63 protein-coding genes and 1 tRNA gene (2 of these 64 running past the window's edge) are annotated in these 55,288 nt (G+C 68.6%); 58 read left to right on the top strand and 6 right to left on the bottom strand.

The annotated features are described in order from the left end of the window. A protein-coding gene (locus ACK1X7_RS23195) for a UDP-N-acetylmuramate dehydrogenase (RefSeq protein WP_385138362.1) crosses the window boundary here: on the top strand, positions 1 to 538 show its 3' portion. It extends 518 nt beyond the left edge of the window; the window shows 538 of its 1,056 coding nt (coding positions 519-1,056); its start codon lies off the left edge, out of view; it ends in the stop codon at positions 536 to 538. 6 nt (positions 539 to 544) lie between these two features. On the opposite strand, the gene ACK1X7_RS23190 is transcribed toward ACK1X7_RS23195, so the two are convergent. Further along, positions 545 to 1,576: an adenosine deaminase gene (locus ACK1X7_RS23190; protein ID WP_385138360.1), complete on the bottom strand. Its 1,032-nt coding sequence runs from the start codon at positions 1,574 to 1,576 to the stop codon at positions 545 to 547. Positions 1,577 to 1,708: 132 nt separating this feature from the next. Next, complete coding sequence (locus ACK1X7_RS23185) at positions 1,709 to 2,947, bottom strand: pyridoxal phosphate-dependent aminotransferase (RefSeq protein ID WP_385138358.1); 1,239 nt, start codon at positions 2,945 to 2,947, stop codon at positions 1,709 to 1,711. 181 nt (positions 2,948 to 3,128) lie between these two features. Between ACK1X7_RS23185 and ACK1X7_RS23180 the strand changes: the two genes are divergently transcribed. The 16 genes from ACK1X7_RS23180 (at position 3,129) to ACK1X7_RS23105 (ending at position 22,914) form a co-directional block, all read left to right on the top strand. Then, positions 3,129 to 3,201: transfer RNA gene (locus ACK1X7_RS23180), tRNA-Trp, on the top strand. Between the two features lie 107 nt (positions 3,202 to 3,308). After that, positions 3,309 to 3,602 (top strand): preprotein translocase subunit SecE, encoded by a 294-nt coding sequence (gene secE, locus ACK1X7_RS23175; protein WP_216344731.1) that lies wholly within the window; start codon positions 3,309 to 3,311, stop codon positions 3,600 to 3,602. Positions 3,603 to 3,685: 83 nt separating this feature from the next. Continuing rightward, positions 3,686 to 4,558, top strand: coding sequence for a transcription termination/antitermination protein NusG (gene nusG, locus ACK1X7_RS23170; RefSeq protein WP_385114414.1), 873 nt, complete (start codon positions 3,686 to 3,688; stop codon positions 4,556 to 4,558). A gap of 165 nt (positions 4,559 to 4,723) precedes the next feature. Then, positions 4,724 to 5,158 (top strand): 50S ribosomal protein L11, encoded by a 435-nt coding sequence (gene rplK / locus ACK1X7_RS23165; protein WP_044571693.1) that lies wholly within the window; start codon positions 4,724 to 4,726, stop codon positions 5,156 to 5,158. A gap of 94 nt (positions 5,159 to 5,252) precedes the next feature. Then, a complete protein-coding gene (rplA, locus tag ACK1X7_RS23160; protein WP_059148984.1) occupies positions 5,253 to 5,972 on the top strand; it encodes a 50S ribosomal protein L1 in 720 nt (239 codons plus the stop codon). Positions 5,973 to 6,176: 204 nt separating this feature from the next. Then, entirely contained in the window at positions 6,177 to 7,007 is an 831-nt protein-coding gene (locus tag ACK1X7_RS23155; RefSeq protein WP_385138353.1) for a hypothetical protein, read from the top strand. Between the two features lie 275 nt (positions 7,008 to 7,282). Continuing rightward, a complete protein-coding gene (gene rplJ / locus ACK1X7_RS23150) occupies positions 7,283 to 7,843 on the top strand; it encodes a 50S ribosomal protein L10 (protein WP_216344734.1) in 561 nt (186 codons plus the stop codon). An 84-nt stretch (positions 7,844 to 7,927) separates the two neighbouring features. Continuing rightward, the gene (gene rplL / locus ACK1X7_RS23145; RefSeq protein WP_211124233.1) at positions 7,928 to 8,317 is read left to right on the top strand and encodes a 50S ribosomal protein L7/L12; all 390 of its coding nucleotides are present in this window, start codon (positions 7,928 to 7,930) and stop codon (positions 8,315 to 8,317) included. 589 nt (positions 8,318 to 8,906) lie between these two features. Then, positions 8,907 to 12,389: a DNA-directed RNA polymerase subunit beta gene (rpoB, locus tag ACK1X7_RS23140; protein ID WP_059148981.1), complete on the top strand. Its 3,483-nt coding sequence runs from the start codon at positions 8,907 to 8,909 to the stop codon at positions 12,387 to 12,389. Between the two features lie 98 nt (positions 12,390 to 12,487). Further along, on the top strand, positions 12,488 to 16,402 hold the full coding sequence (locus ACK1X7_RS23135; RefSeq protein WP_093463845.1) for a DNA-directed RNA polymerase subunit beta': 3,915 nt from the start codon (positions 12,488 to 12,490) through the stop codon (positions 16,400 to 16,402). Between the two features lie 377 nt (positions 16,403 to 16,779). Then, a complete protein-coding gene (rpsL, locus tag ACK1X7_RS23130; protein WP_014054153.1) occupies positions 16,780 to 17,151 on the top strand; it encodes a 30S ribosomal protein S12 in 372 nt (123 codons plus the stop codon). 2 nt (positions 17,152 to 17,153) lie between these two features. Continuing rightward, positions 17,154 to 17,624 carry a 30S ribosomal protein S7 gene (rpsG, locus tag ACK1X7_RS23125; protein ID WP_014178748.1) on the top strand — a complete coding sequence of 157 codons (471 nt, stop codon included), beginning with the start codon at positions 17,154 to 17,156 and terminating at the stop codon, positions 17,622 to 17,624. A gap of 38 nt (positions 17,625 to 17,662) precedes the next feature. Beyond that, a complete protein-coding gene (gene fusA, locus ACK1X7_RS23120) occupies positions 17,663 to 19,783 on the top strand; it encodes an elongation factor G (protein WP_216344736.1) in 2,121 nt (706 codons plus the stop codon). Between the two features lie 227 nt (positions 19,784 to 20,010). Next, complete coding sequence (gene tuf / locus ACK1X7_RS23115) at positions 20,011 to 21,204, top strand: elongation factor Tu (RefSeq protein WP_037952879.1); 1,194 nt, start codon at positions 20,011 to 20,013, stop codon at positions 21,202 to 21,204. 113 nt (positions 21,205 to 21,317) lie between these two features. Then, entirely contained in the window at positions 21,318 to 21,815 is a 498-nt protein-coding gene (locus tag ACK1X7_RS23110) for a hypothetical protein (protein WP_413115590.1), read from the top strand. Then, the gene (locus tag ACK1X7_RS23105) at positions 21,808 to 22,914 is read left to right on the top strand and encodes an SRPBCC family protein (RefSeq protein WP_413115589.1); all 1,107 of its coding nucleotides are present in this window, start codon (positions 21,808 to 21,810) and stop codon (positions 22,912 to 22,914) included. The genes ACK1X7_RS23110 and ACK1X7_RS23105 overlap by 8 nt, the downstream gene beginning before the upstream one ends. Before the next feature lie 522 nt (positions 22,915 to 23,436). On the opposite strand, the gene ACK1X7_RS23100 is transcribed toward ACK1X7_RS23105, so the two are convergent. Further along, positions 23,437 to 25,584, bottom strand: coding sequence for a PIG-L family deacetylase (locus ACK1X7_RS23100; protein WP_385138347.1), 2,148 nt, complete (start codon positions 25,582 to 25,584; stop codon positions 23,437 to 23,439). A 594-nt stretch (positions 25,585 to 26,178) separates the two neighbouring features. Here ACK1X7_RS23100 and rpsJ point away from each other — a divergent pair. The 37 genes from rpsJ (at position 26,179) to ACK1X7_RS22915 (ending at position 48,114) form a co-directional block, all read left to right on the top strand. After that, positions 26,179 to 26,487, top strand: a complete 309-nt coding sequence (gene rpsJ / locus ACK1X7_RS23095) for a 30S ribosomal protein S10 (protein ID WP_003948644.1) — start codon at positions 26,179 to 26,181, stop codon at positions 26,485 to 26,487. 13 nt (positions 26,488 to 26,500) lie between these two features. Next, complete coding sequence (gene rplC / locus ACK1X7_RS23090; RefSeq protein ID WP_093470442.1) at positions 26,501 to 27,145, top strand: 50S ribosomal protein L3; 645 nt, start codon at positions 26,501 to 26,503, stop codon at positions 27,143 to 27,145. Positions 27,146 to 27,153: 8 nt separating this feature from the next. Continuing rightward, on the top strand, positions 27,154 to 27,807 hold the full coding sequence (gene rplD, locus ACK1X7_RS23085; RefSeq protein WP_216342577.1) for a 50S ribosomal protein L4: 654 nt from the start codon (positions 27,154 to 27,156) through the stop codon (positions 27,805 to 27,807). Beyond that, a complete protein-coding gene (rplW, locus tag ACK1X7_RS23080; RefSeq protein ID WP_216342578.1) occupies positions 27,807 to 28,133 on the top strand; it encodes a 50S ribosomal protein L23 in 327 nt (108 codons plus the stop codon). Before rplD ends, rplW begins: the two co-directional genes overlap by 1 nt. A 47-nt stretch (positions 28,134 to 28,180) precedes the next feature. After that, a complete protein-coding gene (gene rplB, locus ACK1X7_RS23075) occupies positions 28,181 to 29,017 on the top strand; it encodes a 50S ribosomal protein L2 (RefSeq protein WP_059148971.1) in 837 nt (278 codons plus the stop codon). Between the two features lie 12 nt (positions 29,018 to 29,029). Further along, entirely contained in the window at positions 29,030 to 29,311 is a 282-nt protein-coding gene (gene rpsS, locus ACK1X7_RS23070; RefSeq protein WP_014178772.1) for a 30S ribosomal protein S19, read from the top strand. 40 nt (positions 29,312 to 29,351) lie between these two features. After that, positions 29,352 to 29,699 carry a 50S ribosomal protein L22 gene (rplV, locus tag ACK1X7_RS23065; RefSeq protein WP_059148970.1) on the top strand — a complete coding sequence of 116 codons (348 nt, stop codon included), beginning with the start codon at positions 29,352 to 29,354 and terminating at the stop codon, positions 29,697 to 29,699. Then, on the top strand, positions 29,699 to 30,526 hold the full coding sequence (gene rpsC / locus ACK1X7_RS23060) for a 30S ribosomal protein S3 (RefSeq protein WP_014054169.1): 828 nt from the start codon (positions 29,699 to 29,701) through the stop codon (positions 30,524 to 30,526). The genes rplV and rpsC overlap by 1 nt, the downstream gene beginning before the upstream one ends. 5 nt (positions 30,527 to 30,531) lie before the next feature. Further along, complete coding sequence (rplP, locus tag ACK1X7_RS23055) at positions 30,532 to 30,951, top strand: 50S ribosomal protein L16 (protein WP_014054170.1); 420 nt, start codon at positions 30,532 to 30,534, stop codon at positions 30,949 to 30,951. Further along, positions 30,951 to 31,175, top strand: a complete 225-nt coding sequence (gene rpmC, locus ACK1X7_RS23050; RefSeq protein WP_009715874.1) for a 50S ribosomal protein L29 — start codon at positions 30,951 to 30,953, stop codon at positions 31,173 to 31,175. The genes rplP and rpmC overlap by 1 nt, the downstream gene beginning before the upstream one ends. After that, positions 31,175 to 31,462 (top strand): 30S ribosomal protein S17, encoded by a 288-nt coding sequence (rpsQ, locus tag ACK1X7_RS23045; protein ID WP_014054172.1) that lies wholly within the window; start codon positions 31,175 to 31,177, stop codon positions 31,460 to 31,462. Before rpmC ends, rpsQ begins: the two co-directional genes overlap by 1 nt. 100 nt (positions 31,463 to 31,562) lie before the next feature. After that, positions 31,563 to 31,931 (top strand): 50S ribosomal protein L14, encoded by a 369-nt coding sequence (gene rplN, locus ACK1X7_RS23040; RefSeq protein WP_003998823.1) that lies wholly within the window; start codon positions 31,563 to 31,565, stop codon positions 31,929 to 31,931. Between the two features lie 3 nt (positions 31,932 to 31,934). After that, the gene (gene rplX / locus ACK1X7_RS23035; protein ID WP_014054173.1) at positions 31,935 to 32,258 is read left to right on the top strand and encodes a 50S ribosomal protein L24; all 324 of its coding nucleotides are present in this window, start codon (positions 31,935 to 31,937) and stop codon (positions 32,256 to 32,258) included. Then, positions 32,258 to 32,818, top strand: coding sequence for a 50S ribosomal protein L5 (gene rplE, locus ACK1X7_RS23030; RefSeq protein WP_014054174.1), 561 nt, complete (start codon positions 32,258 to 32,260; stop codon positions 32,816 to 32,818). The genes rplX and rplE overlap by 1 nt, the downstream gene beginning before the upstream one ends. 3 nt (positions 32,819 to 32,821) lie before the next feature. Then, positions 32,822 to 33,007, top strand: coding sequence for a type Z 30S ribosomal protein S14 (locus ACK1X7_RS23025; RefSeq protein WP_003948630.1), 186 nt, complete (start codon positions 32,822 to 32,824; stop codon positions 33,005 to 33,007). Positions 33,008 to 33,216: 209 nt separating this feature from the next. Further along, on the top strand, positions 33,217 to 33,615 hold the full coding sequence (gene rpsH, locus ACK1X7_RS23020) for a 30S ribosomal protein S8 (RefSeq protein WP_055556099.1): 399 nt from the start codon (positions 33,217 to 33,219) through the stop codon (positions 33,613 to 33,615). 20 nt (positions 33,616 to 33,635) lie between these two features. Continuing rightward, positions 33,636 to 34,175 carry a 50S ribosomal protein L6 gene (gene rplF, locus ACK1X7_RS23015; protein ID WP_351896460.1) on the top strand — a complete coding sequence of 180 codons (540 nt, stop codon included), beginning with the start codon at positions 33,636 to 33,638 and terminating at the stop codon, positions 34,173 to 34,175. Between the two features lie 3 nt (positions 34,176 to 34,178). Beyond that, entirely contained in the window at positions 34,179 to 34,562 is a 384-nt protein-coding gene (rplR, locus tag ACK1X7_RS23010; RefSeq protein ID WP_059148968.1) for a 50S ribosomal protein L18, read from the top strand. Positions 34,563 to 34,605: 43 nt separating this feature from the next. Further along, positions 34,606 to 35,211: a 30S ribosomal protein S5 gene (gene rpsE / locus ACK1X7_RS23005; protein ID WP_030835127.1), complete on the top strand. Its 606-nt coding sequence runs from the start codon at positions 34,606 to 34,608 to the stop codon at positions 35,209 to 35,211. Between the two features lie 2 nt (positions 35,212 to 35,213). Then, complete coding sequence (rpmD, locus tag ACK1X7_RS23000; protein ID WP_009715866.1) at positions 35,214 to 35,396, top strand: 50S ribosomal protein L30; 183 nt, start codon at positions 35,214 to 35,216, stop codon at positions 35,394 to 35,396. Position 35,397: 1 nt separating this feature from the next. Continuing rightward, the gene (rplO, locus tag ACK1X7_RS22995) at positions 35,398 to 35,853 is read left to right on the top strand and encodes a 50S ribosomal protein L15 (protein ID WP_059148967.1); all 456 of its coding nucleotides are present in this window, start codon (positions 35,398 to 35,400) and stop codon (positions 35,851 to 35,853) included. A 204-nt stretch (positions 35,854 to 36,057) separates the two neighbouring features. Then, the gene (gene secY, locus ACK1X7_RS22990; RefSeq protein ID WP_059148966.1) at positions 36,058 to 37,371 is read left to right on the top strand and encodes a preprotein translocase subunit SecY; all 1,314 of its coding nucleotides are present in this window, start codon (positions 36,058 to 36,060) and stop codon (positions 37,369 to 37,371) included. Next, positions 37,371 to 38,027 carry an adenylate kinase gene (locus ACK1X7_RS22985; RefSeq protein WP_385138343.1) on the top strand — a complete coding sequence of 219 codons (657 nt, stop codon included), beginning with the start codon at positions 37,371 to 37,373 and terminating at the stop codon, positions 38,025 to 38,027. Before secY ends, ACK1X7_RS22985 begins: the two co-directional genes overlap by 1 nt. Before the next feature lie 89 nt (positions 38,028 to 38,116). Then, entirely contained in the window at positions 38,117 to 38,953 is an 837-nt protein-coding gene (map, locus tag ACK1X7_RS22980) for a type I methionyl aminopeptidase (protein WP_216342581.1), read from the top strand. A 150-nt stretch (positions 38,954 to 39,103) separates the two neighbouring features. Then, positions 39,104 to 39,325 carry a translation initiation factor IF-1 gene (gene infA, locus ACK1X7_RS22975; protein WP_003956442.1) on the top strand — a complete coding sequence of 74 codons (222 nt, stop codon included), beginning with the start codon at positions 39,104 to 39,106 and terminating at the stop codon, positions 39,323 to 39,325. Positions 39,326 to 39,352: 27 nt separating this feature from the next. Next, positions 39,353 to 39,466 carry a 50S ribosomal protein L36 gene (gene rpmJ, locus ACK1X7_RS22970; protein ID WP_003956441.1) on the top strand — a complete coding sequence of 38 codons (114 nt, stop codon included), beginning with the start codon at positions 39,353 to 39,355 and terminating at the stop codon, positions 39,464 to 39,466. Between the two features lie 195 nt (positions 39,467 to 39,661). Then, positions 39,662 to 40,042 carry a 30S ribosomal protein S13 gene (gene rpsM / locus ACK1X7_RS22965; RefSeq protein ID WP_014054183.1) on the top strand — a complete coding sequence of 127 codons (381 nt, stop codon included), beginning with the start codon at positions 39,662 to 39,664 and terminating at the stop codon, positions 40,040 to 40,042. A gap of 66 nt (positions 40,043 to 40,108) precedes the next feature. Further along, positions 40,109 to 40,513 (top strand): 30S ribosomal protein S11, encoded by a 405-nt coding sequence (gene rpsK / locus ACK1X7_RS22960; RefSeq protein WP_009715860.1) that lies wholly within the window; start codon positions 40,109 to 40,111, stop codon positions 40,511 to 40,513. Positions 40,514 to 40,540: 27 nt separating this feature from the next. After that, complete coding sequence (gene rpsD, locus ACK1X7_RS22955; protein ID WP_059148963.1) at positions 40,541 to 41,167, top strand: 30S ribosomal protein S4; 627 nt, start codon at positions 40,541 to 40,543, stop codon at positions 41,165 to 41,167. A gap of 107 nt (positions 41,168 to 41,274) precedes the next feature. Then, entirely contained in the window at positions 41,275 to 42,297 is a 1,023-nt protein-coding gene (locus ACK1X7_RS22950) for a DNA-directed RNA polymerase subunit alpha (RefSeq protein ID WP_009715858.1), read from the top strand. 175 nt (positions 42,298 to 42,472) lie between these two features. Beyond that, positions 42,473 to 43,003: a 50S ribosomal protein L17 gene (gene rplQ, locus ACK1X7_RS22945; protein ID WP_237513293.1), complete on the top strand. Its 531-nt coding sequence runs from the start codon at positions 42,473 to 42,475 to the stop codon at positions 43,001 to 43,003. A gap of 86 nt (positions 43,004 to 43,089) precedes the next feature. Next, positions 43,090 to 43,956: a tRNA pseudouridine(38-40) synthase TruA gene (truA, locus tag ACK1X7_RS22940; RefSeq protein ID WP_390794431.1), complete on the top strand. Its 867-nt coding sequence runs from the start codon at positions 43,090 to 43,092 to the stop codon at positions 43,954 to 43,956. Positions 43,957 to 44,129: 173 nt separating this feature from the next. Beyond that, a complete protein-coding gene (locus tag ACK1X7_RS22935) occupies positions 44,130 to 45,008 on the top strand; it encodes an STAS domain-containing protein (protein ID WP_413115588.1) in 879 nt (292 codons plus the stop codon). Beyond that, positions 45,005 to 45,415 (top strand): STAS domain-containing protein, encoded by a 411-nt coding sequence (locus tag ACK1X7_RS22930; RefSeq protein WP_385138336.1) that lies wholly within the window; start codon positions 45,005 to 45,007, stop codon positions 45,413 to 45,415. Before ACK1X7_RS22935 ends, ACK1X7_RS22930 begins: the two co-directional genes overlap by 4 nt. Then, positions 45,399 to 45,878: an ATP-binding protein gene (locus tag ACK1X7_RS22925; protein WP_385138334.1), complete on the top strand. Its 480-nt coding sequence runs from the start codon at positions 45,399 to 45,401 to the stop codon at positions 45,876 to 45,878. Before ACK1X7_RS22930 ends, ACK1X7_RS22925 begins: the two co-directional genes overlap by 17 nt. Continuing rightward, positions 45,875 to 46,894: a SpoIIE family protein phosphatase gene (locus ACK1X7_RS22920; protein ID WP_390794432.1), complete on the top strand. Its 1,020-nt coding sequence runs from the start codon at positions 45,875 to 45,877 to the stop codon at positions 46,892 to 46,894. The genes ACK1X7_RS22925 and ACK1X7_RS22920 overlap by 4 nt, the downstream gene beginning before the upstream one ends. Beyond that, complete coding sequence (locus ACK1X7_RS22915) at positions 46,891 to 48,114, top strand: PP2C family protein-serine/threonine phosphatase (RefSeq protein WP_385138331.1); 1,224 nt, start codon at positions 46,891 to 46,893, stop codon at positions 48,112 to 48,114. The genes ACK1X7_RS22920 and ACK1X7_RS22915 overlap by 4 nt, the downstream gene beginning before the upstream one ends. On the opposite strand, the gene ACK1X7_RS22910 is transcribed toward ACK1X7_RS22915, so the two are convergent. Then, a complete protein-coding gene (locus ACK1X7_RS22910) occupies positions 48,108 to 48,653 on the bottom strand; it encodes a hypothetical protein (RefSeq protein WP_382954010.1) in 546 nt (181 codons plus the stop codon). The genes ACK1X7_RS22915 and ACK1X7_RS22910 overlap by 7 nt on opposite strands. Positions 48,654 to 48,751: 98 nt before the next feature. Next, entirely contained in the window at positions 48,752 to 50,839 is a 2,088-nt protein-coding gene (locus ACK1X7_RS22905; protein ID WP_413115587.1) for a glycosyltransferase family 4 protein, read from the bottom strand. Positions 50,840 to 51,133: 294 nt separating this feature from the next. Here ACK1X7_RS22905 and ACK1X7_RS22900 point away from each other — a divergent pair, with 294 nt between their 5' ends. Then, positions 51,134 to 51,901 (top strand): hypothetical protein, encoded by a 768-nt coding sequence (locus ACK1X7_RS22900; protein WP_398159761.1) that lies wholly within the window; start codon positions 51,134 to 51,136, stop codon positions 51,899 to 51,901. A 54-nt stretch (positions 51,902 to 51,955) separates the two neighbouring features. Here ACK1X7_RS22900 and ACK1X7_RS22895 read toward each other — a convergent pair whose 3' ends face one another. Beyond that, complete coding sequence (locus ACK1X7_RS22895) at positions 51,956 to 52,816, bottom strand: hypothetical protein (RefSeq protein ID WP_398159760.1); 861 nt, start codon at positions 52,814 to 52,816, stop codon at positions 51,956 to 51,958. Between the two features lie 566 nt (positions 52,817 to 53,382). On the opposite strand from ACK1X7_RS22895, the gene rplM reads away from it, so the two are divergent. The 3 genes from rplM to glmM all read left to right on the top strand — a co-directional run. Beyond that, positions 53,383 to 53,826: a 50S ribosomal protein L13 gene (gene rplM / locus ACK1X7_RS22890; RefSeq protein WP_361496788.1), complete on the top strand. Its 444-nt coding sequence runs from the start codon at positions 53,383 to 53,385 to the stop codon at positions 53,824 to 53,826. A gap of 41 nt (positions 53,827 to 53,867) precedes the next feature. Then, positions 53,868 to 54,371: a 30S ribosomal protein S9 gene (rpsI, locus tag ACK1X7_RS22885; RefSeq protein ID WP_059148950.1), complete on the top strand. Its 504-nt coding sequence runs from the start codon at positions 53,868 to 53,870 to the stop codon at positions 54,369 to 54,371. A 140-nt stretch (positions 54,372 to 54,511) separates the two neighbouring features. Beyond that, positions 54,512 to 55,288: the 5' portion of a phosphoglucosamine mutase gene (glmM, locus tag ACK1X7_RS22880; RefSeq protein WP_385138323.1), read on the top strand. It continues 582 nt past the right edge of the window; 777 of the gene's 1,359 nt are visible here — the first part of the coding sequence; its start codon is at positions 54,512 to 54,514; its stop codon lies beyond the right edge, outside the window.

Raw genomic sequence — 55,288 nt, 5'->3', positions numbered from 1 at the left:
GCTCCGGGTCCGCTTCGAACTGGAGGACGCGGGCGGCCTCTCCGCGCCCGTCCGGTACGCCGAGACCGCGCGGGTGCTCGGCGTCGAGGTGGGGGACCGGGTACCGGCCGCCGTCGCCCGCGAGACCGTCCTGGGACTGCGCGCGGGCAAGGGCATGGTGCTCGACCCCGAGGACCACGACACCTGGTCCGCGGGGTCGTTCTTCACCAACCCGGTGCTCGACCAGGACGCCTACGCCGCCTTCCTGGCCCGCGTCGCCGACCGCCTGGGCCCGGACACCGCGCCGCCCGCCTTCCCGGCGGGCGACGGCCTGATCAAGACCTCCGCGGCCTGGCTGATCGACAGGGCGGGCTTCACCAAGGGCTACGGCACCGGCCCGGCCCGGATCTCCACCAAGCACACGCTCGCCCTCACCAACCGGGGCGAGGCCACGACCGAGGATCTGCTGGCGCTGGCCCGCGAGGTGGTGGCCGGGGTCGAGGCGGCGTTCGGGATCCGGCTGGTCAACGAGCCGGTGACGGTGGGCGTGAGTCTCTGAGCCCGACTACTCACGTGAGTGGTCGGGGCCCGCGAGCCAGTCGTCGATCCCCGTCAGCATCCGCTGCCGCACCTCCTCCGGCGCGGCCGACCCGCGCACCGACTGCCGTGCCAGCTCGGCCAGTTCGGCGTCCGTGAAGCCGTGGTGCTCGCGCACCAGCTCGTACTGCGCCGCCAGCCGTGAGCCGAAGAGCAGCGGGTCGTCGGCCCCGAGCGCCATCGGCACCCCGGCGTCGTAGAGCGTCCGCAGCGGGACGTCCTCCGGCTTCTCGTAGACCCCGAGCGCCACGTTCGACGACGGGCACACCTCGCAGGTCACCTGGCGCTCGGCGAGCTTGGCCAGCAGCCGTGGGTCCTCCGCCGCGCGCACCCCGTGGCCGACCCGGGCCGCGCCGAGGTCGTCCAGGCAGTCCCGCACACTACTGGCGCCCGACAGCTCGCCGCCGTGCGGCGCGGCCAGCAGCCCGCCCTCCCGGGCGATGGCGAAGGCCCGGTCGAAGTCACGGGCGAAGCCGCGCCGCTCGTCGTTGGAGAGGCCGAAGCCGACCACGCCGCGGTCCGCGTAGCGCACCGCGAGCCGGGCCAGGGTGCGCGCCTCCAGCGGATGCTTCATGCGGTTGGCGGCGATCAGCACCCTGATCCCAAGACCGGTGTCCGCGGAGGCGCTCTCGACCGCGTCCAGGATGACCTCCATCGCCGGGATCAGCCCGCCCAGACGCGGGGCGTACGAGGTGGGGTCGACCTGGATCTCCAGCCACTGGGCCCCGTCCCGCACGTCCTCCTGGGCCGCCTCGCGCACCAGCCGCCGGATGTCGTCGGCGTCCCGCAGACAGGATCGTGCGATGTCGTACAGCCGCTGGAAGCGGAACCAGCCGCGCTCATCGGTGGCCCGCAATTTCGGCGGCTCACCGCCGCTCAGTGCCTCGGGCAGGTGGACGCCGTACTTGTCGGCGAGTTCCAGGAGGGTCGCGGGGCGCATGGAGCCGGTGAAGTGAAGATGCAGATGCGCTTTGGGGAGCAGGTGTACATCGCGTGCCATCTGCAGATACTGCCGCACGAGCGGACCCGCCGGTACCGCTTTCCCCGAACGGGGAGGTGCACACATGAGGAAGGGCCGGATCCGCTCCCGCGGATTCCGGCCCGTTCCCTACGTGCGTGCGACCCGCGCGCCTTACGCGCTCGCCTCGCCCAACAGCTTCTGGAGCCGGGAGACGCCCTCGACGAGGTCCTCGTCGCCCAGCGCGTACGACAGCCGCAGATAGCCCGGGGTGCCGAAGGCCTCACCCGGCACCACCGCGACCTCGGCCTCCTCCAGGATCAGCTCCGCCAGCTCGACGCTGGTCCGCGGCCGCTTGCCGCGGATCTCCTTGCCGAGCAGCCCCTTGACCGAGGGGTAGGCGTAGAAGGCGCCCTCCGGCTCCGGGCACTCGACGCCGTCGATCTCGTTCAGCATCCGCACGATGGTGCGCCGGCGGCGGTCGAACGCCTCGCGCATCGTGGCCACGGCGTCGAGGTCGCCCGAGACGGCGGTCAGCGCGGCGACCTGAGCGACATTGCTCACATTCGAGGTGGCGTGCGACTGGAGGTTGGTCGCGGCCTTGATGACGTCCTTGGGGCCGATGACCCAGCCCACCCGCCAGCCGGTCATCGCGTACGTCTTCGCGACACCGTTGACCACGATGCACTTGTCGCGCAGCTCGGGCACCACGACCGGCAGCGAGTGGAACTCCGCGTCGCCGTAGACCAGGTGCTCGTAGATCTCGTCGGTGAGCACCCACAGCCCGTGCTCGGCGGCCCAGCGGCCGACCTCCTCGATCTGCTCACGGCTGTAGACCGCGCCGGTGGGGTTCGAGGGGGAGACGAAGAGCAGCACCTTGGTGCGCTCGGTGCGGGCCGCCTCGAGTTGCTCGACGGAGACGCGGTAGCCGGTCGTCTCGTCGGCGACGACATCCACCGGGACACCGCCGGCCAGCCGGATCGACTCCGGGTAGGTGGTCCAGTAGGGCGCGGGGACGATGACCTCGTCGCCCGGGTCCAGGATCGCGGCGAACGCCTCGTAGATCGCCTGCTTGCCGCCGTTGGTCACCAGGACCTGGGCCGCCTCGACCTCGTATCCGCTGTCGCGCAGCGTCTTCGCGGCGATCGCGGCCTTGAGCTCGGGGAGCCCGCCGGCCGGCGTGTAGCGGTGGTACTTCGGGTCGCGGCAGGCCGCCGCCGCGGCGTCGACGACATAGTCGGGCGTGGGGAAGTCGGGCTCACCGGCGCCGAAGCCGATCACCGGACGGCCGGCGGCCTTGAGGGCCTTGGCCTTGGCGTCGACGGCGAGAGTCGCGGACTCGGAGATCGAGCCGATCCGGGCCGATACCCGCCGGTCGGTCGGGGACTGTACGGGGGGAGTAGCAGCGGTCATAGATGCATCGTCGCAGACGGGCGAAATGGGTGGCACATGGGTTTGCGGAGACTTCGCGCGCTTCTCGTTCGACGCCCGGCCGTCAAGCACGTACACTCAACCGTCGTTGGCCGATCAACAGCCGCATCCGACCGCACACTCCGTGCAGCCGGATGTATGCGGTAGGTTGGTGGTGCCGCGAAGGGTCGTAGCTCAATTGGTAGAGCACTGGTCTCCAAAACCAGCGGTTGGGGGTTCAAGTCCCTCCGGCCCTGCTACACGCACTTTGATCAGGGTGCGTGCATGCGTACGCAAGGACAAGCACCGCTGTGCGGCCGGGCCGGACGCGGCACGGCCACGACCCGGATTCAGGTGAGGACGAGTGACGGAAGCCCTTGGCTCCACCGCGACGCCTGAGAGCGGTCGTCCCGATGAGGACGAGGTGGCGACCAAGCGGGGTCGCCGTGGTGGCAAGCGCGCGAAGAAGGGGCCCTTCGGCCGCCTCGCGCTCTTCTACCGCCAGATCATCGCTGAGCTGCGGAAGGTCGTCTGGCCGACGCGTAGCCAGTTGTCGACGTACACCAGTGTGGTGATCGTTTTCGTCCTCATCATGATCGGCATCGTGACCGTGATTGACTATGGGTTCAATAACGCCATCAAGTACGTCTTTGGCTGAGACCCACGCGAAAGGCGGCCGCCGTCCCGGCGTCGCCTCTTTCGCACGTTCCACCCCTTTGAAGCCAGGAAGAAGCAGCCACAGTGTCTGACCCGAACCTGAACGACGCCGCCGAGCCCGTCGAGTCCCGTGAGGACGAGCTCGACATCGTCGAGGCGGCGGACTCCGACCAGGCTGAGGCAGCCGACGCCGCGGCGGGCGTGCCCGCCGAGGAGGAGGCGCTGCGTGTCGAGGGCGAGGACGCCCTCGAGGCCGATGCGGCGCCCGAGGCCGAGCCGGACGGGCTGGACGAGGCAGCGGACGCGGCCGAGGAAGCGGACGCCGCCGAGGCAGAGGTCGTCGACCCGGTCGAGGCGCTCCGCGAGGAGCTGCGCGGACTGCCCGGTGAGTGGTATGTGATCCACACCTACGCGGGCTACGAGAAGCGCGTGAAGGCCAACCTGGAGCAGCGTGCCGTCTCGCTGAACGTCGAGGACTTCATCTACCAGGCCGAGGTCCCCGAGGAAGAGATCGTCCAGATCAAGAACGGCGAGCGCAAGAACGTCCGGCAGAACAAGCTGCCCGGCTATGTGCTCGTCCGCATGGACCTGACGAACGAGTCGTGGGGTGTCGTCCGCAACACGCCGGGCGTCACCGGCTTCGTGGGCAACGCCTACGACCCGTACCCGCTGACCCTGGACGAGATCGTCAAGATGCTCGCCCCCGAGGCCGAGGAGAAGGCCGCCAAGGCCGCCGCCGAGGAGAGCGGCATGCCGGCGCCGAGCCGCAAGGTCGAGGTCCAGGTGCTGGACTTCGAGGTCGGCGACTCGGTCACGGTCACCGACGGCCCGTTCGCGACCCTCCAGGCGACGATCAACGAGATCAACGCCGACTCGAAGAAGGTCAAGGGCCTGGTGGAGATCTTCGGCCGGGAGACCCCGGTCGAGCTGAGCTTCGACCAGATCCAGAAGAACTGAGTCTCCTCACCAGAACTTCCGAACAGGTCAGACGGGCTTTCGCGGCCGGTCTGACCTGCTCGGTTTTAAGGCGCACACCTATACCCGTTATCGTTGTGCGGTATGCCTCCATCCGGATGATCCGGTTCGGAGGCGAACCACCTCTCACTAGGACCCGGAGAGAGCATGCCTCCCAAGAAGAAGAAGGTCACGGGGCTGATCAAGCTCCAGATCCAGGCCGGCGCCGCGAACCCGGCCCCGCCGGTCGGCCCCGCGCTGGGCCAGCACGGCGTCAACATCATGGAGTTCTGCAAGGCCTACAACGCCGCGACCGAGTCGCAGCGTGGCATGGTCGTGCCGGTGGAGATCACGGTCTACGAGGACCGCTCCTTCACCTTCGTGACCAAGACCCCGCCGGCCGCCAAGCTGATCCTCAAGGCCGCGGGCGTGGAGAAGGGCTCCGGCGAGCCGCACAAGACCAAGGTCGCCAAGATCAGCCGCGACCAGGTGCGTGAGATCGCCACCACCAAGATGCCCGACCTGAACGCCAACGACCTGGACGCCGCCGAGAAGATCATCGCCGGCACCGCCCGTTCCATGGGCATCACGGTCGAGGGCTGACACCTCCACGGCGAGGGCCCACAGCCCCCGCAGCCACGTGTGGCAGGGCCAAGCGCTGGCCCGGACCACGAACTCCACAACATCAGGAGCAACAGTGAGCAAGCGCAGCAAGACTCTCCGCGCTGCGGACGCCAAGATCGACCGGGAGCGCAACTACGCCCCGCTCGAGGCCGTCCGTCTGGCGAAGGACACCTCCGCGACCAAGTTCGACGCGACCGTCGAGGTCGCCATGCGCCTGGGCGTCGACCCGCGCAAGGCCGACCAGATGGTCCGCGGCACCGTGAACCTGCCGCACGGCACCGGTAAGACCGCCCGGGTCCTGGTCTTCGCGACCGGTGACCGTGCTGCGGCCGCGGAGGCCGCCGGCGCCGACATCGTCGGCTCCGACGAGCTCATCGACGAGGTGTCCAAGGGGCGTCTGGACTTCGACGCCGTCGTCGCCACCCCGGACCTCATGGGCAAGGTCGGCCGCCTCGGCCGGGTGCTCGGTCCGCGTGGTCTGATGCCGAACCCGAAGACCGGAACCGTCACCCCGGACGTGGCCAAGGCCGTCACGGACATCAAGGGCGGCAAGATCGAGTTCCGCGTCGACAAGCACTCCAACCTGCACTTCATCATCGGCAAGCTCTCGTTCGACGAGACCAAGCTGGTGGAGAACTACGCCGCGGCGCTGGAGGAGATCAACCGTCTCAAGCCGTCCGCCGCGAAGGGCCGCTACATCAAGAAGGCGACCCTGACCACCACGATGGGCCCCGGCATTCCGCTGGACGCCAACCGCACCCGCAACCTGCTGGTCGAGGAAGAGGCCGTCTGAGGCCGCCCCTGAACCAGCGCACCACGGTGTGCAACCGCCGGGCCCCCGCACCGCGTCGAAGGTGCGGGGGCCCGGCGTCTTCCGTTGTCGGTCCGCTCAGCTAAAGTCACCTCGGACGTAAAAGAGAAATAAAAATAAGGGGGAGCCGTGCGCGGTACTCATGTCGGTGCGCGTTGGGCCATAGCCGCTGGAAGCGTCGTTCTCATGGTCGGCCTCACCGCGTGCGGGAGCGAGAAGTCCGGCGACGACAAGGCCGGTGAGAAGACCGGCGACAAGTCCGGCCAGTCCGCGATGAGCCCGCTGGCGGCGCTCAAGCTGGCCTCGCAGCGGACGGACCAGAAGAACTCGGCCAAGGTCGAGGGCACCACCAAGATGGGCGAGCAGAACTCGCAGATGTCCGGCTCCATGGACTGGGCCAACGGCATCCGGGCCAACATGTCCATCACCCAGAGCGGTGGCGCCATCGCCTCCTCCCCGATCGAGGGCAAGGCGATGGACGCGCGCTACACCCCGGACGCGATGTTCCTGAACATGGGCGACGAGTTCGCCGCGCAGGCCGGCAGCGGTAAGCACTGGGTGAAGTACGACTACGACGTGCTGGCCCAGAAGGCCGGTCCCTCGGGCGCGTTCCTGAAGGACCAGATGCAGAACAACAACCCGTCGCGCTCGGTGGAGCTGCTGCTCGCCACCGGCAAGGTCAAGAGCGTCGGCTCGGAGAGCGTCAAGGGCGTCAAGGCCACGCACTACACGGGCACGGTCAAGGTCTCCGAGATCGCCAAGATGCAGTCCAAGGAGCTGAGCCAGTCGGATCTGGACGCCCTCCAGAAGCAGCTCGAGACCTCCGGCATGGACACCGAGACCATCGACCTGTGGGTCGACGACCAGAACCTGCTGGTCAAGAAGCGTGAACAGGCCCAGAGCAACAACGGCTCCTATGACTCCACCGTCTACTACTCGGACTACGGCACCGCCGTGACCGTCGAGGAGCCGACGTCCTCGGACACCGTGGACTTCCAGGACATGCTCCAGCAGTAGAGCCGATTTGCCTGGCCGCGGCCCGTTCGCGTAATCTCCTACAGAAGCCAAAGACCGCTGGTTGTCGCTGTGCCCCCGTAAGGGGTTCGGTGGCTGAAGGATCCGCTAGCTGCGGGCGACCTGCGTAGGTGTATGTGGTTGAACTCCCGAGCGGGCCGTGGGCCTGTGCCGGTCGAGTTACGCCCCGAGCGCCTGCGCCGGGGCGTTTTCGCATTGTCCAGTCTCCTTCCTTCAGGCCGTAGCGGTCCTCATCACCCGGAAGGAGGCCGAGGCTCATGGCGAGTCCTGACAAGGTCGCAGCCGTCGACGAGATGCGGGAGAAGTTCCGCACCTCTCACGCGGCTGTCGTCACCGCGTACACCGGTCTCACCGTTGCGCAGCTCAAGGAGCTGCGCCGTTCGCTCGGTGAGAACGTTCAGTACCGTGTGGTGAAGAACACGCTGACCAAGATCGCGGCCAACGAGGCCGGGATCAACCAGCTCGACGACCTGTTCGCGGGTTCGTCGGCCGTCGCCTTCGTGACCGGTGACCCGGTCGAGGCGGCGAAGGGTCTCCGTGACTTCGCCAAGGAGAACCCCGCTCTCGTCATCAAGGGCGGTGTCCTTGATGGCAAGGCGCTGTCCGCCGACGAGATCAAGAAGCTCGCGGACCTCGAGTCCCGTGAGGTGCTGCTCGCCAAGCTGGCGGGTGCGATGAAGGCCAAGCAGTCCCAGGCTGCCGCGCTCTTCCAGGCCCCGCTGTCCAAGTTCATCCGGACCGCCGAGGCGCTCCGGCAGAAGCAGGCCGAGCAGGGCGGTGCCGAATCCCCGGCTCCCGCCGAGGCCGAGTCCGAGTAATCAGGCTCCGGTCGCAGCGGGCCGGGAAGCCCGCCGACATGTTCATCCGGCACCACCTGCCGAATTAGTGGAAGGACCGCCATCATGGCGAAGCTCAGCCAGGACGACCTGCTCGCGCAGTTCGAGGAGATGACCCTCATCGAGCTCTCCGAGTTCGTGAAGGCCTTCGAGGAGAAGTTCGACGTCACCGCCGCCGCCCCGGCCGCCGTCATGGCCGCCGCCCCGGGCGCCCCGGGTGCCGCTGCCCCGGCCGAGGAGGAGAAGGACGAGTTCGACGTCATCCTCACCGGTGCGGGCGACAAGAAGATCCAGGTCATCAAGGTCGTGCGTGAGCTGACCTCCCTGGGTCTGAAGGAGGCCAAGGACCTCGTGGACGGCGCCCCGAAGCCCGTTCTCGAGAAGGTCGCCAAGGACGCCGCCGAGAAGGCCGCCGAGTCCCTCAAGGGCGCCGGCGCCTCCGTCGAGGTCAAGTGACCTCTCGGCCCGCCGCCACACGCCCGTAGGACGTCCGGCGGCGCGGCCCGGTTCCAGCCAGGGGCGATCACCCGTTCGGGTGGTCGCCCTTCGGCGTTCCCGTCACGGCTACATTGTCTTACGGGGTTGTGGAGGTAGGGTGATCTTCGTTGCCTGTCGCCACGCCCTGTGACGATCTCGCCGGAGTGGGGGGCCTTGACGAACGGCACGCAGCGCGCAATTCTCAGGACGCGACGCCACATCGATCCAAAAGTCCGAGGCATGGATCGTCGGCGAAGCGGGCAGTATCGATATGCGCATCGAGCGCGCGGGCTGCCGACAGGGCGGATGAAGACAACGAGGGGCGCGCCCCCTCACCGGAGGGAGAGATTGGCACTGCCGGTCTCAGAAACTCGGCGCTGGACATCAGTGTGCCAAGTGGCTACACTGACCCTTTGCGCTGCCTGTTAGCTGCTCCCTGCCCGTCACCAGGGGCATACCTACCTTCGAGCACTACTGATGGAAACACCCTGACCAGGGATTTCATCCATGGGCTCTCGGTGGGACCGGTACGCGCGTAGTGAGTCCGAGCCCTCGGAAGGACCCCCTCTTGGCCGCCTCGCGCAACGCCTCGACTGCCAATACGAACAATGGCGCCAGCACCGCCCCGCTGCGCATCTCCTTTGCGAAGATCAGGGAGCCTCTTGAGGTTCCGAACCTCCTCGCGCTGCAGACCGAGAGCTTCGATTGGCTGCTCGGCAATGCCGCCTGGAAGGCTCGCGTCGAGGCTGCGCTGGACAGCGGTCAGGACGTCCCCACCAAGTCCGGTCTGGAAGAGATCTTCGAGGAGATCTCCCCGATCGAGGACTTCTCCGGGTCGATGTCCCTGACTTTCCGTGATCACCGTTTCGAGCCGCCGAAGAACTCGATCGACGAGTGCAAGGAGCGTGACTTCACCTACGCAGCTCCGCTCTTCGTCACGGCCGAGTTCACCAACAACGAGACCGGCGAGATCAAGTCCCAGACGGTCTTCATGGGCGACTTCCCGCTCATGACCGACAAGGGCACCTTCTGCATCAACGGCACCGAGCGTGTCGTTGTCTCGCAGCTTGTCCGCTCGCCGGGTGTCTACTTCGACTCCTCCATCGACAAGACGTCCGACAAGGACATCTTCTCCGTCAAGGTCATCCCCTCCCGGGGTGCCTGGCTGGAGATGGAGATCGACAAGCGCGACATGGTCGGTGTGCGCATCGACCGTAAGCGCAAGCAGTCCGTCACCGTTCTTCTGAAGGCTCTCGGCTGGACGACCGAGCAGATCCTGGAGGAGTTCGGCGAGTACGAGTCGATGCGCGCCACCCTGGAGAAGGACCACACCCAGGGCCAGGACGACGCGCTGCTCGACATCTACCGCAAGCTGCGTCCGGGCGAGCCCCCCACGCGTGAGGCCGCGCAGACGCTGCTGGAGAACCTCTACTTCAACCCCAAGCGCTACGACCTCGCGAAGGTCGGCCGCTACAAGGTCAACAAGAAGCTGGGTTCGGCCGCTCCGCTGGACGCGGGCGTGCTCACGGTCGAGGACGTCATCGCCTCGATCAAGTACCTGGTGAAGCTGCACGCCGGTGAGACCGAGACCGTCGGGGACAACGGCCAGTCCGTGGTCGTCGAGACCGACGACATCGACCACTTCGGCAACCGCCGTATCCGTAACGTCGGCGAGCTGATCCAGAACCAGGTCCGCACGGGTCTGGCCCGTATGGAGCGCGTCGTGCGCGAGCGCATGACGACTCAGGACGTCGAGGCGATCACGCCGCAGACCCTGATCAACATCCGGCCGGTCGTCGCCTCCATCAAGGAGTTCTTCGGCACCAGCCAGTTGTCGCAGTTCATGGACCAGACGAACCCGCTGTCGGGTCTGACCCACAAGCGCCGGCTGAACGCGCTCGGCCCCGGTGGTCTCTCCCGTGAGCGGGCGGGCTTCGAGGTCCGTGACGTGCACCCGTCGCACTACGGCCGCATGTGCCCGATCGAGACCCCCGAAGGCCCGAACATCGGTCTGATCGGCTCGCTCGCCTCCTACGGCCGGGTCAACGCGTTCGGTTTCATCGAGACCCCGTACCGCAAGGTCGTCGACGGTGTCGTCACCGACGACGTCGACTACCTGACCGCCGATGAAGAGGACCGCTTCGTCATCGCGCAGGCCAACGCCCCGCTGGCGGACGACCTGCGCTTCGCCGAGAACCGCGTCCTGGTCCGCCGCCGTGGCGGCGAGGTCGACTACATCCCCGGCGACGACGTCGACTACATGGACGTCTCGCCGCGCCAGATGGTGTCGGTCGCGACCGCGATGATCCCCTTCCTCGAGCACGACGACGCCAACCGCGCGCTCATGGGCTCGAACATGATGCGCCAGGCCGTGCCGCTGATCAAGGCGGAGTCCCCGCTGGTCGGCACCGGCATGGAGTACCGCTGCGCGGTCGACGCCGGCGACGTCATCAAGGCCGAGAAGGACGGTGTCGTCCAGGAGGTCTCCGCCGACTACGTGACGGTGGCCAACGACGACGGCACCTACACCACCTACCGGGTGGCCAAGTTCTCCCGCTCCAACCAGGGCACCTCCTTCAACCAGAAGGTCGTCGTGGACGAGGGTGCGCGGGTGATCGCCGGCCAGGTGCTGGCCGACGGCCCGTCCACCGAGGACGGCGAGATGGCGCTCGGCAAGAACCTCCTGGTGGCGTTCATGCCGTGGGAGGGCCACAACTACGAGGACGCGATCATCCTCAGCCAGCGTCTGGTGCAGGACGACGTCCTCTCCTCGATCCACATCGAGGAGCACGAGGTCGACGCCCGGGACACCAAGCTCGGCCCCGAGGAGATCACCCGGGACATCCCGAATGTCTCCGAGGAGGTCCTCGCCGACCTCGACGAGCGCGGCATCATCCGGATCGGTGCCGAGGTCGTCGCCGGCGACATCCTGGTCGGCAAGGTCACCCCGAAGGGCGAGACCGAGCTGACCCCGGAGGAGCGGCTGCTGCGCGCGATCTTCGGTGAGAAGGCCCGTGAGGTCCGTGACACCTCGCTGAAGGTGCCGCACGGTGAGATCGGCAAGGTCATCGGCGTCCGCGTCTTCGACCGCGAAGAGGGCGACGAGCTGCCGCCGGGCGTGAACCAGTTGGTCCGCGTCTACGTGGCGCAGAAGCGCAAGATCACCGACGGTGACAAGCTCGCCGGCCGGCACGGCAACAAGGGCGTCATCTCCAAGATCCTGCCGGTCGAGGACATGCCGTTCCTGGAGGACGGCACCCCGGTCGACATCATCCTCAACCCGCTGGGTGTCCCGTCCCGAATGAACCCGGGACAGGTCCTGGAGATCCACCTCGGCTGGCTGGCCTCCCGGGGCTGGAAGGTCGAGGGCTCCGAGGACTGGATGCAGCGGCTCCAGGCCATCGGCGCCGACGAGGTCGAGCCCGGCACCAACGTCGCGACCCCGGTCTTCGACGGCGCCCGCGAGGACGAGATCGCCGGTCTCTTCGACTCGACGATCCCGAACCGCGACGGCGACCGCCTGGTCCAGTCGTCCGGCAAGGCCCGGCTCTTCGACGGCCGCTCCGGCGAGCCGTTCCCGGAGCCGATCTCGGTCGGCTACATGTACATCCTCAAGCTGCACCACCTGGTGGACGACAAGCTGCACGCCCGGTCCACCGGTCCGTACTCGATGATCACCCAGCAGCCGCTGGGCGGTAAGGCTCAGTTCGGTGGCCAGCGCTTCGGCGAGATGGAGGTGTGGGCGCTGGAGGCTTACGGCGCCGCGTACGCCCTCCAGGAACTGCTGACCATCAAGTCCGACGACGTCACCGGCCGCGTGAAGGTCTACGAGGCCATCGTCAAGGGCGAGAACATTCCCGAGCCCGGCATCCCCGAGTCCTTCAAGGTGCTCATCAAGGAGATGCAGTCCCTGTGCCTCAACGTGGAGGTGCTGTCGTCCGACGGCATGTCCATCGAGATGCGCGACACCGACGAGGACGTCTTCCGCGCTGCGGAGGAGCTCGGTATCGACCTGTCCCGGCGCGAGCCGAGCAGCGTCGAAGAGGTCTGACGGGTCTGGCCGGGGCGGTACGTACGCTCAGCCCCGGCCTCTCCCCGGACCCCCAGTCAGACCCGAAGACACGACCCTGAAAGAGGGATTGACGACAAGTGCTCGACGTCAACTTCTTCGACGAGCTGCGGATCGGCCTCGCCACTGCTGACGACATCCGTCAGTGGTCCCACGGTGAGGTCAAGAAGCCGGAGACCATCAACTACCGCACCCTCAAGCCCGAAAAGGACGGACTCTTCTGCGAGAAGATCTTCGGTCCGACCCGGGACTGGGAGTGCTACTGCGGCAAGTACAAGCGCGTCCGATTCAAGGGCATCATCTGTGAGCGGTGTGGCGTCGAGGTCACCCGCGCCAAGGTGCGCCGTGAGCGGATGGGCCACATTGAGCTGGCCGCTCCCGTCACCCACATCTGGTACTTCAAGGGCGTGCCCAGCCGTCTGGGCTACCTGCTCGACCTCGCCCCGAAGGACCTCGAGAAGGTCATCTACTTCGCCGCCTACATGATCACGTGGGTGGACGAGGAGCGCCGCACGCGCGATCTGCCCTCGCTGGAGGCCCATGTCTCCGTCGAGCGCCAGCAGATCGAGCAGCGCCGCGACGCCGACCTGGAGGCCCGCGCCAAGAAGCTCGAGGCGGACCTCGCCGAGCTCGAGGCCGAGGGTGCCAAGGCCGATGTGCGCCGTAAGGTGCGCGAGGGCGCCGAGCGCGAGATGAAGCAGCTTCGTGACCGCGCCCAGCGCGAGATCGACCGTCTCGACGAGGTGTGGAACCGCTTCAAGAACCTCAAGGTCCAGGACCTGGAGGGCGACGAGCTGCTCTACCGCGAGCTGCGTGACCGCTTCGGCACGTACTTCATGGGCGGCATGGGCGCCGCGGCGCTCCAGAAGCGCCTGGAGTCCTTCGACCTCGACGAGGAGGCCGAGAAGCTCCGCGAGATCATCCGGACCGGCAAGGGCCAGAAGAAGACCCGTGCGCTCAAGCGCCTCAAGGTCGTCTCCGCCTTCCTCCAGACCCGCAACAGCCCCAACGGCATGGTGCTGGACTGCATCCCGGTGATCCCGCCGGACCTGCGTCCGATGGTGCAGCTCGACGGTGGCCGCTTCGCGACCTCCGACCTGAACGACCTGTACCGCCGTGTGATCAACCGGAACAACCGCCTCAAGCGTCTCCTCGACCTCGGTGCCCCCGAGATCATCGTGAACAACGAGAAGCGGATGCTCCAGGAGGCCGTCGACGCGCTGTTCGACAACGGCCGCCGCGGTCGCCCGGTGACCGGTCCCGGTAACCGTCCGCTGAAGTCCCTCAGCGACATGCTGAAGGGCAAGCAGGGCCGGTTCCGTCAGAACCTGCTCGGTAAGCGTGTCGACTACTCGGCCCGTTCGGTCATCGTCGTCGGCCCGCAGCTCAAGCTGCACCAGTGCGGTCTGCCCAAGGCCATGGCGCTGGAGCTCTTCAAGCCGTTCGTGATGAAGCGCCTGGTGGACCTGAACCACGCGCAGAACATCAAGTCGGCCAAGCGCATGGTCGAGCGCGGCCGCACGGTCGTGTACGACGTGCTCGAAGAGGTCATCGCCGAGCACCCGGTGCTGCTGAACCGTGCGCCGACCCTGCACCGCCTCGGCATCCAGGCTTTCGAGCCGCAGCTCGTCGAGGGCAAGGCCATTCAGATCCACCCGCTCGTCTGCACCGCGTTCAACGCGGACTTCGACGGTGACCAGATGGCCGTGCACCTGCCGCTGTCCGCGGAGGCGCAGGCCGAGGCCCGCATCCTGATGCTGTCCTCGAACAACATCCTCAAGCCGGCCGACGGCCGGCCGGTGACCATGCCGACCCAGGACATGGTGCTGGGCCTGTTCTTCCTCACCACCGACGAGGAGGAGCGCGAGGTCAAGGGCGAGGGCCGGGCCTTCGGCTCGGCCGCCGAGGCGACCATGGCGTTCGACGCCCGGGAGCTCTCGCTCCAGGCGAAGATCGACATCCGCTTCCCGATCGGCACCGTCCCGCCGCGCGGCTGGACCCCGCCGGTTCCGGAGGCAGGGGACGACGGCGTCGGGGGAGGGGCCTGGCAGCCCGGTGACAGCTTCCGGCTGCGCACCACGCTGGGCCGCGCGCTCTTCAACGAGCTGCTGCCCGAGGACTACCCGTTCGTCGACTACTCGGTGGGCAAGAAGCAGCTCTCCGAGATCGTCAACGACCTCGCCGAGCGTTACCCCAAGGTCATCGTCGCGGCGACGCTGGACAACCTGAAGGCGGCCGGTTTCCACTGGGCCACCCGCTCCGGTGTCACCGTCGCCATCTCCGACGTGGTCGTGCCCGAGGCCAAGAAGGGCATCATCGAGGGGTACGAGGCGCAGGACGAGAAGGTCCAGAAGCAGTACGAGCGTGGTCTGATCACCAAGGACGAGCGCACCCAGGAACTGATCGCGATCTGGACCAAGGCGACCAACGAGGTCGCCGAGGCGATGAACGCGAACTTCCCGAAGACCAACCCGATCTTCATGATGGTCGACTCGGGCGCGCGCGGAAACATGATGCAGATGCGTCAGATCGCCGGTATGCGTGGTCTGGTGTCCAACGCGAAGAACGAGACCATCCCGCGGCCGATCAAGGCGTCGTTCCGTGAGGGTCTCTCCGTGCTGGAGTACTTCATCTCCACCCACGGTGCCCGTAAGGGTCTCGCCGACACCGCCCTGCGTACCGCCGACTCGGGTTACCTGACCCGACGTCTGGTGGACGTCTCCCAGGACGTGATCATCCGCGAGGAGGACTGCGGCACCGACCGCGGCCTCAAGCTCGAGATCGCCTCCAAGGGTGCGGACGGCGTGCTGCGCAAGGCGGAGGACGTCGAGACCAGCGTGTACGCGCGCTGCCTCGCCGAGGACATCGTCGTCGAGGGGAAGGTCCTGGCCCCGGCCGGTACCGACCTGGGCGATGTGCTCATCGACGAGCTGGTCCGCCACGGCGTGGAGACGGTCAAGACCCGTTCGGTGCTCACCTGCGAGTCCGCCGTCGGCACCTGCGCCATGTGCTACGGCCGCTCGCTGGCGACCGGCAAGCTGGTGGACATCGGTGAGGCGGTCGGCATCATCGCCGCCCAGTCCATCGGTGAGCCCGGCACCCAGCTCACGATGCGTACCTTCCACACCGGTGGTGTGGCCGGTGACGACATCACCCAGGGTCTGCCGCGTGTCGTCGAGCTCTTCGAGGCCCGTACGCCCAAGGGTGTCGCCCCGATCTCGGAGGCGGCCGGCCGCGTCCGGATCGAGGAGACCGAGAAGACCAAGAAGCTCGTCGTCACCCCGGACGACGGCTCCGACGAGACCGCCTTCGGCGTCTCCAAGCGAGCCCGTCTCCTGGTGGGCGAGGGCGACCGCGTCGACGTCGGCCAGCCGCTGACCGTGGGTGCCGTCAACCCGCACGACGTGCTGCGGATCCTCGGCCAGCGCGCCGTCCAGGTGCACCTGGTGGGCGAGGTCCAGAAGGTCTACAACTCGCAGGGTGTGTCGATCCACGACAAGCACATCGAGATCATCATCCGGCAGATGCTGCGCCGGGTGACGATCATCGAGTCCGGCGACGCGGAGCTGCTGCCGGGCGAGCTCGTGGAGCGCTCGCGCTTCGAGTCGGAGAACCGTCGTGTGGTCCAGGAGGGCGGTCACCCGGCCTCCGGCCGTCCGCAGCTCATGGGTATCACCAAGGCATCGCTGGCGACCGAGTCCTGGCTGTCGGCGGCGTCCTTCCAGGAGACGACCCGGGTGCTCACCGACGCGGCGATCAACGCCAAGTCGGACTCCCTGATCGGCCTCAAGGAGAACGTGATCATCGGTAAGCTCATCCCGGCCGGTACGGGCCTGTCCCGTTACCGCAACATCCGGGTCGAGCCGACCGAGGAGGCGAAGGCCGCGATGTACTCGGCCGTCGGTTACGACGACATCGACTACTCGCCCTTCGGCACGGGCTCCGGCCAGGCGGTTCCGCTGGAGGACTACGACTACGGTCCGTACAACCAGTAGGTCCCGATCCGTTCACAGGGCGGTCACCCCCATGGTGGGGTGGCCGCCCTGCGGCGTTTCCGGACGGTTCTGCCCAGGGCGAAAATCGAGTACCCCATTTCCGGCGTGTCGGGGCGCTCTGCATTTGTTTTGACCGAAGTCGATGAGGTAGGTACGCTCAGACCTTGTGCCTGGGGTGTGCCCGGGTCCTTGCGTGTGCGCCCCCAGCCTTCGGCGGGGAGGTGCCTCAGCATGCGAGGGGCCGAGGTGTCGACACCAACAATCCGCACTCTCCGAACTTTCGCAGAGGGCTGCGGTGCGCGACACACCCGACCGCGTGGGTCGGAGGAACTCCAGGTTAGCTTTACCGAGACTGGCACACAGAAACCGGAGAAACGGTGCCTACGATCCAGCAGCTGGTCCGCAAGGGCCGCCAGGACAAGGTCGAGAAGAACAAGACCCCCGCCCTCGCGGGGTCGCCGCAGCGCCGTGGGACATGCACTCGCGTGTTCACCACGACGCCGAAGAAGCCGAACTCGGCGCTCCGCAAGGTCGCGCGTGTCCGGCTGAGCAGTGGGATCGAGGTCACCGCCTACGTCCCCGGTGAGGGGCACAACTTGCAGGAGCACTCCATCGTGCTCGTGCGTGGCGGTCGTGTGAAGGACCTGCCGGGTGTTCGTTACAAGATCATCCGCGGCTCCCTCGACACGCAGGGCGTCAAGAACCGCAAGCAGGCTCGCAGCCGCTACGGCGCCAAGAAGGAGAAGTAAGAATGCCTCGTAAGGGTCCCGCCCCGAAGCGCCCGGTCATCATCGACCCGGTTTACAACTCTCCTCTGGTGACGTCCCTCATCAACAAGGTGCTGCTGAACGGCAAGCGCTCCACCGCCGAGCGCATCGTGTACGGCGCCATGGAGGGCCTGCGCGAGAAGTCCGGCAACGACCCGGTCATCACGCTCAAGCGCGCGCTGGAGAACGTGAAGCCGACCCTCGAGGTCCGCTCCCGCCGTGTCGGTGGCGCCACCTACCAGGTGCCGGTCGAGGTCCGTCCCGGCCGCTCCTCCACCCTCGCCCTGCGCTGGCTCGTGGGCTACTCGCGCGCCCGTCGTGAGAAGACCATGACCGAGCGGCTCATGAACGAGCTGCTGGACGCCAGCAATGGTCTGGGCGCCTCCGTCAAGCGGCGTGAGGACACCCACAAGATGGCCGAGTCCAACAAGGCCTTCGCGCACTACCGCTGGTAGTCGCTACCCCATCGAGAACCGAGAGAAGACTGAGCCATATGGCCACCACTTCACTTGACCTGGCCAAGGTCCGCAACATCGGGATCATGGCACACATCGACGCGGGCAAGACGACCACCACCGAGCGGATCCTGTTCTACACCGGCGTGAGCTACAAGATCGGTGAAGTCCACGACGGCGCTGCCACGATGGACTGGATGGAGCAGGAGCAGGAGCGCGGCATCACGATCACGTCGGCCGCGACGACCTGTCACTGGCCGCTTGAGAACGTCGATCACACCATCAACATCATCGACACCCCGGGCCACGTCGACTTCACCGTCGAGGTGGAGCGTTCGCTGCGCGTGCTCGACGGTGCCGTGACGGTGTTCGATGGCGTCGCCGGTGTGGAGCCGCAGTCCGAGACGGTGTGGCGTCAGGCGGACCGCTACGGCGTTCCGCGTATCTGCTTCGTCAACAAGCTCGACCGCACCGGTGCGGAGTTCCACCGCTGCGTCGACATGATCACGGACCGCCTGGGCGCGGTGCCGATCGTCATGCAGCTTCCGATCGGCACCGAGGCCGACTTCAAGGGTGTCGTCGACCTCGTCACCATGAAGGCGCTGGTCTGGTCCGCCGAGGCGACCAAGGGCGAGATGTACGACACCGTCGACATCCCGGACACCCACACCGAGGCCGCCGACGAGTGGCGCGGCAAGCTGCTCGAGACCGTCGCCGAGAACGACGAAGAGATGATGGAGCTGTACCTGGAGGGCGAGGAGCCCACCGTGGAGCAGCTTTACGCGGCGATCCGCCGTATCACCATCGCCTCCGGCAAGGGCGGCGGCACCACCGTCACCCCCGTGTTCTGTGGCACCGCGTTCAAGAACAAGGGCGTGCAGCCCCTGCTCGACGCCGTGGTCCGGTACCTCCCGTCGCCGATCGACATCGAGGCGATCGAGGGGCACTCGGTCAAGGACCCGGACGAGGTCATCAAGCGTCGTCCGTCCGAGGAGGAGCCTCTCTCGGCTCTGGCGTTCAAGATCGCGAGCGACCCGCACCTCGGCAAGCTCACCTTCATCCGTGTGTACTCCGGCCGCATGGAAGCCGGCACCCAGGTGCTGAACTCCGTGAAGGGCAAGAAGGAGCGCATCGGCAAGATCTACCGGATGCACGCGAACAAGCGTGAGGAGATCGACTCGGTGGGTGCCGGCGACATCGTCGCCGTCATGGGTCTGAAGCAGACCACCACCGGTGAGACCCTCTCCGACTCGTCGAGCCCGGTGATCCTTGAGTCCATGGACTTCCCGGCCCCGGTCATCGAGGTGGCCATCGAGCCGAAGTCCAAGGGCGACCAGGAGAAGCTCGCCGTCGCGATCCAGCGGCTTGCCGAGGAGGACCCGTCCTTCCGCGTCAAGACCGACGAGGAGACCGGCCAGACGATCATCTCCGGCATGGGCGAGCTGCACCTGGACGTGCTGGTCGACCGGATGCGCCGCGAGTTCAAGGTCGAGGCCAACGTCGGTAAGCCGCAGGTGGCCTACCGCGAGACGCTGCGCAAGGCGGTCGAGCGGTACGACTACACGCACAAGAAGCAGACTGGTGGTTCCGGCCAGTTCGCGAAGGTGCAGATCGCGCTGGCGCCGCTCGAGGGCGATGGCTACGAGTTCGAGAACAAGGTCACCGGTGGCCGTATCCCGCGGGAGTACATCCCGTCCGTGGACGCGGGCTGCCAGGAGGCCATGGAGTTCGGCGTGCTCGCGGGCTACCCGCTGACCGGTGTGAAGGTCACCCTGCTCGACGGTGGCTACCACGAGGTCGACTCGTCCGAGATGGCGTTCAAGATCGCCGGTTCGATGGCCTTCAAGGAGGCTGCCCGCAAGGCCAGCCCGGCCCTGCTCGAGCCGATGATGAAGGTCGAGGTCACCACGCCCGAGGACTACATGGGTGACGTGATCGGCGACATCAACTCCCGTCGCGGGCAGATCCAGTCCATGGAGGACCGGAGCGGCGCCAAGCTGGTCACCGGCCTGGTTCCGCTGTCGGAGATGTTCGGCTACGTGGGCGACCTGCGCAGCAAGACGTCCGGCCGCGCCAGCTACTCCATGCAGTTCGACTCCTACGCCGAGGTTCCGCGGAACGTCGCCGAGGAGATCATCGCGAAGGCCAAGGGCGAGTAAGGCGGGTTCATCCGCTTTCCTCACCCTTTAGGCTGGAAGCACAAGGCATCGGGGCATTCGTCGTGGAGCGCGTCCACCGCGTTCCACGACGGAGCCCCTGGCGCCGGCCCCCCAGACGAATACGGCGAAGGGCATCCCCCTCGGGGTCCTGGCCGGTTCGGTAAGAAAACCTGAACCCATCCGCAAAGCGTGGATGCGTTACAGAACCACTCCACAGGAGGACCCCAGTGGCGAAGGCGAAGTTCGAGCGGACTAAGCCGCACGTCAACATCGGCACCATCGGTCACATCGACCACGGTAAGACCACGCTTACCGCTGCGATCACCAAGGTGCTGCACGACGCGTACCCGGACCTGAACGAGGCCTCGGCCTTCGACCAGATCGACAAGGCTCCTGAGGAGCGCCAGCGCGGTATTACGATCTCCATCGCGCACGTCGAGTACCAGACCGAGTCGCGTCACTACGCGCACGTTGACTGCCCCGGTCACGCGGACTACATCAAGAACATGATCACCGGTGCCGCGCAGATGGATGGCGCCATCCTCGTGGTCGCCGCCACCGACGGCCCGATGCCGCAGACCAAGGAGCACGTGCTCCTGGCCCGCCAGGTCGGCGTGCCGTACATCGTTGTCGCCCTGAACAAGGCCGACATGGTGGACGACGAGGAGATCCTGGAGCTCGTCGAGCTCGAGGTCCGCGAGCTGCTCTCCGAGTACGAGTTCCCGGGCGACGACGTTCCGGTCGTCAAGGTCTCGGCGCTCAAGGCGCTCGAGGGTGACGCCGAGTGGGGCAAGTCCGTCCTCGACCTGATGAAGGCCGTCGACGAGTCGATCCCGCAGCCCGAGCGCGACGTCGACAAGCCGTTCCTGATGCCGATCGAGGACGTCTTCACCATCACCGGTCGCGGTACGGTCGTCACCGGCCGTATCGAGCGCGGTGTGCTGAAGGTCAACGAGAACGTCGACATCATCGGCATCAAGCAGGAGAAGACCTCGACCACCGTCACCGGTATCGAGATGTTCCGCAAGCTGCTCGACGAGGGCCAGGCCGGTGAGAACGTCGGTCTGCTGCTCCGCGGCATCAAGCGCGAGGACGTCGAGCGCGGCCAGGTCATCATCAAGCCGGGTTCGGTCACTCCGCACACCGAGTTCGAGGCCCAGGCGTACATCCTGTCCAAGGACGAGGGTGGCCGCCACACGCCGTTCTTCAACAACTACCGTCCGCAGTTCTACTTCCGTACCACGGACGTGACGGGCGTTGTGACCCTCCCCGAGGGCACCGAGATGGTCATGCCGGGCGACAACACCGAGATGTCGGTCCAGCTCATCCAGCCGGTCGCCATGGAGGAGGGCCTGAAGTTCGCCATCCGTGAGGGTGGCCGGACCGTCGGCGCCGGCCAGGTCACCAAGATCAACAAGTGACCTGACGCTCCCCGGAGCAAAGAGCCCCATTCGCCACTGGCGGGTGGGGCTCTTTCGTATGTGGGTACCCGGCCGTCCACATCGAAGCCGCGTTCGACTTCGGGAGCGAACAGATGATGACAAATGGCAAGATCACGGTCGCGATCGTGGGAGGCTACCTCCTCGGGCGCACCAAGAAGGCGAAACTCGCCTTCGGGCTGGGCATGTTGCTGGCCGGTAAGAAGATCACGCTCGATCCGCAGCAGTTGAAGAAGTCCCTCGCCGGGATGCCGCTGCTGAGCGGCCTCAACGGACAGGTGCGCCAGGAACTCGTCGACGCCACCCGGCAGGCCGCGACCAAGGCCGTGTCCGACCGGGTGGGCGGCCTCGCCGATTCGCTGCATGAGCGCACGGCGTTGCTGCGCGGTGAGAGCGAGGAGGGGCGGGACGAGGAGGAGGATCCCGCCCAGACGGCTGACGCGGAATCCGAGCCCACGCGGAAGCCGAAGCCGCCGAAGTCTCCCCGCAAGGCGGCGGCCAAGGCTCCGGCCCGCCCGGCGAGGAAGACCGCCGCCTCCGGTGCCGCCCGGGCCGAGAAGACCGCCAGGACCGCGGGGGGCCGCAATGGCTGACACGCTGGGCAAGCTCAAGGACGACATCGTCAGGAACCCGGCCACCGACCGGCTCAAGGACGAGCTGCGCAACTACGTCCAGGCGCGGGCGACGCATGCGATCTCCGGCCTCGGCACCGGCCTCGCCAAGGGCGCGCAGTCCCTCGCCGAGGGCAAGTCGCCGGGGCAGGCGCTGATGAAGGCGGGCTCGTCCCAGCTCAAGGATTCACTCAAGGAGTCGCTGAAGGAGAAGGTCAAGGGCGTCTTCGGCAAGGGCCGGGGCAAGAGCGGAGGCGGCAAGTCGAAGAGCGTGACGGTCGTCGAGGACATCGACGTCGGGGTGCCGGTCCGCGAGGCGTACGACCAGTGGACCCAGTTCCAGGAGTTCAGCACCTTCGCCAAGGGGGTCGTCAGCGTCGAGAAGGCCGACGACACCAGCAGCAACTGGAAGGTGAAGGTCGCCAAGTCCACCCGTAGCTGGCGGGCGAACGTCACCGAGCAGGTGCCGGACGAGCGGATCACCTGGACCACCGAGGGTGCGAAGGGCACCGTCAAGGGCGTCGTCACCTTTCATCCGCTCGGCGACAACCTCACCCGGGTGCTGCTGGTCCTGGAGTACTTCCCCAAGGGACTCTTCGAGAAGACCGGCAACATCTGGCGGGCCCAGGGCCGACGGGCGCGCCTCGATCTGAAGCTCTACCGCAAGTTCATCATGATGCGCGGCGAGGCCACGGATGGCTGGCGCGGCGAGATCCGGGACGGCGAGGTCGTGCGGGACCACGAGACGGCCGTGGAGGAGGAAGAGCGCGACAAGACCGAGGACGAGGCCGGGGGAGAAGCCGATGAGCCGCGGTCCGGATCTGCCGACGAGGCGGAGGACGCGTACGAGGACGACGAGGTGCCGGAGGAGGAGTACGAGGCCGACGCCGAGGAGCCCGAAGCCGACGCCGAGGAGGACGCCGAGTACGAGGAGGAACCGGAGGCCGTCCGGGAGCCGGGCGAGTCCGAAGAGCCCGAGGCGTACGAGGAGGAGCCCGAAGAGGCCGAGGACCCCGACGAGGAGCCCGAGGCCGACGAGCGCCCCCGCGGCCGTCGGCGCGCCACCGCGGCCCGCCGCTGAGCGCCCACCGGAACGCCCCCGCCCGGGGCGGGAGATGACCGGGCCCCACCCAGCCCACAGACGGCGGGTGGGGCCCGCCCATGTCATACGCCCATCGGCGAAACCGCACGGCGAACGCGAATCCGGCGCGGGGCAGGGGACGCGGCCGGGCCACGTCGCCAGGCCCGTGGCGACGCCCCTGGCCGGAGGCTGGGGCCGATCCCGCGCCGCCCGGATGCCGCCCGGGGGCACGGGCCGGACACGGATCGGGGATGCCGCCCAGGGGAGCGCCGCAGCAGGGCATGGCCATGGGTGTGCGATGCCAGGCGGGCGGCCTGGGAGGTGCCGTACGGGGAGTTGGCCAGGAGCGCGCGGCACCAGGCACGCCGCCCGGAGGCGCCGTACCAGGTCCGCCGTACCAGGTCCGCCGTACCAGGTCCGCCGCACCAGGCGCGCCGCCACGAGGGCGCCACGGGGGCGTGGGCCGGGCGGGGCCGGGGACGGTGTCCCCGGCCCCGCCACACCCGGTGGTGAGCCGGGCCGTCAGGCCCGTTTCGTGGGGTGTGGGCGCCAGATCCACGGGGTGGCGTCCGGGGCCATGCCCACCACGCAGACGCCCTGGCGGCCGTCCCCCGCCAGCAGTGCCGGGGCGCCGACCGGGATCAGGTGGCCGGGGGAGCGCAGGGGTCTGGCGTCCGGGCCGGTGCCGTACTGGACCTGGACCTCCCCGCCCAGGTCGCGACCGACCAGCAGCAGCGTCTTCGCGCCGCGGCGGCCGGAGGGTTCGGCCACGGTGTGCGCGGAGATCGCCCCGTAGCCCTCGAAGTGCCGCACGGTGAGGGAGGTGGCGCCGTGGACGGCGGGCACGGTGGCCGCGGGGGTGCGGTAGACCAGCGCGAGCGAGCCGTCGGGTGCCACCGCGGCGGCCGGCGGATCCCCGCCGGGGCGCGGCAGACCGGCCGGCGGGCGCAGGGCGACCGGGCCACCGGCCCACTCCTGGGCCCAGTGGTGGACGGTGTCGCGGCCGGAGGCGAGGACATGGACCCGCCCCTCCGCGTCCAGCAGCGCGGTCAGCCCGTCCTGGACCTCGTCGCCGCCGAGCCGCTGCCAGGGACTCCAGTGGCCGCTCGCGTCCCGTACGCGGGTGGCCAGGCCCTTGTCCGCGGTCCGTACGAAGAGATGGACCCGGCCGTCGGGGGTGGCGACCGCCGCCGGGCAGCCGACCCGGCGGCCGTGTTCGCTGCTGGTCTCGGGGGTGCCGAGTCCGGTCCAGGCGCGGAACGGGCCGTCCGGGCGGCGCTGTTCCAGCACCACGATCTCGCGCAGGCCGGCCGCGCCCTGGCCGCCCAGCGCCGCGAACCGCAGGGCGAACAGCACCTGCCGCCCCTCGCTGTCCCGCACCGCGGCGAGCGCCGGGGCGAGCGGTCCGCCGCCGAGCGCCAGCGGCACTCCGAACCGCCCGCTGCCGGGCGCCGTCTCGCGCCACCGCACGGCCTGGGCGCCGAGCACGCCGTACGCCACGAGCCGGCCCCGGGCGTCGGTGGTGGGGGCGGGCAGGGCGGTGGGGTAGCGGTAGTGGGTGGAGCGGATCCAGCCCTTGCGGTTCAGCAGCGGGCGCACACCGCCCTGGCTGTAGTCGCCGCAGCCGGCCGCGTTGCCGCAGTCCCAGTCCGGGGCGCCGCCGTAGGACTTGATCACCCGAGCCTTCCGGGCGAGCACCGCGGGCGGCAGGTTGTGCGGCCAGCGCTGGTTGTAGTAGCCGCGGAACGCGGTGGTGGCGAAGCGGGGGGCGTGCTTGTCCCGCTGGGCGGACGTGGCCACCCACTGGGTGATCGCCTTCCAGGTGAACAGCGCGACCGGGGTGTGGTCGCGGTGGTCCGAGCACCCCGGCTGATCGTTGTCCTTGGGGTGCAGCGCGTCGTGCACCTGGAAGTCGGGGTCCGGGTCCAGCGTGTGGATCAGCGTCGGCCGATAGCGGTCCATGATCTCGGCGAGCACGTCGACCAGCGTCTGATGGCCGTACGAACTCCGGTGCGGCACGGGGGAGCCGGTGGCCAGGAGGGTGCTCATCACGGCGCCCGGGGTGTTCCAGAGCGCGGGGATCCGTACGCCGCCCTCCGACAGCATCGCGATGTTGAGGAAGATCAGCCGGACCCTGCGGGTGCCGTTGGCGAGGGTGTTGGTCTCCGCGGTGACCCCGCCGGGCAGCCGCAGCACCGACCGCTGCCAGGGCGCGAACTGGTTCAGCCCGGCCATCCGCGCGTACGCCTGCCGCAGCCCCTGATGGCGGGAGGCGGAGTAGGCGGCCTTGTCGACGGGCGGGATCGGCGTCCCCGCCTGGTGGTTGATCCCCCGCGCCTCACCGGCCGTGACGTACACGCACACCACCGGGACGCCGGAGCGCAGCACCTGCTCGGCGTCCGGGTTCATGAAGTACAGATCGTCGTCGGGGTGCGCCATGACCTGAAGCAGCAGCGCCTGCTTGTCGCCCACCGTCGAGGTGAAGGGCTCCGCCGCCCCGGGCGCACCGCCCCGCGCGGGCTCGGCGGGCACGGATGCCGTACCCCGCGAGCCTCCACCACCACCGCAACCGGCGACCCCGGCCGCCCCGGCCGCGGTGAGTGCCGCCAGCGCGGCCAGCGTCTGCCTGCGGGTGGTGCCCGTTCCCCGCACTGTCCATCGACTGTTCAATTTGGTGACCCTGTCACTTCGGCAGCGCGTAGTCTCCGGCTGCTCCGAGTGAAAGGACGGGCAATGATCTTGACAGGTTGTCCGATGGCCGGGAGGTATCGGTCACAGTCCGGACACATCGTCCTGCCGGTGGTGCGGTGTGGGTTTGGTCTCGCGCCTTCGGCGCCGTCGACGGGCGAGGGGGCCGCGGGGCTGATCGCCGCGGGTTTGCGGGCTCACTCGTAGGGGGTATGCTTCCCCGCTTCCTGATTGGCGTCGGTGGTGCCCGCTATGGCACACTAGCCAGGTTGCTCGGTTGAGTGCCGATGCTGCGCGCCTCTCGCCGGGAGGACTGGAAGCGAGTCCCACGGTACTCGTCGCCCCTGATCAGGGGCGGAAGTACGGGAATCTTCCGGGAAGCGTCAGCGGGGCCCCAGCCAGGCGCCCGGTGGGTGACTTTCTCCCCCAGCAACCCCCTTCACCAGGGATCTCCGCATGGAGATTTATGAGAAGGACTGCGACACGCCCGACCGCGTGGGTCGGAAGTGAGGTGGAGAGGGACGCGAACGCCACCGGGTCCCAGAGCGTTACGAGAGACAGGACTACGAAGTAGCCATGGCGGGACAGAAGATCCGCATCCGGCTCAAGGCCTACGACCACGAGGTCATCGACTCCTCGGCGAAGAAGATCGTCGAGACGGTGACCCGCACTGGTGCGTCGGTCGCGGGCCCGGTGCCGCTGCCCACAGAGAAGAACGTGTACTGCGTCATCAAGTCGCCGCACAAGTACAAGGACTCGCGCGAGCACTTCGAGATGCGTACGCACAAGCGCCTCATCGACATCCTCGACCCCACGCCGAAGACCGTCGACTCGCTGATGCGTCTCGACCTGCCGGCGGGCGTCGACATCGAGATCAAGCTCTGAGGTGACGCGCGAGATGGCTAAGCAGATCAAGGGCGTCCTGGGCGAGAAGCTCGGCATGACGCAGGTGTGGGACGAGAACAACCGTGTCGTCCCGGTCACCGTCGTCAAGGCCGGTCCGTGCGTCGTGACCCAGGTCCGTACCGATGACGCGGACGGCTACAGCGCCGTCCAGATCGCCTTCGGCGAGATCGACCCGCGCAAGGTGAACAAGCCCCTCAAGGGCCACTTCGCCAAGGCCGATGTGACCCCGCGCCGCCACCTGGTGGAGCTGCGTACCACCGACGCCGGTGAGTACACGCTCGGCCAGGAAGTCACGGCCGAGGTGTTCGAGTCCGGTGTCAAGGTCGACGTGACCGGCACCAGCAAGGGCAAGGGCACCGCCGGTGTCATGAAGCGCCACGGCTTCGGCGGCCTCGGCGCCGGCCACGGCACCCAGCGCAAGCACCGCTCGCCGGGCTCCATCGGTGGCTGCGCCACCCCGGGCCGCGTGTTCAAGGGCCTGCGCATGGCCGGCCGCATGGGCAATGAGCGGGTCACCACCCAGAACCTGACCGTCCACGCCGTTGACGCGGAGAAGGGCCTGCTCCTGATCAAGGGAGCGGTTCCTGGTCCGAACGGCGGCCTCGTCCTGGTCCGTACCGCGGCCAAGGGGGCCTGAGGTAACCGATGAGCACCATTGACATCCTTTCGCCGGCAGGCGACAAGGCCGGGACCGTCGAGCTCCCCGCGGAGATCTTCGACGCGCAGGTCAGCGTTCCGCTGATCCACCAGGTCGTCGTCGCCCAGTTGGCCGCTGCCCGTCAGGGCACGCACAAGACCAAGACCCGCGGTGAGGTCCGGGGCGGTGGCAAGAAGCCCTACCGACAGAAGGGCACCGGCCGCGCGCGCCAGGGCTCGACCCGCGCGCCGCAGTTCGCCGGCGGTGGCGTCGTGCACGGTCCCGTGCCGCGCGACTACAGCCAGCGCACCCCGAAGAAGATGAAGGCCGCCGCGCTGCGCGGTGCCCTCTCCGACCGGGCGCGCCACGAGCGGATCCACGTCGTGACCGGCGTGGTCGACGGCGACATCTCCACCAAGGCCGCGAAGACCCTGCTGGGCAAGATCAGCGAGCGCAAGAACCTGCTCCTGATCGCCGAGCGGAGCGACGAGGCCGCGTGGCTGTCCGCCCGCAACCTGCCCCAGGTGCACATCCTGGAGCCGGGCCAGCTCAACACGTACGACGTGCTCGTCTCCGACGACGTGGTCTTCACCAAGGCCGCCTTCGAGTCCTTCGTGGCTGGTCCCAAGGCCGCTGAGAAGACCGAAGGGAGCGCCGCCTGATGAGTGAGGCGACCGCTGTCACCAGCAAGACCTTCACCGACCCCCGCGACATTCTCGTCAAGCCGGTGGTCTCGGAGAAGAGCTACGCGCTGCTGGACGAGAACAAGTACACGTTCCTCGTCGACCCGCGCGCGAACAAGACCCAGATCAAGCAGGCCGTCGAGGCGGTCTTCTCGGTCAAGGTCACCGGGGTCAACACGATCAACCGGCAGGGCAAGCGCAAGCGCACCCGCACCGGCTACGGCAAGCGCAAGGACACCAAGCGCGCCATCGTGACCCTCGCCGAGGGCGACCGTATCGACATCTTCGGCGGCCCGGTCTCCTAACGGAGATCGGAACGTCCAGAAGTCCGGAATCTTCCGAGGACTGAGAAATGGGTATCCGCAAGTACAAGCCGACGACCCCGGGCCGTCGTGGCTCCAGCGTCGCCGACTTCGTCGAGATCACGCGGTCCACGCCGGAGAAGTCGCTGGTCCGCCCGCTGCACAGCAAGGGTGGTCGTAACAACGCCGGCCGCATCACGGTCCGTCACCAGGGTGGCGGTCACAAGCGTGCGTACCGCGTGATCGACTTCCGCCGTCACGACAAGGACGGCGTCCCGGCGAAGGTCGCACACATCGAATACGACCCCAACCGCACCGCGCGCATCGCGCTGCTGCACTACGCCGACGGCGAGAAGCGCTACATCCTCGCGCCGCGCGGCCTGACGCAGGGCGACCGGATCGAGAACGGCCCCGGCGCAGACATCAAGCCCGGTAACAACCTCTCGCTGCGCAACATCCCGGTTGGTACCACGCTCCACGCCATCGAGCTGCGGCCCGGCGGCGGCGCGAAGTTCGCCCGCTCCGCGGGTGCCTCCGTGCAGTTGCTGGCGAAGGAGGGCTCCATGGCCCACCTCCGCATGCCGTCCGGTGAGATCCGCCTGGTCGACGTCCGCTGCCGCGCCACTGTGGGCGAGGTCGGCAACGCCGAGCAGTCGAACATCAACTGGGGCAAGGCCGGCCGCATGCGCTGGAAGGGCGTCCGCCCGACCGTTCGTGGTGTGGTCATGAACCCCGTCGACCACCCGCACGGTGGTGGTGAGGGCAAGACCTCCGGTGGTCGCCACCCGGTCTCGCCGTGGGGTCAGAAGGAGGGCCGTACGCGCTCGCCGAAGAAGGCCAGCAACAAGTACATCGTCCGCCGCCGCAAGACGAACAAGAAGCGCTAGGAGCGGGTTTAGATGCCGCGCAGTCTCAAGAAGGGGCCCTTCGTCGACGACCACCTGATCAAGAAGGTGGATGTCCAGAACGAAGCCGGCACCAAGAACGTCATCAAGACCTGGTCCCGCCGCTCGATGATCGTCCCGGCCATGCTCGGCCACACGATCGCGGTGCACGACGGCCGCAAGCACGTCCCGGTGTTCGTCACCGAGTCGATGGTCGGCCACAAGCTCGGCGAGTTCGCGCCGACCCGCACCTTCCGCGGCCACGAGAAGGACGACCGTAAGTCGCGTCGTCGCTGATCGGCGGAAGAGACTCATGACAGACACCGAAGGGACAACCATGGAAGCCAGGGCCCAGGCGCGGTACATCCGCGTCACGCCCATGAAGGCCCGCCGCGTGGTGGACCTCATCCGTGGCATGAGTGCCACGGAGGCTCAGGCGGTCCTGCGTTTCGCCCCGCAGGCCGCGAGCGTGCCGGTCGGCAAGGTGCTGGACAGCGCCATCGCCAACGCCGCGCACAACTACGACCACACCGACGCCGACAGCCTCTTCATCTCCGAGGCATACGTCGACGAGGGCCCGACCCTGAAGCGGTTCCGTCCGCGTGCCCAGGGCCGCGCCTACCGGATCCGCAAGCGGACCAGCCACATCACCGTGGTCGTCAGCAGCAAGGAAGGAACCCGGTAATGGGCCAGAAGGTTAACCCGCACGGGTTCCGGCTCGGCATCACCACCGACTTCAAGTCGCGCTGGTACGCCGACAAGCTGTACAAGGACTACGTCAAGGAAGACGTCGCCATCCGCCGGATGATGACGAAGGGCATGGAGCGCGCGGGCATCTCCAAGGTGGAGATCGAGCGCACCCGTGACCGCGTCCGCGTCGACATCCACACCGCCCGGCCGGGCATCGTCATCGGCCGCCGCGGCGCGGAGGCCGACCGTATCCGCGGCGAGCTGGAGAAGCTGACCGGCAAGCAGGTGCAGCTCAACATCCTCGAGGTGAAGAACCCCGAGGTCGACGCTCAGCTCGTGGCCCAGGCCGTGGCCGAGCAGCTCTCCTCCCGCGTCTCCTTCCGTCGTGCGATGCGCAAGTCGATGCAGAGCTCGATGAAGGCCGGTGCCAAGGGCATCAAGATCCAGTGTGGTGGCCGTCTCGGCGGCGCCGAGATGTCGCGCTCGGAGTTCTACCGCGAGGGCCGTGTGCCCCTGCACACCCTCCGGGCCAACGTCGACTACGGCTTCTTCGAGGCCAAGACCACCTTCGGCCGCATCGGCGTCAAGGTGTGGATCTACAAGGGCGACGTGAAGAACATCGCCGAGGTCCGCGCCGAGAACGCCGCCGCCCGCGCCGGCAACCGCCCGTCGCGCGGTGGCAGCGACCGCCCGCAGCGCCGTGGTGGCGAGCGCGGTGGCCGTGGCCGTAAGCCGCAGCAGCAGCAGAGCGCCCCCGCCGAGGCCCCCAAGGCCGAGGCCACCGCCGCTCCGGCTGCTGAGAGCACCGGAACGGAGGCCTGACCGACATGCTGATCCCTCGCAGGGTCAAGCACCGCAAGCAGCACCACCCCAAGCGGTCCGGCATGGCCAAGGGCGGCACGGAGCTGGCGTTCGGCGAGTACGGCATCCAGGCCGTCACCCCGGCGTACGTCACCAACCGGCAGATCGAGGCCGCTCGTATCGCGATGACCCGCCACATCAAGCGTGGCGGCAAGGTCTGGATCAACATCTACCCGGACCGTCCGCTGACGAAGAAGCCTGCCGAGACCCGCATGGGTTCCGGTAAGGGTTCGCCGGAGTGGTGGGTCGCGAACGTCAAGCCCGGCCGGGTGATGTTCGAGCTGTCCTTCCCGAACGAGAAGACTGCGCGTGAGGCGCTCACCCGCGCTGCTCACAAGCTCCCGATGAAGTGCCGGATCGTGCGGCGCGAGGCAGGTGAGTCGTGATGGCGGCCGGTACCAAGGCGTCCGAGCTGCGTGAGCTGAACAACGAGGACCTCGTTGGCAAGCTCCGTGAGGCCAAGGAAGAGCTGTTCAACCTCCGCTTCCAGGCGGCGACCGGACAGCTTGAGAACCACGGCCGGCTGAAGGCCGTCCGCAAGGACATCGCCCGGATCTACACCCTGATGCGGGAGCGCGAGCTCGGCATCGAGACGGTGGAGAGCGCCTGATGAGCGAGACGAATGTGACTGAGAACGCAACGCAGAACCGCGGCTTCCGCAAGACCCGTGAGGGTCTGGTCGTCAGCGACAAGATGGACAAGACCGTCGTCGTCGCCGTCGAGGACCGCGTCAAGCACGCGCTGTACGGCAAGGTCATCCGCCGTACGAACAAGCTCAAGGCGCACGACGAGCAGAACGCCGCGGGTGTCGGCGACCGTGTCCTCCTGATGGAGACCCGGCCGCTGTCCGCGACCAAGCGCTGGCGCGTCGTCGAGATCCTCGAGAAGGCTAAGTAATTCCTGCGGGCAATAGTCCGCAGGACAGTTCCGCCAGGCTCGGCAGGGGCTGGAGATATCCAGCCCCCGCCGGGAACCGGCAGACGATCAGGAGATAGACGTGATCCAGCAGGAGTCGCGACTGCGCGTCGCCGACAACACGGGCGCGAAGGAAATCCTTTGCATCCGTGTTCTCGGTGGCTCCGGTCGCCGCTACGCGGGCATCGGTGACGTCATCGTCGCCACCGTCAAGGACGCGATCCCCGGTGGCAACGTGAAGAAGGGTGACGTCGTCAAGGCGGTCATCGTGCGCACCGTCAAGGAGCGCCGCCGCCCGGACGGTTCGTACATCCGCTTCGACGAGAACGCGGCCGTCATCCTCAAGAACGATGGCGACCCCCGCGGCACCCGTATCTTCGGCCCGGTGGGCCGTGAGCTGCGCGAGAAGAAGTTCATGAAGATCATCTCGCTCGCGCCGGAGGTGCTGTAACCGATGAAGATCAAGAAGGGCGACCTGGTCCAGGTCATCACCGGTAAGGACAAGGGCAAGCAGGGCAAGGTCATCGCGGCCTTCCCGCGCGAGGACCGGGTCCTGGTCGAGGGTGTCAACCGGGTCAAGAAGCACACCAAGGCCGGACAGACCGCTCGTGGTTCGAAGACCGGCGGCATCGTGACGACCGAAGCCCCGATCCACGTGAGCAACGTTCAGCTCGTGGTGGAGAAGGACGGCAACAAGGTCGTCACCCGCGTCGGATACCGCTTCGACGACGAGGGCAACAAGATCCGCGTTGCCAAGCGGACCGGTGAGGACATCTGATGACTGCCACCACCACTGCACCGCGCCTCAAGGCGCGCTACCGCGAAGAGATCCAGGGCAAGCTGCAGGAGCAGTTCTCCTACGAGAACGTCATGCAGATCCCGGGGCTGACCAAGGTCGTGGTCAACATGGGTGTGGGCGACGCCGCCCGCGACTCCAAGCTGATCGAGGGCGCCATCCGCGACCTCTCCACGATCACCGGTCAGAAGCCCGCCGTCACCAAGGCCCGTAAGTCCATCGCGCAGTTCAAGCTGCGTGAGGGCCAGCCGATCGGCGCCCACGTCACCCTCCGCGGTGACCGCATGTGGGAGTTCCTGGACCGTCTGGTGTCGCTCGCGCTGCCGCGCATCCGCGACTTCCGCGGTCTGTCGCCGAAGCAGTTCGACGGCCGGGGCAACTACACCTTCGGTCTCACGGAGCAGGTCATGTTCCACGAGATCGACCAGGACAAGATCGACCGCGTCCGGGGTATGGACATCACCGTGGTGACCACGGCGACCAACGACGACGAGGGCCGCGCCCTGCTGCGTCACCTCGGCTTCCCGTTCAAGGAGGCGTGAGCCGTGGCGAAGAAGGCTCTCATTGCCAAGGCCGCCCGCAAGCCCAAGTTCGGCGTGCGTGGTTACACGCGCTGCCAGCGTTGCGGACGTCCGCACTCCGTCTACCGCAAGTTCGGCCTGTGCCGCGTGTGCCTTCGTGAGATGGCTCACCGTGGCGAGCTGCCGGGCGTGACCAAGAGTTCCTGGTAATCGACCCTTACGGGTTGATACCGGACTCTCGGTAAGCAAATGGATGGCGAGCCCCGCCCGTCCACTCCCGTAGAGTGGAACGGTTGGGCGCTCGCCGCCCAGAATCCTTACTACGCCGTAGGTCCCCGCGCCGCACCCGTGCCCGCCTTTGAGCGGGTGAGAGGGATGGCGCATACAGGAAACCCCGGCGAGAGAGGCCGAAGGCCATCATGACCATGACCGATCCGATCGCAGACATGCTGACGCGTCTGCGAAACGCGAACTCGGCGTACCACGACTCCGTCGTGATGCCGCACAGCAAGATCAAGTCGCATATCGCGGAGATCCTCCAGCAGGAGGGCTACATCACGGGCTGGAAGGTCGAGGACGCCGAGGTCGGCAAGAACCTCACCCTCGAGCTGAAGTTCGGCCCGAACCGCGAGCGCTCGATCGCCGGCATCAAGCGGATTTCGAAGCCGGGCCTGCGGGTCTACGCAAAGTCCACCAACCTGCCGAAGGTGCTCGGCGGCCTGGGCGTGGCGATCATCTCCACGTCGCACGGGCTCCTCACCGACAAGCAGGCCGGCAAGAAGGGCGTGGGTGGGGAAGTCCTCGCCTACGTCTGGTAACCAGGGAACGGAGGAAGCACATGTCGCGCATTGGCAAGCTGCCCATCCAGGTTCCCGCTGGTGTGGACGTCACCATCGATGGCCGCACGGTCGCCGTGAAGGGCCCCAAGGGTTCTCTCTCGCACACCGTCGCCGCGCCGATCGATGTCGCCAAGGGTGAGGACAACACTCTCGTTGTCACCCGCCCCAACGACGAGCGTCAGAACAAGGCCCTGCACGGCCTGTCCCGCACGCTGGTGGCGAACATGATCACCGGCGTGACCCAGGGCTACAGCAAGGCGCTCGAGATCAGCGGTGTGGGTTACCGCGTCCAGGCCAAGGGCTCCAACCTGGAGTTCGCCCTGGGCTACAGCCACCCGATCCTGGTCGAGGCCCCCGAGGGCATCACCTTCAAGGTGGAGTCCCCGACCAAGCTGAGCGTCGAGGGCATCGACAAGCAGAAGGTCGGCGAGGTCGCCGCGAACATCCGCAAGCTGCGCAAGCCCGACCCGTACAAGGCCAAGGGCGTGAAGTACGCGGGCGAGGTCATCCGCCGCAAGGTCGGAAAGGCTGGTAAGTAAGCCATGGCATACGGTGTGAAGATCGCCAAGGGCAACGCCCGTAAGGCGGCTGCCGTCAAGCGGCGTCACATCCGCGTCCGCAAGCGGGTCTCCGGCACGCCGGTCCGTCCTCGCCTCGTGGTGACGCGGTCCAACCGTCACATGGTGGCGCAGGTCATCGACGACATCGCGGGCCACACGCTGGCCTCGGCGTCGACGCTGGACAGCGCCATCCGGGCGGCCGAGGGCGACAAGAGCGCCCAGGCGCAGCAGGTCGGCGCGCTGGTCGCCGAGCGGGCGAAGGCCGCGGGCATCGAGGCCGTCGTGTTCGACCGTGGTGGCAACAAGTACGCCGGGCGGATTGCCGCTCTGGCGGACGCCGCCCGCGAGGCCGGGCTGAAGTTCTGAGCCCCGGTTCCAACGCAAAGCGGAAACGAGAGAGGTAAATCCAATGGCTGGACCCCAGCGCCGCGGTGGCGGCGCCGGTGGCGGCGAGCGGCGGGACCGGAAGGACCGGCGGGACGGTGGCGCTGCCGCCGAGAAGACCGCTTACGTCGAGCGTGTTGTCGCGATCAACCGCGTCGCCAAGGTTGTGAAGGGTGGTCGTCGCTTCAGCTTCACCGCGCTGGTCGTGGTGGGCGACGGTGACGGCACCGTGGGTGTCGGTTACGGCAAGGCCAAGGAGGTGCCGGCCGCGATCGCCAAGGGCGTGGAGGAGGCCAAGAAGCACTTCTTCAAGGTCCCCCGGATCGCCGGCACCATTCCGCACCCGATCCAGGGTGAGGAGGCCGCGGGTGTTGTGCTGCTGAAGCCGGCGTCCCCCGGTACCGGTGTGATCGCCGGTGGCCCGGTGCGCGCCGTGCTGGAGTGCGCGGGCATCCACGACGTGCTCAGCAAGTCGCTCGGTTCGTCGAACCCGATCAACATCGTGCACGCCACGGTGGCCGCTCTCCAGGGCCTTCAGCGCCCCGAGGAGATCGCCGCCCGCCGTGGTCTGCCGCTGGAGGACGTCGCTCCCGCCGCTCTGCTGCGGGCGCGTGCCGGGGTGGGTGTGTGAGCATGGCCCGCCTGAAGATCACGCAGACGAAGTCCTACATCGGCAGCAAGCAGAACCACCGCGACACCCTGCGTTCGCTCGGGCTGAAGAAGCTCGGCGACGTGGTTGTCAAGGAGGACCGCCCCGAGTTCCGCGGCATGGCGACCACCGTGCGGCACCTCGTGACGGTCGAGGAGGTCGACTGAGATGGCGGAGAACAACCCGCTGAAGGTCCACAACCTCCGGCCCGCCCCGGGCGCCAAGACCGCCAAGACCCGTGTCGGTCGTGGTGAGGCGTCCAAGGGTAAGACCGCTGGTCGTGGCACCAAGGGCACCAAGGCCCGCTACCAGGTTCCGGAGCGCTTCGAGGGTGGGCAGATGCCCCTCCACATGCGGCTCCCGAAGCTCAAGGGCTTCAAGAACCCCTTCCGCACCGAGTACCAGGTCGTGAACCTGGACAAGCTGGCCGCGCTCTACCCGCAGGGTGGCGAGGTCACGGTGGCCGATCTGGTCGCCAAGGGTGCGGTGCGCAAGAACCAGCTCGTCAAGGTGCTGGGCTCCGGTGAGGTCTCCGTGGCGCTCCAGGTGACGGTCGACGCCGTCTCCGGCTCCGCCAAGGAGAAGATCACCGCTGCCGGTGGCACCGTCACCGAGCTCGTCTGAGCACGGTGCACACCCGACCGGGGATGCCCTAGTTACGGGGCATCCCCGGTTGGTCGTTCCAAGCGGGGCCGGGTCGCCGGTAAGGTGGCTGGCGTTGTTACCTTCCGCGCGGTACGCCTCCGCGCGGGTCCTGGCTGATAAGTATTCGTCGATCCTCAAGACCGTCACCTCTCGCGAAGCGACGCGGGGGGCGCAGGAGGCACCGTGCTCACCGCGTTCGCCCGGGCGTTCAAGACGCCCGACCTGCGCAAGAAGCTGCTGTTCACGCTGGGCATCATCGTGCTCTTCAGGCTCGGGCAACATATCCCGATCCCGGGCATCGACTACAAGAATGTCCAGACGTGCATGGACCTCGCCAAGGGCCAGCAGGGTCTGTTCGGCCTGGTCAACATGTTCAGTGGTGGCGCACTGCTCCAGATCACCATCTTCGCGCTCGGGATCATGCCGTACATCACGGCGAGCATCATCCTCCAGTTGCTGACCGTGGTGATTCCGCGTCTCGAAGCCCTCAAGAAGGAGGGCCAGGCCGGGCAGTCGAAGATCACGCAGTACACCCGCTATCTGACCATCGCGCTGGCGATCCTCCAGGGCACCGGCCTGGTGGCCACCGCCCGCAGCGGCTCGCTCTTCCAGAGCTGCCCCGTCGGCGGACAGATCGTCCGGGACGACTCGATCTTCACCACCGCCGTGATGGTCATCACGATGACCGCCGGCACCGCGCTGATCATGTGGCTCGGTGAGCTGGTCACCGACCGCGGCATCGGCAACGGCATGTCGATCCTGATGTTCGTCTCCATCGCCGCCGGGTTCCCGAGCGCGATGTGGAGCATCAAGCAGCAGGGCAAGATCATGGGGGGCTGGCTGGAGTTCGGCCTGGTGATCCTCTGTGGTCTGGCCATGGTCGGCCTGGTGGTCTTCGTCGAGCAGGCCCAGCGCCGGATCCCGGTGCAATACGCCAAACGCATGATCGGCCGCCGCTCGTACGGCGGTACGTCCACCTACATCCCGATGAAGGTGAACCAGGCGGGTGTGATCCCCGTGATCTTCGCCTCATCGCTGCTGTACATTCCGGCGCTGATCGTCCAGTTCTCCAATTCGAAGGCCGGCTGGGCGACCTGGATCTCGCAGAACTTCGTCAAGGGCGACCACCCGATCTACATCGCCACGTACTTCCTGCTGATCGTCTTCTTCGCATTCTTCTATGTCGCCATCAGCTTCAACCCCGAAGAAGTTGCCGACAACATGAAGAAGTATGGTGGGTTCATCCCGGGTATCCGGGCTGGTCGTCCCACCGCGGAGTATCTGAGCTACGTGCTGAACCGCATCACGTGGCCCGGTGCGCTCTATCTGGGCTTGATCGCCCTGGTGCCCACGGTGGCACTGGTGACGCTCAACGCCAATCAGAACTTCCCGTTCGGCGGCACGAGCATCCTGATCATCGTGGGTGTCGGCCTGGAGACTGTGAAGCAGATCGAGAGCCAGCTTCAGCAGCGACACTACGAAGGGTTCCTCCGCTGATGCGAATCGTCCTCGTCGGGCCTCCGGGAGCCGGTAAGGGTACGCAGGCCGCGTACCTTGCCGAGAAGCTGTCGATCCCGCATATCTCCACAGGCGACCTGTTCCGCGCGAACATCAGCCAGGGCACTCCCCTCGGCAAGCAGGCGCAGGAGTACATGCGGGCCGGGCAACTGGTACCGGACGAGGTCACCATCGGCATGGCGGAGGACCGGCTGGAGCAGCCGGACGCACAGCCCGGCTTCCTGCTGGACGGGTTCCCGAGGAACCAGATCCAGGCCGAGGCCCTGGACACCTACCTGGGCGAGCGCGGTGTCTCGCTGGACGCGGTGCTGGACCTGGAGGTCCCCGAGTCCGAGGTGATCAAGCGCATCGCGGGCCGCCGCACCTGCCGTCAGGACAGCTCGCACACGTTCCACGTGGAGTACAAGCCGCCGAAGGTCCCGGGCGTCTGCGACGTCTGCGGCGGCGAGCTGTACCAGCGCGAGGACGACAGCGAGGAGACGGTCCGCAAACGACTCGAGGTCTACCACCGCGAGACCGAGCCGATCATCGACTACTACAAGGCCAAGGGCCTGGTCGTGACGATCTCGGCGCTCGGCAAGGTGTCCGAGGTCACCCAGCGGGCGATGGACGCCCTGGCGGCCAAGGCGGCCTAGAGATACAGAGCTGATCGGCCGCGATGCCCGCCCGGGCGTCGCGGCCGTACTGTTGAGCAGAATCGATGGACCGCGTGGAAGGCTGAGTGATGGTGGAGATCAAGACTCCCGAGCAGATCGCGAAGATGCGTGAGGCGGGACTGGTCGTCGCCGCCATCCATGAGGCGACGCGGGCGGCCGCCGTCCCCGGCGCCACCACCAAGGACCTGGACGACGTCGCCCGTAAGGTCATCGCCGACCACGGCGCCAAGTCGAACTTCCTGGGCTACGGCGGCTTCCCCGCCACGATCTGCACCTCGGTGAACGACATCGTGGTCCATGGCATCCCGGACCAGGAGACCGTCCTCAAGGACGGCGACATCATCTCCATCGACGCGGGCGCGATCGTGGACGGCTGGCACGGCGACGCCGCCTTCACCGCCTTCGTGGGCACCGGTCACGCCCCGGAGCTGTACGAGCTGAGCCGGGTGACCGAGGAGTCGATGTGGGCCGGGATCGCGGCGGTCCGCAAGGGCCACCGGCTCATCGACATCTCCAAGGCCATCGAGGGCTATATCCGCCGCCAGCCCCGCCCGGCCTCCGGCAAGTACGGGATCATCGAGGACTACGGCGGCCATGGCATCGGGTCCCAGATGCATATGGACCCGCATCTGCTGAACTATGTCTCCCGGAAGCGCGGCAAGGGCCCCCGGCTGGGCGCCGGCTTCTGCATCGCGATCGAGCCCATGGTGAGCCTGGGCACCGCGAAGACGCATGTGCTGTCCGACGACTGGACCGTCAAGACGGACGACGGAACCTGGTCCAGCCACTGGGAGCACTCGGTCGCGCTGACCGAGGAGGGCCCGCTGGTGCTGACCGCCGTGGACGGCGGCAAGGCGAAGCTGGCCGAGCTGGGCGTGGAGACCGCGCCCGATCCCCTGGCCTGACGATCTCCGTGGGCATAAAGATCTCGATTCCGGGGCATCATGCCCCGGATTCGTGTTTCGGGATGCCCTGACGTAGACTGACACGTCGGCTCACGCATGCCCTCCCGCATGTGGCGGGCCGATCAAGGTAGCCGATCCCGAAAGCAGGACATGGCCAAGAAGCAAGGCGCCATCGAAATCGAGGGCACCGTGATCGAGTCTCTGCCGAACGCGATGTTCAAGGTGGAGCTCCAGAACGGTCACAAGGTCCTCGCGCACATCAGCGGCAAGATGCGTATGCACTACATCCGCATCCTGCCCGATGACCGGGTCGTGGTGGAGCTGTCTCCGTACGACCTCACGCGCGGACGGATCGTCTACCGCTACAAGTAGATCTCACGACCCGGAGAACCTCACACCATGAAGGTCAAGCCGAGCGTCAAGAAGATCTGCGACAAGTGCAAGGTGATCCGCCGCCACGGCCGGGTCATGGTCATTTGCGACAACCTGCGCCACAAGCAGCGCCAGGGCTGACGCACACCGGCCGGAATCCTGCATCACTCGCAGCATCTTCGCGCGACGTCATAACTTTGCGTACATACGCAGTCACCCGTCCCCGCCTCGCGGGGACGACACCCCCGGTCGGAGGCCGGGGACCCGGCAGCCGTGCCAACGGTGGCCGGGAGCGGTGCTGCGGAAGACCTCCGACAACCATCTGGAGCCAGATTCATGGCACGCCTCGCAGGCGTTGATCTCCCGCGCGAAAAGCGCGTCGAGGTCGCCCTCACCTACGTCTTCGGCATCGGTCGCACCCTTGCCCAGCAGACGCTCGCCAACACCGGTGTGAACCCGGACACCCGCGTTCGTGACCTGGGCGAAGAAGACCTGGTCAAGATCCGCGAGTACGTGGACAACAACATCAAGACCGAGGGTGACCTCCGTCGCGAGATCCAGGCCGACATCCGCCGCAAGGTCGAGATCGGCTGCTACCAGGGTCTGCGCCACCGCCGCGGCCTTCCGGTCCACGGCCAGCGCACCAGCACCAACGCCCGCACCCGCAAGGGCCCGCGTCGCGCGATCGCCGGTAAGAAGAAGCCGGGCAAGAAGTAGTCCGCACCGGACGCTGTCAAGCGGTCCGAGCTGTAGGACCGACCACCTCCACGGGAGAATTCAGGAATGCCTCCGAAGAGCAGGACGGCCGGCGCCAAGAAGGTGCGCCGCAAGGAGAAGAAGAACGTCGCCCACGGGCACGCTCACATCAAGAGCACGTTCAACAACACCATCGTCTCGATCACGGACCCGACCGGGAATGTGATCTCTTGGGCCTCGGCCGGCCACGTCGGCTTCAAGGGCTCGCGCAAGTCCACTCCGTTCGCCGCGCAGATGGCCGCCGAGTCGGCCGCCCGCCGCGCGCAGGAGCACGGCATGCGCAAGGTCGACGTGTTCGTCAAGGGTCCGGGCTCCGGCCGTGAGACCGCGATCCGCTCGCTCCAGGCCACCGGCCTGGAGGTGGGTTCGATCCAGGACGTCACTCCGACTCCGCACAACGGATGCCGCCCGCCCAAGCGTCGGCGCGTCTGACCGGCTGAAGTAGGAGACAACAGAAACATGGCGCGTTACACCGGGGCCGACTGCAAGCGTTGCCGTCGGGAGAAGCAGAAGCTCTTCCTCAAGGGGAGCAAGTGCGAGAGCGCGAAGTGCCCGATCGAGATCCGTCCTTACCCCCCGGGTGAGCACGGTCGCGGGCGCACCAAGGACAGCGAGTACCTGCTTCAGCTCCGTGAGAAGCAGAAGGCGACCCGCATCTACGGCGTCCTTGAGAAGCAGTTCCGTGGCTACTACGCGGAGGCGAACAAGAAGTCCGGCAAGACCGGTGAGAACTTGCTTCGCATCCTCGAGACCCGCCTCGACAACGTGGTCTACCGGGCCGGCTTCGCCAAGTCCCGCGACCACGCTCGTCAGCTCGTCCGCCACGGACACATCAATGTGAACGGCCGCAAGACCGACATCCCGTCGGCCCGCGTCACCGTGAACGACATCATCGAGGTCCGCACGAAGTCCCGGACCCTGACCCCCTTCCAGGTGGCTCAGGCCGAGGCGGGCGAGCGCACGGTGCCGGCGTGGCTGGAGGCCATTCCGTCCCAGCTCCGGATCCTCGTGCACTCCATGCCCGAGCGCCAGGTGATCGACACCCAGGTGCAGGAGCAGCTCATCGTCGAGCTCTACTCCAAGTAGTAGACCGCTGGACGATACGGGCGGTACGGCGCCGTTTGGCACGTACCGCCCGTACCATTGAAGGGTTCGGCGTCAAATAGCGGGCGCCGAAGACTGGAGGCAAACCCATGCTGATCGCTCAGCGTCCCTCGTTGACCGAAGAGGTCGTCGACGAGTTCCGCTCCCGGTTCGTGATCGAGCCGCTGGAGCCGGGCTTCGGCTACACCCTCGGAAACTCCCTGCGTCGTACGCTCCTCTCCTCGATCCCCGGTGCGGCTGTCACCAGCATCCGGATCGATGGGGTCCTGCACGAGTTCACCACCGTGCCGGGCGTCAAGGAGGACGTCACCGACCTGATCCTCAACATCAAGCAGCTCGTCGTCTCCTCGGAGCACGACGAGCCGGTCGTGATGTACCTGCGCAAGCAGGGCCCGGGTCTGGTCACCGCCGCCGACATCGCCCCGCCGGCCGGTGTCGAGGTGCACAACCCCGACCTGGTCCTGGCCACGCTGAACGGCAAGGGCAAGCTGGAGATGGAGCTGACCGTCGAGCGCGGTCGCGGCTATGTCTCCGCCGTGCAGAACAAGCAGGTCGGCCAGGAGATCGGCCGGATCCCGGTCGACTCCATCTACTCGCCGGTGCTCAAGGTCACCTACAAGGTCGAGGCGACCCGTGTCGAGCAGCGCACCGACTTCGACAAGCTGATCGTCGACGTCGAGACCAAGCAGGCCATGCGGCCGCGGGACGCCATGGCGTCGGCCGGTAAGACCCTGGTCGAGCTGTTCGGTCTGGCCCGCGAGCTGAACGTGGACGCCGAGGGCATCGACATGGGCCCGTCCCCGACGGACGCCGCCCTGGCCGCCGATCTGGCGCTGCCGATCGAGGAGCTCGAGCTCACCGTCCGCTCGTACAACTGCCTCAAGCGCGAGGGCATCCACTCCGTGGGTGAGCTCGTGGCGCGGTCCGAGGCGGACCTGCTCGACATCCGGAACTTCGGCGCCAAGTCGATCGACGAGGTCAAGGCGAAGCTGGCCGGTATGGGCCTGGCGCTCAAGGACAGCCCGCCCGGATTCGACCCGACCGCCGCCGCTGACGCCTTCGGTGCCGATGACGACGCGGACGCCGGTTTCGTCGAGACCGAGCAGTACTGATCGCTGCCCCGCCGCTGGGGCTGAGGCGCTGTCCTCAATCGCCGGACGGGCTCGATTTCGCCGAGCTTGATCGAGTCCGTGCGGCGGGCGACGAGAATTTCCGGCGGGCGGCCGCTCGCCGGTAACTGACACCGGTACCTCATACGGCCGGTGCAGACACCTAGGAGATACACCAATGCCGAAGCCCACCAAGGGCGCCCGTCTGGGCGGCAGCGCTGCGCACGAGCGGCTCCTGCTGGCGAACCTCGCCACCGCGCTGTTCGAGCACGGCCGGATCACCACCACCGAGGCGAAGGCCCGCCGCCTGCGCCCGGTCGCGGAGAAGCTGGTCACCAAGGCGAAGAAGGGCGACCTTCACAACCGCCGTCTGGTGCTCCAGACCATCCGCGACAAGAGCGTCGTGCACACCCTCTTCACCGAGATCGGCCCGCGCTACGAGAACCGGCCGGGTGGCTACACCCGCATCACCAAGATCGGCAACCGTCGTGGCGACAACGCCCCGATGGCGGTCATCGAGCTGGTCGAGGCGCTGACCGTGCAGCAGGAGGCGGTCGGCGAGGCCGAGGCCGCCACCAAGCGCACCGCCAAGGACGCCGCCGGTGACACGGCCGCCGCGAACCTCAAGAAGGACGAGGCCACCGAGGCCCCGGCCGCCGAGGCCGAGGCGACCGAGGCTCCGGCCACGGAGGAGTCGAAGGACGCCTGAGGCGTCGCTACGGCTTTCGTTGTCACGGACGGGCCCGCCCCCAGAACCTGGGAGCGGGCCCGTTCCGCATGGAGAGGAACGGCCCAGTGAGTGACGAGGCGGCGCCCGGTTCCGTACGGGTCCGGCTGGATCTGAGTTACGACGGCAAGGACTTCTCGGGCTGGGCCAAACAGCGCGAGCGGCGCACCGTGCAGGGCGAGCTGGAGAGCGCGCTGCGGACGGTGACGCGCTCCTCGGAGACCTTCGAGCTGACCGTAGCGGGCCGCACGGACGCCGGGGTCCATGCCCGCGGTCAGGTGGCGCATGTGGATCTGCCCGAGGCGCTGTGGGCCGAGCACCGCGAGCGGCTGCTGCGGCGGCTCGCCGGCCGGCTGCCCCATGACGTACGGGTCTGGAAGGTCGAGCAGGCCCCGCCCGGGTTCAACGCCCGCTTCTCGGCGATCTGGCGGCGCTACGCCTACCGGGTCACCGATCACCCCGGCGGGGTCGATCCGCTGCTGCGCGGCCATGTGCTGTGGCATGACTGGCCGTTGGACGTGGCCGCCATGAACGCGGCCGCCGAACGGCTCCTGGGCGAGCACGACTTCGCCGCGTACTGCAAGAAGCGCGACGGCGCCACCACCATCCGCACCCTCCAGCGGCTGGACTGGACGCGCGGCGCGGACGGGGTCATCACGGCGACGGTGCGGGCGGACGCCTTCTGCCACAACATGGTGCGCTCGCTGGTGGGCGCCCTGCTCTTCGTCGGCGACGGCCACCGTCCACCGGACTGGCCGGCCAAGGTGCTGTCCGCTGGGGTGCGCGACTCCGCCGTCCATGTCGTCCGCCCCCATGGCCTGACCCTGGAGGAGGTCGGCTATCCGGCCGATGACCAACTCGCCGCCCGTAACCGGGAGTCCCGCAACAAGCGCTCCCTGCCGGGCGCGACGGCGATCGGTTCCGGCTGCTGCTGAAAACGGCGGGTGTGGGCGGCCGATCATTGGGTACTCGCCACGCGCCTCGTATGCCGAGACTGCGCGGGAGAGTCAAGGCGGCGGGGCGATCGGCATGATGCGACTTCCGGGGCCTCCGGAAGATCGATAAAATTTGCCAACCGACAACGGTCGCCGACCGCGAAGGGATCCGCGTGAGTACCAGCGAGGCCGCTGTGCGAGAGCGCCTGACCAGGGCTCTTCAGGAGCGCGACGAGGAAATCGCCGATCGCTGGGTCGAGCTGCAAATGGAGCAGGCCCTGCTTGACACCGATATCGGCGAGGCCGAACTCCGCGAGGAGGCCGACGCCTTGATCGAGGCGCTGGTGCCCGGCCTCCAGAGCGGGGTGCCGGTGGACCGGGTGGTGACCTCCACCCCGGGGCTGCACGAGGCCGTGGTGGGGCTGTCCATGCGCCGGGCGCGGGCGGGGGTCACTCCGACGGTGACCTCGCTCGCGGTGCTCGCGCTCAAGGAGGCGCTGCTCAAGGCGGTGCAGCGGGACACCCGGGACGCCGAGGAGCTGTTCGCCTCGGCCGTCTTCATGAACCGGCTGCTGGATGTGGCCGGGGCGCTGTCCTTCGAGACGTATGTGGAGGGCCGGGAGGAGATCATCCGTCGGCAGAGCCAGCAGTTGATGGAGCAGTCGACGCCGGTGGTGCGGCTGTGGCGGCAGGTGCTGGCGGTCCCGCTGATCGGCACGCTGGACACCGCCCGGACCCAGGTGGTGATGGAGAATCTGCTCCAGGCCATCCAGGACCATGAGGCGCTGGTCGCGATCATCGACATCACGGGTGTGCCGACGGTGGACACCGCCGTCGCCCAGCATCTGATGCAGACGGTGAACGCGGTGCGGCTCATGGGCGCGGACTGTGTGATCAGCGGCGTCCGCCCCTCGATCGCCCAGACCATCGCCCAGCTCGGCATCGATCTGTCCACCATCCTCACGCGGGCGACGCTGGCCGACGCGCTGGCCGCCGCGATCAAGCTGATCGACGGGCCCGGTCCCGACGGTGACGAAGGAGACGGTCGGTGAACGACCTTCGCTCACCCGGCGTTCCCATTCTGCGACTGGGAGATGTCCTGGTCACAGGGCTGCTCAATGAGCTCGACGACCGGGCCGCCATCGCCTTCACCGAGGAGCTGACCGAGCGGATCTCGGCCGAGGGCGCCCGTGGGGTGCTCATCGACATCTCCCGGCTGGAGGTCATCGACTCCTTCGTGGCCCGGACGCTGATGGAGCTGACCACGGTGGCCCGGCTGCTGGGGGCCCGGGTGATCGTGGCCGGGATGCGACCGCCGGTGGCGATCACCCTGGTCGAGCTGGGGATCGAACTGGTCGGTGTGGAGACCGCACTCAACCCGGAGCAGGGGCTGGCCGCGCTGGGGTGGCGGCAGGCGCCGCAGCCCCTGGAAGGGGCCCGACGTGGCACTTCCCGGTGAATCCACCCTCGCCGCCCACGGACCCAAGCGGCCCGCGCGGGCGGAGGGCCGGCGCCCGCCCGCGCCGGCCGCGTATCCGGTGCGCACGGAGGAGGACCTGCTGACGGTCCGCCATGCGGTGCGCGCGGCCACCGTCGCGGTGGGCTTCGGCCTGGTGGACCAGACCCGTGTGGTCACGGCCGCCAGCGAGCTGGCCCGTAACGCCTATGTGCACGGGGGCGGCGGCACCGTCACCCTCGACTATCCGCGCGAGCCCTCCGGACGGCGGGGGCTGCGGCTGACCGTCACGGACGAGGGGCCGGGCATCGCGGACCTCGAGGCGGCGCTCACCGACGGCTTCACCACCGGCGCGGGCCTGGGTCATGGGCTGGGCGGCGCCCGGCGGCTGATGGACGAGTTCACCGTGCGTACCGGCCCGGGCGAGGGCACCGTCGTGGTCGTCACCCGCTGGGCGGTCCGGTGAGCCGTGCGTTCACGGTGCCCACCGCCCAGGTGCGCGTCGACCATCACAGCGCCGTGCATCTGGCCGCGGAGACGGCGCGTGGGGTGGCCCGGGAGTGCGAGCTGCCGGGGGCGCTGCCCGATCAGGCGGCGGTGATCGCCTCGGAGCTGGCGACCAACCTGGACAAGCACGCCAGCGACGGCACGCTCTACGTCCAGCCGCTGCCGCTGGGCCACGGGGTGGAGATCCTCGCCGCCGACCGCGGCCCCGGTATGCACGACCCCGAGCGCTGTCTGGCCGACGGCTACACCACCTCCGGCACGCTGGGGGTCGGGCTCGGCGCCGTCAAAAGGATGGCGACCCACTTCACCATGCGCAGCGCCGACGGCACCGACGCGGGCACCTGGGCCTGCGCCCGGCTGACCGCGCCGGGCGAGCAGCGGCCGGAGTGGCAGGGGGTGGGCGCGATCTGTCTGCCCGCCGAGGGGGAGGAGGGCTGTGGCGACGCCCGCGGGATCGTCGACACGGACGCCGCCCGCACCGTGGTCGTGCTCGACGGCCTCGGCCACGGCCGGGCCGCCGAGGAGGCGGCCCAGGCGGCGCTGCGGACCTTCCACGCCGACCCCGACCGGCCGCTGCCGGACGTGCTCACCCGGATGAACCGGGCCCTGCGGCACACCCGCGGGGCCGCCGCGGGGCTGCTGCGGCTGCATCACGATCGCGCCGACTACTGCGGCATCGGCAATATCCGCGCCCTCGCCCTGACCCCGGGCGGGGTGCGGCACCGGCTGACCGGACAGCCCGGGATCGTCGGCTGGGGCATGCCCACCCCGCGCGTCCATGGCTTCCCGCTGCCCCAGGGCGCCACGGCGGTGCTGCACAGCGACGGTATAGACGCCCGCTGGGCGCTGGACCCGCCCCCTTCCGTGCTCCGTCTTCCGCCGTCCCTGCTGTCCGCCGCACTCGCCCATGGCCATCGCCGATTCCGCGACGACGCCACGGTGCTCGCGGCCAGGTCACCCTTAAGGCTTCCATGACGACGAGGAACCTCACCTGCGCCACGACGGCCGGGCTCAGCCGGGCCGTTCGGGCGCTGGCCCGGGAGCACGCGCTGGACCCGGAGGTCCGGGGGCGCCTTGTGCTGTCCGCCGCCGAGGCCGCCGGGGCGGCGCTGCGCGCCGGGCGGGAAGCCGGCCTTGAGTGGGCGTACGACCCGGACGAGGGGCTGCTCACCGTGGTGCTGCGGACGCCGGGCGACAGGGGCCCGGCGGTGGCGGAGCTGCCGATGGCCCCCGACGTGGCGACCGAGGACGAGGTGGTCTGGCGCCTCCCGGCGGGCCCGCCGGTGGACGCCGCCGAGGAGCCCCCCGGCGCGGACGCCCCCGGCGAGGAGGCCCTGGCCGCCGAGGAGTTGCGCGCCGTTGTGGCCGCCGCCGACGCGCTCACCGCCGAGCACCGCCGCCTCAAGGACGAACTCGAGGAGACCAACAGCGGGGTGCTCGCGCTCTACGTCCAGCTCGACGAGCGGGACAAGCAGTTGCGCACCGCGCACGGCCAGACCCTGCGGGAGCTGGAGGACGCGCTGCGCCCGCCGCTCATCGAGGCCGACGGTCTCGAACTCGCCGTGCACTACGAACCGGCCGGCACCGACGCGCCGACCGGCGGGGATCTGTACGACTGGTTCGTGCTGCCCGACGGCACTGTCCACATCACCATCGTGGACGCCCTGGGCCATGGGGTGACCAGTACGCGCAGCGCGCTCAACGTCACCCACGCGGTGCGCACCCTGGCCCTGGAGGGTCACCGCCTCCAGTCGATCGTGGCCCGCACCGACGAGATCCTGCACCCCTTCGACCGGGCCGTGATGGCCACCGTGCTGCTCGCCCGGATCCATCCGGCCACCGGTGAGCTGTGGCTGGCCAACGGGAGCCATCCGCCCGCGCTGCTGCTGCGCCGCGACGGAACGGCCCGCTATCTGGAGGCCCGGGGGCGCGGGATCGGCTTTCCGCTGCCCGGGAGCGAGACCCCGCTGACCGAGCGGCTGGCCCCCGGGGACCTCCTCCTGCTCTACACCGACGGGCTCACCGAGAGCCGCCGGGACCCGATCGAGGGCGAGAGTCGTCTGATCGAGGCCGCGCACAAGCATCTCCAGAGCCCGATCGAGGAGGTCCCCGGCGCCATCGCGGAGGATATGCACACGGTGATCCTGCATCCGGATGACACCCTCGCGCTGGCGGTGCGGCTCACCGGTCAGTGATCGGCGGCCGGGCCGAGGCGCTGCCGCGGGATGCGGCCCTGCTGAAGATCCCGCTGACGGGGGACCGGGGGCGGGAGCGGGCGCTCGTCGTGCGGCTGTGCGCGCACGAGTTGCTCGAACAGGGGCCGCGCCGCGACCAGCGCCTCCCGCATCCGCTCGGTGGCGGCTTCGGCGGTCTGGGCGGCCTCGCCATCGTGCACCTGTGCCGCCATGGCGTGCAGCCGGCGGTAGCCGTCGATCTCCCCGGGGTGGCGGATGGACAGCGCGTCCATCCGCTTGTCGTCGGACTCGGCCGGATAGCCGCGGTCGACGGCCAAGGCGCCCAGCAGCCGGTCGGCTTCGCGCAGCGCCCAGCCGGGAGAGTCCACGAATCGCTCCTGCACTCCCGCCCACCGCGCCGCGTACTGCTCCCTGGCTTCCGAGGGCAGGCTTCGGACCGGTAGTTCGCCCTTGCGGCCCTGCCGGACCGAGGGGGCGATCACAAGGCCGGCCATGGCGGCCAGGGCCGCCACCAGGATGATGAGCGTGACAGTTGACATCGCTGTGCCTTCCGCAGAGTGTTCCTCGCTCGAGGCTGGTATCACCGAGTGTTACCGGTGATCTCCGCGGCAAACACCGCACCTATGACGCACGTCGCTCAATTGTCTGTGATGGGGGAGATGATGGCGAGGTCGCCGGTGCGGGTGAGGTGGGGTCGGACACCGTGGGTGACCGGGAAGAGGTCCGTTTTGTCGCGGTCCACGATGTCGCCCACGATGCGCCCGATCGGGATCGGGGTCTCGGATTCCGCGGACTTATGGAGCGTCAGGGTCCAGGCGGCGGCGCCCTCGTCGTCCGTACGGGCCTGCCGGATCCGCTCGTACGGGACGGTGAAGCGGAACCGGCCGCCGTCCACCGCCGTGGCGCCGGTGAGGAACGGGCGGGCCGGGCCGCGGGACGGAGTGGCCACCGCGGTCGGGGCGGCGCCGGGTCCGAAGCGCGCCCCGTACAGGGTGCCTTCGACGGCGAGCCCCTCGGCGTCCATGCGGATCACCCGGGCCTCGGCATGGACCGGCCGCCGCCAGGCGCGCAGCGCGAGAAAGCCGTCGACGGTGGCGTAGGGGATCCACCAGGCGACGGGCGAGCCGGGCAGCGGCTCCAGGTCCAACAGCCCGCGCCCCTCGGCGAAGCGGCAGCCGACCCGGCGGCGGACGCCGTCGGAGCGGCGGACCACATGCAGATCCCAGCGGCCCTCGGCGAGATCGAGCGTCGCGCGGTCGAGCGTGGCCGTCCAGGGCGCGGCCGGCGCGATGCCCGCCGGGGGCAGAAGCGGAACGCGGAGGGGAGGCTCGTCGCTCTTCCGGCGGGTGACGGTCAGTTCGAGCTCGCCGCCACGCACCTGGGCGGGCTCCACCAGCACCGACAGATTGCCCTCGGGGGTGACCCGGCAGGACGCGATGGGCCGCAGCGGCCTGCGGACGAGCTGCTTGACCGCGCCCTTGAGGGCGACGGTCAGCGGCGTCCCGGCCGCCCGGCCGCGCAGGGGCGCAACCGTACGGCGCCGCCCGGTGGGAATCGTGGTGCCGCGGGCGGTGTGGAGCTCCTCGATGAGCCGCTCGTAGGAGGCCGCCACGCGCTCCGGGGCGTACCGCCGCGCCGAGATACGGGCCGCCTCGCCCATCGTGCGGCGTAGTTCGCCGTCCTCGATCAGGGTCAGCAGCCCCTTGGCGATCCCGTCGGCGTCGCCGGGCGGCACCAGCAGCCCGTCCCGGCCGTCGGTGATGATCTCGCCCGGCCCGTGCGGGCAGTCGGTGGCGACCACGGGCACCCCGCAGTGCATCGCCTCGACGATCGTCATGCCGAAGGACTCCTCGCGGGAGGTGACGGCGGCGATCGCGCCCTTGGCCCACTCGGTCTCGATGGGGGAGTGGGCGCCCATCAGGGTGATGTGACCGGCCAGCCCGAGCTTGTCGATCTGGCGGCGCAGCGCGGGGAGTTGGGGGCCGCGGCCGTAGATCCGCAACCGCCAGTCGGGGTGTTTGGCGGCGACCGTCTCCCAGGCGGCCACCAGCAGGTCGTAGCGCTTGACCGGGATCAGCCGGCCCGCGGCCACGACCAGTTTGGCGCGGCCGTCGGAGGGCTCGATCCCGGTGGCGGGCACCCCGTTGGGCAGCGCGGTCAGCCGGGTGGTGACATCGGGGAGCTGGGCCCGGTGGGTGGCCGCGTCGGCCTCCGAGACCGAGGTGTACGCGTCGAGATGGGGGATGGCGGCGTCGCAGGCGGCGCGGATCTCGGCGCGGTGGGTGCCGTAGAGGCGGTGCTCCTGGCCGATCCGCAGAAAGCGGCCGGTGCGGCCGAGCGTGGCGAGGTAGATGACCAGGCCGGGGCGGGTGGCGATGACGACATCGGCGTCGGTGCGGTCGAGATGGCCGGCGACGCGCTCATCGGTGAGGGCGTTGAAGTTGGTGGTGCCCCTGGCCTCGGCGTCCGGGATATGGGCGCTGGGCCGCGACAGCAGCGGGTGGCCGAGGTCGCCCGCCCGGGCTCCGTCCTCGTGCGGGCGCAGGTCGATCAGGGGTTTGAGCCGTACGGCGGGGTGGAGGGGGAGGTTCGGGGCGTCGATGGTCCGGATCAGGGAGACGATCTCCACGGTGTGGTGGGCGGCGAGCGCCCCGGCCACATTGAAGGTCGACCGGATGGTGCCACCGATGCCATAGGCGTTGTGGAGCAGGAAAGAAATCTTCACGGTGATGTACGCCCGGCGCAGCCGATCCGCCGCGGCGTGCCCTCCCCTCCGAGTCCGTGCTTCGTTCTGGTTCCGAACCAGGCTGCATTGGGCCGATATGGGGCCGGTGTGATGCCGGTATGAAGCCAGTAAGGACCGATCGGTCCGTAAGACTGGTCTGGGCCCGGAAGGTTGCTTATGCGCATGGTGATATGGGATCAGCCACATTAGGGAAAGGGAGTACAACCCTCCCGGTGTTCTGGGAGTCTGCGGGGTGTCCGTGCGGTGGCCGTACGGGCCCGATATCGACCAGGGGTGGACAGAGAGATGAGCGAGTCCGGTACGAAGCGGACCATGGGCGCGGCCATCGCGGCGGTGGCGGCGCTGGGGCTGATGACCGGATGCGGCAGCGACTCCGGCGACGGCAAGTCCGACGGCGCCAAGCAGGACGACAAGCCCGCGAGCGCCGCCTCGGCCGCGAAGCCGCTGTCCGCGTCCGCCCTGGAGCGGGCCACCCTGGCGAGCGGTGAGCTCAAGGGGTTCGAAATCCAGAAGATGACCGACAAGGAGGTCAGCGAGGGCGGGTCGGCCAAGGCCGGGAAGGCCGAGTGCCAGCCGCTGGCCGCGCTGATGGGGTCCCAGTACGACCCGGCGCCCAAGGCCAGCGTCCACCGCGCCTACGCCACCGACCTCACCAAGGCGAAGATCGGCGGTGCCGGACTGATCCGGGTCTCCTCCTACGGGCCGGGCGACGCCGAGCGGACGGTCAAGGACCTGAGCGAGGCGGTGACCGCCTGCCAGGGCGGATTCCCGGCGAAGGACGGCTCCGGGGAGAAGTCGGACGTCAAGAAGGTGGCACAGCTCGAGGCGCCGAAGGCGGGGGACGAGGCGCTGGCCTTCAGCCTGCATGACGCGAGCGAGGCAAAGGCCGTCGTCAACTTCACGGTGGTGCGGTCCGGGCCGCAGCTCATGGTGTTCTTCGGGACGAACCTCGCGGACCCCACGAAGTCCGAGGTCCCGGCCGCGCTGGTGGACGCCCAGGTGGCGAAGGTGGAGAAGGCCACGCGGGGCGCCGCGTCGTAACGGACACCCGTCCCCCGGGCGGGCGCTGCCCGGGGGACGGACAGGACCGGTGGCTCAGTTGGCGGTGGTGGCGGCCGCCTCCGCCGACGCCTGGGCGCTGCCCCGGGCCAGGATGCGGCGGAAGGTGTAGTCGGCCACATCGCGCCCGGCCTGGAGGGCGGCGGTGTCCGACGCCGTGACCGCCTTGCCCGACGTATAGCCGGAGATCGTGAAGTAGGCGTACCGCCCGATCGCGTTCGCCGAACTCTGGCAGGCGGTCCGGCGGCAGAAGGCGGGCACGCCCCCGCCCGACAGCGAGGCGATATTGGGCTTGTACTGGTCCTTGGCCTTCTCGGCCGCCGCCTTGCCGTCGAAGACCGCGACGCCGACCGTCACCGCGACACCGTCCCGGGAGAAGGTGGCCCGCAGCAGCTTGCGGCAGCCGTTGTTCGCCAGCACCGAGCCGAGCGCCCCCTGGGTGCCCGCGGCGCAGCTCGTCGTGGAGGCGGACGCCGCCTTGCTGTACGAGCGGTCGTCCTTCGCGGCCCGCTTCTCCGGGAAGAGGGAGGCCGCGGACAGCGGCGCCCTGTCCCGCCGGGCGCTGGAGATGATGTCCAGCGGCTTGGGCGGCGCGGGCGGGGCGACATCGGAGAAGGTGGGCTCGGGCGCCGCCGACTCGCTGGGGAGGTCCTGGGGAGTGGGCAGCCCGCCGGCCGAGTCGCCGCCGCCCTTGTCCTTGTGGCCGCTGCTGACCACGGCGGTGGCCACGATCGCGGCGACGGCGGCGGTGGCCAGCGCCCCGCCGCCGATGAAGAGCAGCTTGCGGCGCCGGCCCGCGCGGGCGGACTGGTCGGCGAGCGCCGACCAGTCGGGTGTCGACGGCTGAGGCGGCTGAGATCCCCCGGGCCCGTAAGGCCCCCCTTGCCCAAAGCTCATGGCGCGCATCTTAGACCGGCCGGGTGACGCTTTGGACCCACCGGCGGGACGTCGGGCGCGGCCCGCGCCCGGTCCCGCACCCGGGCCCATCCGCGGCGCGCGGGCGTTTTGGCTCGCGGGAGTGTGGTCGCGCCTCCACCGCTCCCGCCGCCGTACTCGCTGGAGGGTGGGGGTGCCGTGATGTCGCGTTCGGCCAGGATGGCCCGTGGTGTCCCGGTGGGCAGGCGCCTCCCGGCGGCGGGCGGAGCCCCAGGTGAGGCGCGCGGGCTCGGCCGGCGCTCCAGGACGCGGTCGCCGGACCCATCCGCAAGCGCGGGGGCGTTTTGACCCGCGGTGGGGCGGGCCGGTATTCTGCCAGTTCGTTATGCGTATTGGCTTGCTCGTTCTCACGTGAGAGGCCGTTACGCCGGTCCACCGGGCCGATGACCAGCGGCAGGCACTCGGATGCGTCACCGATGTGCGGCCAAGGCTGTCGTGATCGTCCGGGTGGCCTTGTCCGGACCCGTCCCCTCGGTCCTAGCGGATCCGGGGAGACCCCACTCACTGAAGAAGCGAAGGCTACGACCGTGCGTACGTTCAGCCCCAAGCCCGGCGACGTCCAGCGACAGTGGCACGTCATCGACGCCACCGACGTTGTTCTCGGCCGTCTGGCCACTCAGGCCGCCACCCTCTTGCGGGGCAAGCACAAGCCGGTGTATGCGCCGCATGTCGACACTGGTGACTTCGTCATCATCATCAACGCCGACAAGGTGCACCTCTCCGGTAACAAGCGGACCCAGAAGATGGCGTACCGCCACTCCGGCTACCCGGGTGGTCTGCGCTCCGTCCGCTACGACGAGCTGCTGGAGAAGAACCCGGAGAAGGCCGTCGAGAAGGCCATCAAGGGCATGCTCCCCAAGAACACCCTGGGCCGTCAGATGCTCTCGAAGCTGAAGGTGTACTCGGGTGACCAGCACCCGCACGCCGCTCAGCAGCCGGTCCCGTTCGAGATCACCCAGGTCGCGCAGTAGTCCCGGCCACCCCTTACGACGAAGAGAATCTGAGGAGCATCGTGGCCGAGACCACCGCCGAGACCCCCCTCGATGTCGAGGAGTACACCACCGAGAGCGTTGAGACGGTCGAGTCGGAGTACACCTCCGAGTCGCTCGCTTCCCGCTTCGGTGACCCGCAGCCGGCCGCCGGCACCGGGCGTCGCAAGAACGCCGTGGCGCGCGTCCGCATCGTGCCGGGCAGCGGGCAGTGGAAGATCAACGGTCGTACTCTCGAGGAGTACTTCCCCAACAAGGTTCACCAGCAGGAAGTCAACGAGCCCTTCAAGGTGCTCGAGCTGGACGACCGCTACGACGTGATCGCCCGCATCGCGGGCGGCGGCGTGTCCGGCCAGGCCGGTGCGCTCCGTCTGGGCATCGCCCGCGCGCTGAACGAGGCGGACGTGGACAACAACCGCGCCCCCCTCAAGAAGGCCGGCTTCCTGACCCGTGACGACCGCGCCACCGAGCGTAAGAAGGCCGGTCTGAAGAAGGCCCGCAAGGCGCCTCAGTACAGCAAGCGCTGACGCCCATCGCGGCACCGCTGCTTCACCCGAACGCCCCGGCGGCACCACCAGTGCCCCCGGGGCGTTCGGCTATCGCCACCGGGGGGCGTATACCTACAAGCAAGCTTCTGCCCCCCAGCTCGTAACTTCGGAGGACACCAGTGGGACGACTCTTCGGTACGGATGGTGTGCGCGGCGTCGCGAACGCCGATCTGACGGCTGAGATGGCGCTCGGCCTGTCGGTAGCGGCGGCGCATGTGCTCGCCGAGGCGGGAACCTTCGAGGGCCATCGGCCGGTGGCGGTGGTCGGGCGGGATCCGCGAGCGTCCGGGGAGTTCCTGGAGGCGGCCGTGGTGGCGGGGCTGGCCAGCGCCGGAGTGGACGTCCTGCGGGTCGGCGTGCTGCCCACGCCGGCCGTCGCGCATCTGACCGGGGCGCTGGACGCCGACCTCGGCGTGATGCTCTCCGCGAGCCACAACCCGATGCCCGACAACGGGATCAAGTTCTTCGCCCGCGGCGGCCACAAGCTGGCCGACGAGCTGGAAGACCGTATCGAGACCACCTACCGCTCGCATGCCTCCGGCGAGCCGTGGGACCGGCCGACGGGCGCCGGGGTGGGCCGGCTCCGGCCCTACGAGGAGGGCTTCGACGCCTACGTGGCCCATCTGGTGGGCGCCCTCCCCAACCGGCTCGACGGCCTCAAGGTCGTCATCGACGGCGCGCACGGCGCCGCCGCCCGGGTCTCCCCGGAGGCGTTCGCCCGCGCCGGGGCCGAGGTCGTCACGATCGGCACCGACCCGGACGGCCTCAACATCAACGACGGCTACGGCTCCACCCACCTCGCCCGGCTCCAGGCCGCCGTCGTGGAGCACCGCGCCGACCTCGGCATCGCCCACGACGGGGACGCCGACCGCTGCCTCGCGGTGGACGCGAGCGGC

It is taken from the genome of Streptomyces sp. CY-1 (genome assembly GCF_047218265.1).
GTDB lineage: Bacteria > Actinomycetota > Actinomycetes > Streptomycetales > Streptomycetaceae > Streptomyces > Streptomyces niphimycinicus.
Note: the sequence above shows the minus strand (reverse complement) of the source record. Positions and strands in the feature narration are given on the sequence as shown.

Excerpts from the sequence above, each read along its gene's own strand:
- rpsH (WP_055556099.1), top strand. The coding sequence starts at position 33,217 with ATGACCATGACCGATCCGATCGCAGACATGCTGACGCGTCTGCGAAAC.
- rpmC (WP_009715874.1), top strand. The coding sequence starts at position 30,951 with ATGGCGGCCGGTACCAAGGCGTCCGAGCTGCGTGAGCTGAACAACGAG.
- rpmJ (WP_003956441.1), top strand. The coding sequence starts at position 39,353 with ATGAAGGTCAAGCCGAGCGTCAAGAAGATCTGCGACAAGTGCAAGGTG.
- rplC (WP_093470442.1), top strand. The coding sequence starts at position 26,501 with ATGGCTAAGCAGATCAAGGGCGTCCTGGGCGAGAAGCTCGGCATGACG.
- rplF (WP_351896460.1), top strand. The coding sequence starts at position 33,636 with ATGTCGCGCATTGGCAAGCTGCCCATCCAGGTTCCCGCTGGTGTGGAC.
- rplE (WP_014054174.1), top strand. The coding sequence starts at position 32,258 with ATGACTGCCACCACCACTGCACCGCGCCTCAAGGCGCGCTACCGCGAA.
- rpsC (WP_014054169.1), top strand. The coding sequence starts at position 29,699 with ATGGGCCAGAAGGTTAACCCGCACGGGTTCCGGCTCGGCATCACCACC.
- rplW (WP_216342578.1), top strand. The coding sequence starts at position 27,807 with ATGAGTGAGGCGACCGCTGTCACCAGCAAGACCTTCACCGACCCCCGC.
- ACK1X7_RS23155 (WP_385138353.1), top strand. The coding sequence starts at position 6,177 with ATGGTCGGCCTCACCGCGTGCGGGAGCGAGAAGTCCGGCGACGACAAG.
- rpmD (WP_009715866.1), top strand. The coding sequence starts at position 35,214 with ATGGCCCGCCTGAAGATCACGCAGACGAAGTCCTACATCGGCAGCAAG.
- rplQ (WP_237513293.1), top strand. The coding sequence starts at position 42,473 with ATGCCGAAGCCCACCAAGGGCGCCCGTCTGGGCGGCAGCGCTGCGCAC.
- ACK1X7_RS23185 (WP_385138358.1), bottom strand. The coding sequence starts at position 2,947 with ATGACCGCTGCTACTCCCCCCGTACAGTCCCCGACCGACCGGCGGGTA.
- fusA (WP_216344736.1), top strand. The coding sequence starts at position 17,663 with ATGGCCACCACTTCACTTGACCTGGCCAAGGTCCGCAACATCGGGATC.
- rpsE (WP_030835127.1), top strand. The coding sequence starts at position 34,606 with ATGGCTGGACCCCAGCGCCGCGGTGGCGGCGCCGGTGGCGGCGAGCGG.
- ACK1X7_RS22985 (WP_385138343.1), top strand. The coding sequence starts at position 37,371 with ATGCGAATCGTCCTCGTCGGGCCTCCGGGAGCCGGTAAGGGTACGCAG.
- rpsQ (WP_014054172.1), top strand. The coding sequence starts at position 31,175 with ATGAGCGAGACGAATGTGACTGAGAACGCAACGCAGAACCGCGGCTTC.
- rpsJ (WP_003948644.1), top strand. The coding sequence starts at position 26,179 with ATGGCGGGACAGAAGATCCGCATCCGGCTCAAGGCCTACGACCACGAG.
- rplK (WP_044571693.1), top strand. The coding sequence starts at position 4,724 with ATGCCTCCCAAGAAGAAGAAGGTCACGGGGCTGATCAAGCTCCAGATC.
- ACK1X7_RS22915 (WP_385138331.1), top strand. The coding sequence starts at position 46,891 with ATGACGACGAGGAACCTCACCTGCGCCACGACGGCCGGGCTCAGCCGG.
- ACK1X7_RS22910 (WP_382954010.1), bottom strand. The coding sequence starts at position 48,653 with ATGTCAACTGTCACGCTCATCATCCTGGTGGCGGCCCTGGCCGCCATG.
- rpsS (WP_014178772.1), top strand. The coding sequence starts at position 29,030 with ATGCCGCGCAGTCTCAAGAAGGGGCCCTTCGTCGACGACCACCTGATC.
- map (WP_216342581.1), top strand. The coding sequence starts at position 38,117 with ATGGTGGAGATCAAGACTCCCGAGCAGATCGCGAAGATGCGTGAGGCG.
- rplP (WP_014054170.1), top strand. The coding sequence starts at position 30,532 with ATGCTGATCCCTCGCAGGGTCAAGCACCGCAAGCAGCACCACCCCAAG.
- ACK1X7_RS23190 (WP_385138360.1), bottom strand. The coding sequence starts at position 1,576 with ATGGCACGCGATGTACACCTGCTCCCCAAAGCGCATCTGCATCTTCAC.
- rplV (WP_059148970.1), top strand. The coding sequence starts at position 29,352 with ATGGAAGCCAGGGCCCAGGCGCGGTACATCCGCGTCACGCCCATGAAG.
- infA (WP_003956442.1), top strand. The coding sequence starts at position 39,104 with ATGGCCAAGAAGCAAGGCGCCATCGAAATCGAGGGCACCGTGATCGAG.
- rplB (WP_059148971.1), top strand. The coding sequence starts at position 28,181 with ATGGGTATCCGCAAGTACAAGCCGACGACCCCGGGCCGTCGTGGCTCC.
- rpsK (WP_009715860.1), top strand. The coding sequence starts at position 40,109 with ATGCCTCCGAAGAGCAGGACGGCCGGCGCCAAGAAGGTGCGCCGCAAG.
- rpsD (WP_059148963.1), top strand. The coding sequence starts at position 40,541 with ATGGCGCGTTACACCGGGGCCGACTGCAAGCGTTGCCGTCGGGAGAAG.
- rplX (WP_014054173.1), top strand. The coding sequence starts at position 31,935 with ATGAAGATCAAGAAGGGCGACCTGGTCCAGGTCATCACCGGTAAGGAC.
- rplJ (WP_216344734.1), top strand. The coding sequence starts at position 7,283 with ATGGCGAGTCCTGACAAGGTCGCAGCCGTCGACGAGATGCGGGAGAAG.
- ACK1X7_RS23105 (WP_413115589.1), top strand. The coding sequence starts at position 21,808 with ATGGCTGACACGCTGGGCAAGCTCAAGGACGACATCGTCAGGAACCCG.
- rplD (WP_216342577.1), top strand. The coding sequence starts at position 27,154 with ATGAGCACCATTGACATCCTTTCGCCGGCAGGCGACAAGGCCGGGACC.
- ACK1X7_RS22895 (WP_398159760.1), bottom strand. The coding sequence starts at position 52,816 with ATGAGCTTTGGGCAAGGGGGGCCTTACGGGCCCGGGGGATCTCAGCCG.
- rpsM (WP_014054183.1), top strand. The coding sequence starts at position 39,662 with ATGGCACGCCTCGCAGGCGTTGATCTCCCGCGCGAAAAGCGCGTCGAG.
- ACK1X7_RS22950 (WP_009715858.1), top strand. The coding sequence starts at position 41,275 with ATGCTGATCGCTCAGCGTCCCTCGTTGACCGAAGAGGTCGTCGACGAG.
- rpsG (WP_014178748.1), top strand. The coding sequence starts at position 17,154 with ATGCCTCGTAAGGGTCCCGCCCCGAAGCGCCCGGTCATCATCGACCCG.
- ACK1X7_RS23110 (WP_413115590.1), top strand. The coding sequence starts at position 21,318 with ATGATGACAAATGGCAAGATCACGGTCGCGATCGTGGGAGGCTACCTC.
- rplL (WP_211124233.1), top strand. The coding sequence starts at position 7,928 with ATGGCGAAGCTCAGCCAGGACGACCTGCTCGCGCAGTTCGAGGAGATG.
- rplR (WP_059148968.1), top strand. The coding sequence starts at position 34,179 with ATGGCATACGGTGTGAAGATCGCCAAGGGCAACGCCCGTAAGGCGGCT.
- rplO (WP_059148967.1), top strand. The coding sequence starts at position 35,398 with ATGGCGGAGAACAACCCGCTGAAGGTCCACAACCTCCGGCCCGCCCCG.